This is a genomic window from Sphingopyxis bauzanensis (assembly GCF_002205675.1).
Taxonomy (GTDB): domain Bacteria; phylum Pseudomonadota; class Alphaproteobacteria; order Sphingomonadales; family Sphingomonadaceae; genus Sphingopyxis; species Sphingopyxis bauzanensis.
The window spans coordinates 111,996-158,848 of record NZ_NISK01000005.1; the positions used below are offsets into that span (position 1 = coordinate 111,996).

General features: G+C 61.4%; 45 protein-coding genes and 1 pseudogene (1 of these 46 only partly in view). 21 read left to right on the forward strand and 25 right to left on the reverse strand.

Annotation, left to right across the window (positions count from 1 at the left end):
• Positions 1-1,536 carry the 3' portion of a CDC48 family AAA ATPase gene (locus tag CDQ92_RS18895; RefSeq protein WP_088443684.1) on the forward strand. 792 nt of this gene lie to the left of the window's left edge, so 1,536 of the gene's 2,328 nt are visible here — the last part of the coding sequence; the start codon falls outside the window, past its left edge; its stop codon occupies positions 1,534-1,536.
• On the opposite strand, the gene CDQ92_RS18900 is transcribed toward CDQ92_RS18895, so the two are convergent.
• Positions 1,533-2,843, reverse strand: coding sequence for an MFS transporter (locus CDQ92_RS18900; RefSeq protein WP_088443686.1), 1,311 nt, complete (start codon positions 2,841-2,843; stop codon positions 1,533-1,535). The genes CDQ92_RS18895 and CDQ92_RS18900 overlap by 4 nt on opposite strands.
• A gap of 151 nt (positions 2,844-2,994) precedes the next feature.
• Between CDQ92_RS18900 and CDQ92_RS18905 the strand changes: the two genes are divergently transcribed.
• Positions 2,995-3,633 (forward strand): class I SAM-dependent methyltransferase, encoded by a 639-nt coding sequence (locus CDQ92_RS18905; protein ID WP_088443689.1) that lies wholly within the window; start codon positions 2,995-2,997, stop codon positions 3,631-3,633.
• Here the strand turns inward: CDQ92_RS18905 and CDQ92_RS18910 are convergent.
• Positions 3,630-4,826 (reverse strand): phospholipase D-like domain-containing protein, encoded by a 1,197-nt coding sequence (locus CDQ92_RS18910; protein WP_088443786.1) that lies wholly within the window; start codon positions 4,824-4,826, stop codon positions 3,630-3,632. The two genes, CDQ92_RS18905 and CDQ92_RS18910, sit on opposite strands and share 4 nt — an antisense overlap.
• A gap of 140 nt (positions 4,827-4,966) precedes the next feature.
• Here CDQ92_RS18910 and rpoZ point away from each other — a divergent pair, with 140 nt between their 5' ends.
• Positions 4,967-5,311 (forward strand): DNA-directed RNA polymerase subunit omega, encoded by a 345-nt coding sequence (rpoZ, locus tag CDQ92_RS18915; RefSeq protein ID WP_088443692.1) that lies wholly within the window; start codon positions 4,967-4,969, stop codon positions 5,309-5,311.
• A gap of 52 nt (positions 5,312-5,363) precedes the next feature.
• On the opposite strand, the gene CDQ92_RS18920 is transcribed toward rpoZ, so the two are convergent.
• The 13 genes from CDQ92_RS18920 to CDQ92_RS20965 all read right to left on the reverse strand — a co-directional run bounded on the left by CDQ92_RS18920 (position 5,364) and on the right by CDQ92_RS20965 (position 17,437).
• Positions 5,364-5,969, reverse strand: a complete 606-nt coding sequence (locus CDQ92_RS18920; protein ID WP_088443694.1) for a DUF3800 domain-containing protein — start codon at positions 5,967-5,969, stop codon at positions 5,364-5,366.
• 19 nt (positions 5,970-5,988) lie between these two features.
• On the reverse strand, positions 5,989-6,474 hold the full coding sequence (locus tag CDQ92_RS18925; protein ID WP_088443696.1) for a DUF11 domain-containing protein: 486 nt from the start codon (positions 6,472-6,474) through the stop codon (positions 5,989-5,991).
• A gap of 33 nt (positions 6,475-6,507) precedes the next feature.
• Complete coding sequence (locus tag CDQ92_RS18930) at positions 6,508-6,918, reverse strand: hypothetical protein (RefSeq protein ID WP_237246132.1); 411 nt, start codon at positions 6,916-6,918, stop codon at positions 6,508-6,510.
• Positions 6,919-6,956: 38 nt separating this feature from the next.
• Complete coding sequence (ftsH, locus tag CDQ92_RS18935) at positions 6,957-8,903, reverse strand: ATP-dependent zinc metalloprotease FtsH (protein ID WP_088443697.1); 1,947 nt, start codon at positions 8,901-8,903, stop codon at positions 6,957-6,959.
• Between the two features lie 82 nt (positions 8,904-8,985).
• Entirely contained in the window at positions 8,986-9,996 is a 1,011-nt protein-coding gene (tilS, locus tag CDQ92_RS18940) for a tRNA lysidine(34) synthetase TilS (RefSeq protein ID WP_088443699.1), read from the reverse strand.
• Positions 9,950-10,885: a tol-pal system YbgF family protein gene (locus CDQ92_RS18945; protein WP_088443701.1), complete on the reverse strand. Its 936-nt coding sequence runs from the start codon at positions 10,883-10,885 to the stop codon at positions 9,950-9,952. The genes tilS and CDQ92_RS18945 overlap by 47 nt, the downstream gene beginning before the upstream one ends.
• A gap of 114 nt (positions 10,886-10,999) precedes the next feature.
• Positions 11,000-11,866 (reverse strand): helix-turn-helix domain-containing protein, encoded by an 867-nt coding sequence (locus tag CDQ92_RS18950; protein WP_088443704.1) that lies wholly within the window; start codon positions 11,864-11,866, stop codon positions 11,000-11,002.
• 143 nt (positions 11,867-12,009) lie between these two features.
• Entirely contained in the window at positions 12,010-13,311 is a 1,302-nt protein-coding gene (gene hslU / locus CDQ92_RS18955) for an ATP-dependent protease ATPase subunit HslU (RefSeq protein ID WP_088443708.1), read from the reverse strand.
• A 5-nt stretch (positions 13,312-13,316) separates the two neighbouring features.
• A complete protein-coding gene (gene hslV / locus CDQ92_RS18960; protein ID WP_088443711.1) occupies positions 13,317-13,883 on the reverse strand; it encodes an ATP-dependent protease subunit HslV in 567 nt (188 codons plus the stop codon).
• 55 nt (positions 13,884-13,938) lie between these two features.
• A complete protein-coding gene (locus CDQ92_RS18965; protein WP_088443714.1) occupies positions 13,939-14,745 on the reverse strand; it encodes a class I mannose-6-phosphate isomerase in 807 nt (268 codons plus the stop codon).
• A gap of 46 nt (positions 14,746-14,791) precedes the next feature.
• The gene (gene wecC, locus CDQ92_RS18970; RefSeq protein WP_088443790.1) at positions 14,792-16,087 is read right to left on the reverse strand and encodes a UDP-N-acetyl-D-mannosamine dehydrogenase; all 1,296 of its coding nucleotides are present in this window, start codon (positions 16,085-16,087) and stop codon (positions 14,792-14,794) included.
• Positions 16,074-17,210, reverse strand: a complete 1,137-nt coding sequence (gene wecB, locus CDQ92_RS18975; protein WP_088443716.1) for a non-hydrolyzing UDP-N-acetylglucosamine 2-epimerase — start codon at positions 17,208-17,210, stop codon at positions 16,074-16,076. Before wecB ends, wecC begins: the two co-directional genes overlap by 14 nt.
• A gap of 14 nt (positions 17,211-17,224) precedes the next feature.
• Positions 17,225-17,437 (reverse strand): hypothetical protein, encoded by a 213-nt coding sequence (locus CDQ92_RS20965; RefSeq protein WP_144035828.1) that lies wholly within the window; start codon positions 17,435-17,437, stop codon positions 17,225-17,227.
• A 49-nt stretch (positions 17,438-17,486) separates the two neighbouring features.
• On the opposite strand from CDQ92_RS20965, the gene CDQ92_RS18980 reads away from it, so the two are divergent.
• The 7 genes from CDQ92_RS18980 (at position 17,487) to CDQ92_RS19010 (ending at position 26,827) form a co-directional block, all read left to right on the forward strand.
• The gene (locus tag CDQ92_RS18980; RefSeq protein ID WP_229667626.1) at positions 17,487-18,200 is read left to right on the forward strand and encodes a metallophosphoesterase; all 714 of its coding nucleotides are present in this window, start codon (positions 17,487-17,489) and stop codon (positions 18,198-18,200) included.
• A gap of 618 nt (positions 18,201-18,818) precedes the next feature.
• Positions 18,819-20,393 carry a polysaccharide biosynthesis protein gene (locus tag CDQ92_RS18985; RefSeq protein WP_237246134.1) on the forward strand — a complete coding sequence of 525 codons (1,575 nt, stop codon included), beginning with the start codon at positions 18,819-18,821 and terminating at the stop codon, positions 20,391-20,393.
• Positions 20,394-20,572: 179 nt separating this feature from the next.
• Positions 20,573-21,925 carry an O-antigen ligase family protein gene (locus tag CDQ92_RS18990; protein WP_158213899.1) on the forward strand — a complete coding sequence of 451 codons (1,353 nt, stop codon included), beginning with the start codon at positions 20,573-20,575 and terminating at the stop codon, positions 21,923-21,925.
• A gap of 31 nt (positions 21,926-21,956) precedes the next feature.
• Positions 21,957-22,679: a polysaccharide biosynthesis/export family protein gene (locus tag CDQ92_RS18995; RefSeq protein WP_144035829.1), complete on the forward strand. Its 723-nt coding sequence runs from the start codon at positions 21,957-21,959 to the stop codon at positions 22,677-22,679.
• A gap of 43 nt (positions 22,680-22,722) precedes the next feature.
• Complete coding sequence (locus tag CDQ92_RS19000; protein ID WP_088443722.1) at positions 22,723-24,936, forward strand: GumC family protein; 2,214 nt, start codon at positions 22,723-22,725, stop codon at positions 24,934-24,936.
• Between the two features lie 188 nt (positions 24,937-25,124).
• The gene (locus tag CDQ92_RS19005; protein ID WP_144035830.1) at positions 25,125-26,225 is read left to right on the forward strand and encodes a hypothetical protein; all 1,101 of its coding nucleotides are present in this window, start codon (positions 25,125-25,127) and stop codon (positions 26,223-26,225) included.
• Positions 26,225-26,827 (forward strand): sugar transferase, encoded by a 603-nt coding sequence (locus CDQ92_RS19010; RefSeq protein WP_144035831.1) that lies wholly within the window; start codon positions 26,225-26,227, stop codon positions 26,825-26,827. Before CDQ92_RS19005 ends, CDQ92_RS19010 begins: the two co-directional genes overlap by 1 nt.
• Before the next feature lie 12 nt (positions 26,828-26,839).
• Here CDQ92_RS19010 and CDQ92_RS19015 read toward each other — a convergent pair whose 3' ends face one another.
• From CDQ92_RS19015 to CDQ92_RS19030, 4 genes are read right to left on the reverse strand one after another with little or no spacing between them, the layout of a single operon-like run.
• Positions 26,840-28,066 carry a glycosyltransferase family 4 protein gene (locus CDQ92_RS19015; RefSeq protein WP_158213900.1) on the reverse strand — a complete coding sequence of 409 codons (1,227 nt, stop codon included), beginning with the start codon at positions 28,064-28,066 and terminating at the stop codon, positions 26,840-26,842.
• A gap of 13 nt (positions 28,067-28,079) precedes the next feature.
• Entirely contained in the window at positions 28,080-29,174 is a 1,095-nt protein-coding gene (locus tag CDQ92_RS19020; protein WP_237246133.1) for a DegT/DnrJ/EryC1/StrS family aminotransferase, read from the reverse strand.
• A 4-nt stretch (positions 29,175-29,178) separates the two neighbouring features.
• On the reverse strand, positions 29,179-29,643 hold the full coding sequence (locus tag CDQ92_RS21865) for an acyltransferase (protein ID WP_088443732.1): 465 nt from the start codon (positions 29,641-29,643) through the stop codon (positions 29,179-29,181).
• On the reverse strand, positions 29,636-30,700 hold the full coding sequence (locus CDQ92_RS19030; protein ID WP_088443734.1) for a Gfo/Idh/MocA family protein: 1,065 nt from the start codon (positions 30,698-30,700) through the stop codon (positions 29,636-29,638). The genes CDQ92_RS21865 and CDQ92_RS19030 overlap by 8 nt, the downstream gene beginning before the upstream one ends.
• Before the next feature lie 316 nt (positions 30,701-31,016).
• Between CDQ92_RS19030 and hisH the strand changes: the two genes are divergently transcribed.
• Genes hisH through CDQ92_RS21870 form a run of 3 tightly spaced genes read left to right on the forward strand, consistent with a single transcriptional unit; the run spans position 31,017 to position 33,165 of the window.
• A complete protein-coding gene (gene hisH / locus CDQ92_RS19035; protein ID WP_158213901.1) occupies positions 31,017-31,688 on the forward strand; it encodes an imidazole glycerol phosphate synthase subunit HisH in 672 nt (223 codons plus the stop codon).
• On the forward strand, positions 31,688-32,470 hold the full coding sequence (locus CDQ92_RS19040; RefSeq protein ID WP_158213902.1) for a HisA/HisF-related TIM barrel protein: 783 nt from the start codon (positions 31,688-31,690) through the stop codon (positions 32,468-32,470). The genes hisH and CDQ92_RS19040 overlap by 1 nt, the downstream gene beginning before the upstream one ends.
• A gap of 56 nt (positions 32,471-32,526) precedes the next feature.
• The gene (locus CDQ92_RS21870) at positions 32,527-33,165 is read left to right on the forward strand and encodes a PglD-related sugar-binding protein (RefSeq protein ID WP_088443798.1); all 639 of its coding nucleotides are present in this window, start codon (positions 32,527-32,529) and stop codon (positions 33,163-33,165) included.
• Between the two features lies 1 nt (position 33,166).
• Here CDQ92_RS21870 and CDQ92_RS19050 read toward each other — a convergent pair whose 3' ends face one another.
• The 3 genes from CDQ92_RS19050 to CDQ92_RS19060 form a co-directional block, all read right to left on the reverse strand.
• Positions 33,167-34,321, reverse strand: coding sequence for an N-acetyl sugar amidotransferase (locus CDQ92_RS19050; protein ID WP_088443740.1), 1,155 nt, complete (start codon positions 34,319-34,321; stop codon positions 33,167-33,169).
• Positions 34,318-35,466, reverse strand: coding sequence for an O-antigen ligase family protein (locus tag CDQ92_RS19055; RefSeq protein ID WP_158213903.1), 1,149 nt, complete (start codon positions 35,464-35,466; stop codon positions 34,318-34,320). Before CDQ92_RS19055 ends, CDQ92_RS19050 begins: the two co-directional genes overlap by 4 nt.
• Before the next feature lie 191 nt (positions 35,467-35,657).
• Positions 35,658-36,974 carry a lipopolysaccharide biosynthesis protein gene (locus tag CDQ92_RS19060; protein WP_144035832.1) on the reverse strand — a complete coding sequence of 439 codons (1,317 nt, stop codon included), beginning with the start codon at positions 36,972-36,974 and terminating at the stop codon, positions 35,658-35,660.
• Between the two features lie 240 nt (positions 36,975-37,214).
• Here CDQ92_RS19060 and CDQ92_RS19065 point away from each other — a divergent pair, with 240 nt between their 5' ends.
• From CDQ92_RS19065 to CDQ92_RS19090, 6 genes are all read left to right on the forward strand, one after another.
• Entirely contained in the window at positions 37,215-38,381 is a 1,167-nt protein-coding gene (locus tag CDQ92_RS19065; RefSeq protein WP_088443746.1) for a DegT/DnrJ/EryC1/StrS family aminotransferase, read from the forward strand.
• A gap of 153 nt (positions 38,382-38,534) precedes the next feature.
• A complete protein-coding gene (locus CDQ92_RS19070; protein WP_088443800.1) occupies positions 38,535-39,704 on the forward strand; it encodes a nucleotide sugar dehydrogenase in 1,170 nt (389 codons plus the stop codon).
• Positions 39,705-39,767: 63 nt separating this feature from the next.
• The gene (locus tag CDQ92_RS19075; RefSeq protein ID WP_088443748.1) at positions 39,768-40,991 is read left to right on the forward strand and encodes a class-II aminoacyl-tRNA synthetase family protein; all 1,224 of its coding nucleotides are present in this window, start codon (positions 39,768-39,770) and stop codon (positions 40,989-40,991) included.
• Positions 40,988-41,230, forward strand: a complete 243-nt coding sequence (locus CDQ92_RS19080) for an acyl carrier protein (RefSeq protein ID WP_229667628.1) — start codon at positions 40,988-40,990, stop codon at positions 41,228-41,230. The genes CDQ92_RS19075 and CDQ92_RS19080 overlap by 4 nt, the downstream gene beginning before the upstream one ends.
• Positions 41,231-41,280: 50 nt before the next feature.
• Positions 41,281-41,805, forward strand: a complete 525-nt coding sequence (locus tag CDQ92_RS19085) for a GNAT family N-acetyltransferase (RefSeq protein WP_158213904.1) — start codon at positions 41,281-41,283, stop codon at positions 41,803-41,805.
• Between the two features lie 9 nt (positions 41,806-41,814).
• The gene (locus CDQ92_RS19090) at positions 41,815-42,990 is read left to right on the forward strand and encodes an MBOAT family O-acyltransferase (protein ID WP_088443753.1); all 1,176 of its coding nucleotides are present in this window, start codon (positions 41,815-41,817) and stop codon (positions 42,988-42,990) included.
• Here CDQ92_RS19090 and CDQ92_RS21735 read toward each other — a convergent pair.
• The gene (locus tag CDQ92_RS21735) at positions 42,966-43,139 is read right to left on the reverse strand and encodes a hypothetical protein (protein WP_229667629.1); all 174 of its coding nucleotides are present in this window, start codon (positions 43,137-43,139) and stop codon (positions 42,966-42,968) included. The two genes, CDQ92_RS19090 and CDQ92_RS21735, sit on opposite strands and share 25 nt — an antisense overlap.
• Here CDQ92_RS21735 and CDQ92_RS19095 point away from each other — a divergent pair.
• Positions 43,138-44,187, forward strand: a complete 1,050-nt coding sequence (locus tag CDQ92_RS19095; protein WP_144035833.1) for a hypothetical protein — start codon at positions 43,138-43,140, stop codon at positions 44,185-44,187. The two genes, CDQ92_RS21735 and CDQ92_RS19095, sit on opposite strands and share 2 nt — an antisense overlap.
• Before the next feature lie 118 nt (positions 44,188-44,305).
• Positions 44,306-45,337, forward strand: a complete 1,032-nt coding sequence (locus CDQ92_RS19100; protein WP_088443756.1) for an IS110 family RNA-guided transposase — start codon at positions 44,306-44,308, stop codon at positions 45,335-45,337.
• A 481-nt stretch (positions 45,338-45,818) separates the two neighbouring features.
• On the opposite strand, the pseudogene CDQ92_RS22035 reads toward CDQ92_RS19100, so the two are convergent.
• A pseudogene (locus tag CDQ92_RS22035) lies at positions 45,819-46,486 on the reverse strand (IS110 family RNA-guided transposase); the annotation flags it as partial.
• 3 nt (positions 46,487-46,489) lie between these two features.
• The coding region (locus CDQ92_RS21750) for a hypothetical protein (protein WP_229667633.1) at positions 46,490-46,853 on the reverse strand (364 nt) is incomplete at its 5' end.

Below are 46,853 nucleotides of genomic sequence, written 5' to 3' on the forward strand. Positions count from 1 at the left end.
AGCGAAGCGCAGTTTTTCCTGATCAACGGCCCCGAAATCATGGGGTCGGCCTATGGCGAATCCGAAAAGCGGCTACGCGACATTTTCGAGCAGGCCGCCAAGGCATCGCCGTCGATCCTGTTCATCGATGAGATCGATTCGATCGCGCCCAAGCGCGGGCAGGTGACGGGCGAGGCCGAAAAGCGCCTTGTCGCGCAGCTGCTGACGCTGATGGACGGGCTCGAGCCGCGCACCAATCTCGTCATCATCGCTGCGACCAATCGTCCCGACGCCATCGACGAAGCGCTGCGGCGTCCGGGCCGTTTCGATCGTGAAATAATCATCGGGGTTCCCGACGAAGGCGGGCGGCGCGAGATATTGGGCATCCATACCCGCGGCATGCCGCTCGCAGAAGATGTCGATCTGGCCGAACTGGCACGCACGACCTTTGGCTTTGTCGGCGCCGACATGGCGGCGCTGACCCGCGAGGCAGCAATCGAGGCGGTGCGGCGGATCATGCCCAAGCTCGACCTCGCCGAAGGAACGATCCCGCCCGAGGTGCTGGAGGAACTGCGCGTGACGCGCGATGATTTCAGCAATGCGCTGAAACGCGTGCAGCCATCGGCGATGCGCGAAGTGATGGTGCAGGCGCCGACGACCCGGTGGAGCGATATCGGTGGGCTCGACGCGGCGCGTGAGAAGCTAATCGAAGGCATCGAACTGCCGCTGAAGCATCCCGAGGCGTTCCGGCGGCTCGGGATCCGTGCTGCCAAGGGTTTCCTGCTCTATGGCCCGCCAGGCACCGGCAAGACCTTGCTCGCAAAAGCCGCCGCGCGCGAATCGGATGCCAATTTCATCTCGATCAAGTCTTCGGACCTGCTGTCGAAATGGTATGGCGAGAGTGAGCAGCAGATTGCGCGGCTGTTCGCCCGCGCGCGCGCCGTGGCGCCGACGATCATCTTTATCGACGAACTCGATAGCCTGGTGCCAGCACGCGGCAGCGGCACGTCGGGCGAGCCGCAGGTGACCGAGCGCGTCGTCAACACGATCCTGGCCGAGATGGACGGGATCGAGGAGATGCAGTCGGTGGTCGTCATCGGCGCAACCAACCGCCCCAACCTGATCGATCCGGCGCTGCTGCGCCCGGGACGGCTCGACGAACTGATCTACGTGTCGGTGCCCGACAGGGAAGGCCGCCGCCGGATTTTGGAAATCCAGACCGGCAAGATGCCGCTGGCGGACGACGTCGATCTGGCGGTTTTGGCAGAAAAATCGGACCGGTTCACCGGCGCCGATCTGGAAGATCTGACCCGCCGTGCCGGTCTGGCGGCGCTCAAGCGGTCGATCAACAGCGATACGGTGACGATGGCTGATTTCGACGCGGCGCTGAAGGACACCCGCGCCTCGGTCACCGAAGCCATGGAAAAGGATTATGAAAAGATCCAGGGCGAGATCAAGCAGCAGGCGATGAGCGTCAATCCGATCGGCTTTTTCGCGCCCGGCATGCTCAAGCCGGTGCGCGAGCAGAAGCATGGCGACGACGTCGTGAAGGATTAAGCGGTGGGCTGGTCCAGCCGCAAAGCGGACCAGCCCCACAGCACCAGCCAGCCGCAGAATCCCGCCATCAGCCCATAGGCGACCATCGGGTGCCAGTTGTAGAGCAGGACGCCGATCGCAGGCGACACAATATAGGCGGACCCATTGATTGACGCGGTCATGCCCGCGACGCTGCCCTGATCGCGCCGCGGCACCGATAGCGACGCGCCCGCGGTAAAGCCCGGGCGAAACAGCCCGAAACCGAGCGATGCGAGCGCGAAGCCGATCACGATGCCGTGGAGATCCTGCGCTACTCCCGTGATGATGAGCCCACTGGCGCCGAGCGCTGCGCCGATCAGAACCGCGGTGCGCGCCGACAGTTTGAGCAGCGGGATCAGCCCCCACTGCGACAACAAGGTTGCGAAGGCGCCGGCCATCAGCACGATGCCGGTCATTGCGGCGCCTTCGTCGGGGCGGGGGCGAAGCTCGAGCCGATCAAGGATCAGGAAGCCGATGACGCCGAGCATCATCGCCTGCGCCTGACCGCCGCAGAGCCCGGCGAGCATCCATGGCCGAACGCGTTTGTCGGTCCAGCGCAGCGGCGTCGCGGCGGGGGCATCGCGATCCTCAACGTCTTCGTCGCTGTCCTCGCTCGCCGACGCTGTCGATCCGGCAGCGGTCGGATAGGCCGCGATCGCGCCGCGCGCGGCGAACCGCGGGACATCGTCGGGCAGCCGCCAGCGCAGCATGATCAGAACGATTAAGCCGATCAGGGCGAAAACCAGCAACGGTCCCGAAAGCCCGACAAAGGGCAGGATGAACAACGGCGCGATCGCAGGGCCGATCACAGTCCCCAGCCCGAACGACGACGAGACGAGCGATAATGCCTGGGTGCGTTCCTCAGGGTCGGTGCGCGACGCGACATAGGCCTGGACTGCCGGGGGCGCCGCCGATCCGAACCCGCCGTACAGGCTGCGGAACAGCGCGAAGATCACGAACGTCGTTCCCGCGGCGAGATAGCCGGCCAGCCCGGCCCACAGCGCCAGTCCGCACAGCGCCATCGACAGCATGAAGCCGATCACGCCGAGCGCCATCAAGGCTTTGCGCCCGCGTTTATCCGACTGGCGCGCCCAATAAGGCGCGGTCATCACCCATAATAGCGCCGACCAGCTGAACGCCAGACTGACCCACACGTCGGGAATGTCGAGCTTGGCGCCGATGGCAGGCAGGATCGACTGCATCGCGGTATTGCCCGCGGCAGCGACCAGCATGACCGCGAACAGGACGGCCATGCGATCGGCGGGGATCGAGCGCGATAATGTCGCCATGCCGAAAATCCCCTTAGCCGTTCAGCGTCCGCAATCGGGCCTTTCCCTACACGCGAGCGCTCCCCTGTCCAGAGTCAAGACAGACTCTTTCCTTGCGCCAACGCGCTGTTTTTGCCACGCCAACGGCAACCGCAACAACGCGAAAGCCAATATGACCAATCCGCGGGCGCAGGCCCAAGAAAAGAAAGCTCCGCTGGGCCGCCGGGTCCGCGAGGGCCTCAAGCGCTTTTTCGGACCGTGGGGCATGTTTGTCCGTGGTTTTATCAAGCATCCGGTCATGGTCGGGTCGATCGTGCCATCGTCGCCGACGCTGATCCGCCACATGCTGAAGCCCGTCGATTGGAAGAACACCAAGCTGTTCGTCGAATATGGCCCAGGGGTTGGCACCTTTTGCCGTCCGGTGCTCGAACGCATGGCGGGTGACGCGACGTTGATCGCGATCGACACCAACGAAGATTTTATCGATTATCTGCGCAAGGATATCCGCGACAGCCGCTTTATCGCGGTTCACGGCTCGGCTTCCGAAGTTGAAGCGATCATCGCAGCGCACGGCTTTGAAAAAGCTGACTATGTCCTGTCGGGTCTGCCTTTCTCGACGTTGCCCGCCGGCGTCGGCCCGGCGATTGCGGCGGCAACGCACCGCGTTCTGCGCCCCGGCGGCGCGTTCCTTGTCTATCAGTTCCGCGCCCGCGCGCGCGATTTCCTCGCGCCGCATTTTGCCCGCATCGACAATGCGTTCGAGTGGGTCAATGTGCCGCCCTGCTTCCTGTTCTGGGGCTGGAAGGACTAAACTTCCAGATCGGGATCGGCGTCTCCAAGACCGAAATTGAGCCGCCGCGACACCGTATAGTCCGCGGCGCCAACGACAAACCATGCGAGCGTCCAGCGCAGCCGCGTCAGCCATCCGGCTCGCGCCTTGTGCTTGGCGGCGGTGATGTCGTCGCAATCCGCCTGCTGCGCCGCGATGAAGCCCCGCATCTGCTCGGCAAAACCGGCGTCGGCGACGCGCAGCATCACCTCGACATTCACGAACAGGCTGCGCATGTCGAAATTAGCGGTACCGATATAGACGACATCGTCGATCACGATCAGCTTCATGTGCAGCTTGCAGGGGCGATATTCCCAGACCTGCGCCCCTTTGCGCAGCAGATAGCCATAGAGCAGCCGCGAGGCACCGATCGTTGCCGCATTGTCAGATTTCGCCGCCATGATGAAGCGCGCTCGGCCATGCCGGGCGACGCGGCTAAGGCGCCGCAGCATGCCTTGGCCCGGCGAGAAATAGGCCATCACCATGTCAAGTTGGCGCGCGCCGACCAAATCGGTGCGCACCGCTTGCGCCCATGGCGACAGCCGCTGGGTCGGGCCGCCGACCAGCCAGGTCACCGGCCCCGCCTCCACCGGCCATTCACGGATCAGGCGGCGGAGCATCAGCAGCTTGCCGTCGTTGGTCACGGTGTAGTCGTGGATTTCCTCGAACCACGCGACCATCCGCGCCACCGAGGACCCGCGTACGATGATGCCAAGATCAAACCAGCAATTGTCCAGCTGTGTGCCCAGATAGGGAGCCGCGATGTTGAACCCGCCGGTCACCGCCACCTCGTCGTCGATCAACAGCAATTTCTGGTGGTTGCGGATCAGATAGCTCGATCGCCAGCGCCGCGAGAAAAACGTCACGCTGCCGCCCGCTTCACGCAGCGGAACAAAGATGCTGTCCGCGATGCCCGATGAGCCGAAACTGTCGATCACCGCACGCACCCGTACGCCGCGCCGCGCGGCCGCGGTCATGGCATCGAGGACGCGCGTTCCGGCAGCGTCGTGCTCGAAGATATACATGATGATGTTGATGCTGCGGATGGCGCCAGCGAGCAGGGCGAGGATGCGTTCGAGCCTCTGGTCGCCGTCGACGATGACCTCCAGCCGGTGACCGGCGACGTCAGCGGTTAGCGTATCGAGATCGCTGGCAGGGCTGGATGCATCAGTCATCGCCCGCTCATAGGCGGGGCGATACAAGCGCCGCAAGGGCAGCGCTTCGATTGACAGCGGCGGGCCGTCCTGCTAGCGCGCAGCGCTTGCCGCCACGCCTTCAAAAAGGGCTGGTCTCTCCGATATTCTAAGGAAACAACATGGCCCGCGTTACCGTCGAGGATTGCGTCGACAAGATTCCCAACCGTTTCGACCTGGTCCTGCTCTCCGCGCACCGCGCGCGCGAGATTTCAGGCGGTTCAGAGCTGACCATCGACCGCGACCGCGACAAGAACCCCGTCGTCGCGCTGCGCGAGATTGCCGAGCAGACGGTGCGTCCGAAGGATCTGAAGGAAACGCTGATCACGACGCTGCAGAAGGTTGTGATCGACGATGACGATACGCCCGATGAAATCAGCTCGATCAGCCGCTCGGCCGAAGCCCTCCGCCTGACCGCCGCCGCGCCGCCGCGCAGCCCCGCGGGTGGGGGCAGCGACTTCGAATAAGCGCTGCGACATGTGAACGAAGGGGCTGCGGGAAACTGCGGCCCTTTTTGTGTCAGCCGAAATCCTTGAGTTCGGCCACGCGGATCGCTTTCGATGCCAGCATCGGTTCGATGATTCGCTGGATCCGGTGCGCGCGGGGTGAGCCGGCGGCAATGTTGAACAGGCTGTTGGCAATGACGTCGGCGATCTGTACCCCGTCGCTGCGGTGGCTTTCCGCCAGAGAGGCACGGCCCCACGCGCCGAGGCCCGCCTGAATCTCTTCGCGAACCTTGCCGAGTATCACTGGATCATAGCGGCCATCGTCGATCACGACATCGGTGCATACGCCGCCGGTTTCGGGCAGCCACCGCCCGACTGCGAGGTTGAGCAGCGCGGCATAGACCGACAGGTCGCTGGGAACGGCGCCACCAGGCTTCCCGCCGATCGTGTCGCGCCTCGCCATCGCAACCCAGGCGCGGCCACCGGCGCGATCGAAAAGTTCTAGCAGGTAGGCGCGCTCGACGAGGCTGATCCGGCTGCCTTTGAGTTCGCCGCGCAGGCCGGTGACGCTGCGAAACCGCGCATGAATGTCGGCGGCGACCTGCGGCGACAACATGACCGCGGCAAACGTCATCGCACCGGCATTGAGCCCACCCGATTCGTCACAGTAAATCGTCACCGGCGGCGGGGCCGATGGGTCACCGGACGCGGCCGAAGAAGGCGACCGAGCGGCTTTGCCCCGCGGGGACAGCATCACTCCACAGCCAGCGGACATGCGTGACGTCTCTCGCGGCGGCAGGCCGCTCTGCCGCGCCGGGGACGGCGACTGTCAGTGCAGCGAGCGCCCCATAGGTCTTGCCGCCATCGACGGAAACGGCAAAACCTGCGGTGTCATTTGTGCCATCAAAGATCAACGCCTCGGGAATCGGGTTGGTCAGATTGACCCCCGCCGCCGGGGCGGCGCCATTGTTGGTGAAGGTGAGGGTCAGGCGAATGCGGTCGCTGGGCACGACGACATCGGGCGTGGTGTAGGTCTTCTCGCCCTCGCGGCCATCAACGCCCGGTCCCGATCTTTCCAGTTCGAGCTTGTTCGTCAGCGCGCCGGTGCCCTGTGCCGCGGCGGGCAGAGCGCCCATCGCCAAGGCGGTGGCCAGCGTCACTATCGTCCACGATTTACGGATCATCACCGTCTCCTATGTCGATCGCTCCATGGCGGATCAGGCAGGGCAGGGGTAGCGTTTCTTCATCAGCGCATCGAATGCCGTGTGGATGCTGACGCGCTTGCGCACCGGCGCGGGGTAGGAGCGTAGGTGGCCCAGCCACTGCTCGGGAGTCAGCGTTCCCGATTCGGGCGGGCAGCTGGTGGTTTTGCGCCCGGCGCGGCGATCGGCGTCAATACGCGCCTTGTAGCGTTTGCCCGCGGCGATCACCTCGCCTTTCAACTGATTGCCTTGCGGCGTCGCGAGCGCCAGGGGGCCGAGGCGGGCGAGCGAGTCGGCTCGCATCAGGAACGCGGCAACGCTCATGTCGCCCGGCGCCATCGCGCACAGCAGCGGCGCGGTCAGCAAGACAGGCAAGATGCGCGCGCGTTTCCCCAGGGTCATGCGCCGCAACTTGCCGTCAGCCAATGAATACCCCCTGAATCGAGCGCGCCAGGTCGATCAGCCTACGCGCCTTGGGGTTTCGGGTCGCCAAACGGACCGCGCGGCTTGCGCTTGATCTGCGGCAGCGAACCGGCGTGGCCCGACACCGGGGTGCCGCGCTTGTCGGCATCGTCCTCGCGGCCGATGTCCTCGCCCCTGATGGCGCGCTTCGATTCTTCGCCCGAGAGCGTTTCATATTCGAGCAGCGCGCCGGCAAGGAGATGAAGTTCGTCGAGGTGATCGGTGAGCACCTTGCGCGCGACATTCTCGCCTTCTTCGACGAGGCGGCGCACTTCAGCATCAATCATGCGCGCGGTGTCTTCCGACATATTCTGCGCGCGCGACACGCTGTGACCGAGGAATACCTCATCCTGATTGTCGCGATAGCGTAGCCAGCCGAGCTTGTCCGACATTCCATATTCCATGACCATAGAGCGCGCCATTTCGGTCGCCTGCTGGATGTCGTTCGATGCGCCGGTGTTGAGCTCGTCCTTGCCGTAAATCAACTGTTCCGCGATGCGGCCGCCGAAGCACAGCGCGAGGCGCGCCTTCATCTGCTTCATGCTCATCGAATAACGATCGCGTTCGGGCAGGTTCCACGTCACGCCCAGCGCGCGGCCGCGCGGGATGATCGTGACCTTGTGGAGTGGATCGCAGCCATCGACGTGGAGCGAGACGAGCGCGTGCCCAGCCTCGTGATAGGCGGTCGATTTTTTCTCGTCCTCGGTCATCACCATTGAACGCCGCTCGGCGCCCATCATGACCTTGTCCTTGGCCTCTTCGAACTCGTCATTGGCGATCAGGCGCTTGCCCTTGCGCGCCGCGAGCAGCGCTGCTTCGTTGCAAAGATTAGCCAGATCGGCGCCCGAAAAACCCGGGGTGCCGCGCGCGACGCGGCGCAGGTCGACGTCGGGTGCCAGCGGCTTTTTGCGGGTGTGAACCTCAAGGATCTTCTGGCGGCCCTCGATGTCGGGGCGCGGGACGACAACCTGGCGGTCGAAGCGGCCCGGGCGGAGGAGGGCGGGGTCGAGCACGTCGGGGCGGTTGGTCGCAGCGACGATGATGATGCCTTCGTTCGCCTCGAAGCCGTCCATCTCGACGAGCAGCTGGTTCAGCGTCTGTTCGCGCTCGTCATTGCCATTGCCGAGACCGGCGCCGCGATGGCGGCCGACGGCGTCGATTTCGTCGATGAAGACGATGCACGGCGCGTTGCGCTTGGCCTGTTCGAACATGTCGCGAACACGGCTGGCACCGACGCCGACGAACATTTCGACGAAGTCCGAACCCGAAATGGTGAAGAAGGGGACGCCCGCTTCGCCCGCGATGGCGCGGGCGAGCAAGGTTTTACCGGTGCCGGGCGAGCCGACGAGCAGCGCGCCCTTGGGGATCTGGCCGCCGAGGCGCGAGAATTTGGTCGGATCGCGCAGGAATTCGACGATTTCCTCAAGCTCTTCGCGCGCTTCGTCGATGCCGGCAACGTCGTCAAAGGTCACCTTGCCCTGCTTTTCGGTCAGCATCTTGGCGCGTGACTTGCCAAAGCCCATCGCGCCCGAGCCATTGTTCTTCTGCACCTGACGGAACACGAAAAAGGCGATGCCGAGGATCAGGATGAAGGGCAGCGACTGGATGAGCATATACATCCAGAAATTCGGCGTTTCGGTCGCCATTCCGTCATATTTGACATTATTGTCGTTGAGCATTTTCAAAAGGTCGGGATCGCGGATGACATTCGCTGTGAAGCGGTCGCCGTTCGACAGCGTGCCGGTCACCCTGTCTTCGGACAGGACGACGTCCTTGACGGCCCCTTCTTCGACCTTCTGGCGGAACTCGGAATAGGCCATCGCGCTGCCCGCAGGCTGCGCGGGTCCTCCGAACAACGAGGCGACGAGGAGCATGGCGAGCAAAATGCCGCTCCAGATCATCACACTCTTCATCCAGGGGTTGCCCTGCGGTTCCTTGTCGTCCTGCATGCGAGTACTTTCCTAATCGGCGCGGCGAGTGCGCTCCTATCCCGACAAGATAGGATAATCAGGTTAAATGACAATGAGCCAATCAGCCCTTTTTGGGCAGTTTCCGGCGCGGTGCATCAGAAATGCGCCATATAGCCCCTTCAAAGCCGCGAACGGGGTCGATCAGCAGGGCGCCGACCATCGCGCGCTTGCCCTTGTGCATGGCCGCGATCACGCCTTCGAGCGAGCCACCACGGATCGCCAGCTGGGCGGCATTGGCGCGCAGGCGTTGAGCGACGATGCGGCGGAACATCTCGGGCGGATAGGATTCGTTGCGGATCACCGCGATATCGGAGGCGTCGGGCCAGGAGGCGATCAGGCGCTCGACCGCCCAGTCGAGCGCCTCGTCGGCCTCGGCGAGCCAGCCCGCCGAGCGCGCGGCGGCGGCGGGATCGAGGATCGTCTGCGATGTCAGCGCCTGCCGTAGCCGGGCGCGATCGAAACGATCGTCGCTGTTCGACGGGTCATCGACAAAGGGCAGGTCATTTTCGAGCGCCAGACCGACCAGATCGCTGCGCCGCCAATGCAGCAACGGCCGCATCACGGCACCATTACGCGAGCGAATCGCCGACATGCCGCCGACGCCGCTGCTGCGGTTCAGCCGCATGACAATCGTTTCCAGCTGATCGTCGGCATGATGCGCGGTGAGGATATGGTCGAGCGCATTGGCGCCGCGCCACTGGTCGAGCAGATGATAGCGCTCGGCGCGCGCGGCCGCCTGCAGCGATCCTTTGATCGGCGCGGCGGGGCGCAGGGTTGAATGCGGGATATGTTCGCGATTGCAAAAGCTCGCAACCATGCGCGCTTCCTGGTCCGACCCCTTGCGCAGGCCATGATCGACAGTGGCCGCCCAGACCTGTCCGGGCAGCAGCGTCGCCATCAGCCAGAGCAGCGCCATGCTGTCGGGACCGCCCGACACGGCGACGCCATAGTGCAATTGGTGCCATTCGGGTCCGGCGAGCGCGCAAAGGTCGCTCGCCAGCCGATCGGCGCGGTCGCGGTCGCGGTCAGCAACCTGCTTTTGTTTTTGCGGCGGCTGCATCGGTTCGGACATCCTGCGGAGCCTTGTCACCATAGACGTCTTCGAGCTCGCGGAACGCCTTGCAGGCATCGGCCTTGCGGCCCAGCTTGTCGAGCGCGACGCCCATGAACATCAGGCTGTGCGGCGCGCGGGCGCCGCTGGGGCGGTCCTTGTAATTATTATAGAATGCGACGGCGGCCAGGCTGGGCTTGCCTTCGTCGAGGTAAGCGCGGCCCAGCAGATTCTGGGCAAAGCTGGCGTGGCTGCTGTTCGGCCATTTGGTCACGACCTGTTTCAGTTGCGCCTGCGCTTCGGGGTAGAGCTTGGCCTCCCATAGCCGAAACCCATAATCATATGCGTCCTTGGTTTCATTGCCGGTCGCGGGGATTTCAACCGTTTTGACCAGCGCGAGCCGTGCCGCGTTGGGCGTTGTCGCGGCGGGTTTGGCAGCCGTGGCCGGGGGCTTCTTCGCCGGCGTGGCGGCTAGCGTCGACGTCGTTGTCGGCGCCGGAGCAGGGGCAAGGTTGGCGGGCGTTGCAGTGGCCTCGGGATCGGCGAAACGCTGATCCATTTGGGCTTTATAGGCGGTGAACTGCTTTTCGAGCTCGCGCAGCTGGAAGGCGTTCTGCTCAGCCTGGCCGGTCAACGTCTGGAGCTGGCTTTCCAAGGCGTCGACCCGCGCGGTCAGGTCGATTACCGGGGCGTTGCTACGCGCGCGTTCGCCAGGGGAGTTGTCGGGCGCAATCTCGCCCTCGAAAAAGGTTGGGCTGCCGCCGGGGAATACGGAGCGCTGGACCGCCCGCATTTCCTTTTCCAGCCGTTCGACGCGCTTGCCGATGGCCGCCTCTTGCGCGGGCGCGGGCATCGTCGCGGCAAGCGCAATCGTCGCGGCTCCCAGGAAAGTGATCTGACGCATTTTCATTTGCCGTTCGGCCCCCACCAATTAACCATTTTGTCGTTCATAACGCCGCAAAGTGCGGCAGCGCAAACCCAATTCGGTGCGCTGCCGTTCGTGCCGACCCAAAAGATGGCCGGTTCAGCCCTTCGGAAGCGGGGCTGTCGCAGGCGCCGCAGTGCTGGGCGCGCCGTTTCCTTCAGCGCGCGCCACCAGATCGGCAGGCTTGAGCGAAACGCCCTTTACCAGCGTATCGGCGGGGCCGATCGCCCCAACGTCGCGGCCGCCAACGGTGACTTTCAACGCCTGCGGAATGCTGGTGCGCAGCGTGAACTGGTCGATATATGCCGGCGGCACCTGATAGGTTTCGCCCGGGTCGAGCGTGCGCCAGTTTTCGGTTTTGCCCGTCGCATCATCGAACCCGATCCACACCTCGGAAAGGCCGGTCAGCACCACCGGCGCGTCGGCGGCGATGGCCAACTGTGGAGAACCGGTCTTGCTTGTCGGCGGCGCTGCGGCGTCGCTTTGCGGTGCTTCGGAGGCATCGGCGGCGCGGTTCTGCGCGGCAATCAGCGCTTCGCCCGGTTCGACCGACAGGAAGCGCCAAACGCCATAGGCCGAGGCGAGCAGCAAGGCGATAATCACCAGCGTCCATGTCATCCGCGCGGTGGGCAGGCGGGTCGGGTCGGTCGGCTCATAAGCTTCGTAAAGCGGCCGCGCGCCATTCGCGTCTTCTTCGAGCTCGCGGCGCACCGCGGCGCCGACTTCGGCTTCGGGAAGGTCGACCGCGCGGGCATAAGCGCGGGCGAAGCCGGTGACATAGGTTCGGCCCGGAAGTTCCGAAAAATCGGACTTTTCGATCGCGGACAGGTGGCGCTGGGTGATCCGAGTGCGGGTCGCCACATCGGCAAGCGACAATCCCGCAGCTTCCCGCGCCAGCCGAAGCCGGTCGCCGGTGCGCGTGATCGCCAGCTCGCCCTGTTCCGGGGCGACATCCTCGTCTGTCATTACTGTCTCCGCGCCGGTCGATTGCAACCCGTGTCGACCGCGTCGCACCGTTCATCGCATTGACGGGCCGAAAAAGTCAAATGAAGTTCGGCAAACGACCGGCTGAAAAGAGTATGAATTACGCTCGTCGGAACGAGATGCGTTCAGAGCACATATTTGCTGAGGTCGGTATCGCCGACAATCTCCGACAGCTGGCGTTCGACATAGGCGGCATCGATGGCGAGGGTGGTGCCTGACATGTCTTCGGCGCCGAAACTGACCTCTTCGACCAGTTTCTCCATGATCGTCTGGAGCCGCCGCGCGCCGATATTTTCGACGCGTTCGTTGACCTCGGCGGCGAGTTTGGCGACGCGGGCGATCGCATCGTCGGTGAACGACAGGGTGACGTCCTCGGTGCCGAGCAGCGCCGAATATTGTTCGGGCAGTCCCGCCTTGGTCTCACTCAAAATGCGGACGAAATCGCTTTCGGTGAGGGCATTCAACTCGACGCGGATCGGCAGGCGGCCCTGAAGCTCGGGGAGCAGGTCGCTGGGTTTGGCGACATGAAAGGCGCCCGATGCGATGAATAATATATGGTCGGTCTTCATCGGACCATATTTGGTTGCGACGGTGGTGCCCTCGATCAGCGGCAGGAGGTCGCGCTGGACGCCTTCGCGGCTTACCGAGCCGCCGCGCACGTCGCTGACCGCGATCTTGTCGATTTCATCAAGGAAGACGATGCCATTGGCTTCGGCATCGGCGAGCGCGATGCGGGCGACGTCGTCCTGATCGAGGCGCTTGTCCTGCTCCTCCTCGATCAACCGCGTCGCGGCTTCGATGACCTTGAGCTTGCGGCGCTTCTTCGGCGCGCCGCCCATCGCCTTGCCCAACATGTCGGACAGGTTGATCATGCTCATCTGCCCGGGCTGACCGGGCAGTTCGAAGGGCATGCTGGGTGCGTCGGCAACCTCGATTTCGACCTCGCTATCGTCGAGATGGCCTTCGCGGATGCGTTGGCGAAAGCTCTGGCGCGTGGCCTCGCTCGCGCCCTTGCCGGTCAGCGCATCGAGCAGCCGTTCCATCGCGGCCTCTTCGGCGGCGGCGCGCACCGCTTCGCGGCGGCGGTCTTTTTCCAGCCGCACCGCTTCCTCGACCAGGTCGCGGGCGATCTGTTCGACGTCGCGGCCGACATAGCCGACCTCGGTGAATTTGGTCGCCTCGACCTTGATGAACGGTGCGTCGGCAAGCTTGGCCAGACGGCGCGAAATCTCGGTCTTGCCGCAGCCGGTGGGGCCGATCATCAGGATGTTCTTCGGCGTCACTTCGTCGCGCAGATCGGCAGACAGCTGCTGGCGGCGCCAGCGATTGCGCAGCGCCACCGCGACCGCGCGCTTGGCGGCATCCTGGCCGATGATATGCGTGTCGAGCGCAGCGACGATCGCCTTGGGAGTCAGGTCTTTGTTCATCTGTCTTACGCCTGCGTTTCGAGTGTTTCTTGGGTGAACTGGTCGTTGGTGTAGACGCAGATGTCGGCGGCGACCTGCATCGCCTTGCGAACCAGCACTTCGGCGTCCTTTTCATATTCGGCTAGCGCGGTGGCGGCGGCGAGGGCGTAATTGCCGCCCGACCCTATCGCGGCAATGCCGCCCTTGGGTTCGAGCACATCGCCGTTGCCGGTGATAACCAATGTCACCTCCTTGTCGGCGACGATCATCATCGCCTCGAGGTTGCGCAGATATTTGTCGGTGCGCCAATCCTTGGCAAGTTCGACCGCGGCGCGCAGCAGCTGGCCGTTATGGCGCTCAAGCTTGGCTTCGAGCCGCTCGAACAGCGTAAACGCATCAGCGGTCGCGCCGGCAAAACCGCCGATGACGCTGCCGTCGTGGAGGCGGCGCACCTTGCGCGCGTTGGGCTTCATCACCGTCTGGCCCATCGACACCTGCCCATCGCCGATGACGACGACCTTGTCAGCGGTGCGGGCGGAGAGGATGGTGGTTCCGTGCCAGGGCGCGGCACTTTGCGCGTGAGAATTGGTCATGCGGCGGGATATGGGAGATAGCGGGCGGAGCCGCAAGGGGAGGGCGATGCGCCGGTCAGGCGGCCCAGCATAGAACGGCGCGGCCGCCGGGTGCGATCTCTATCAACGATGCGTCGTCGAGCAAAACGGCTTCGCCCAAGGCCACCGTCTCGTCTGCCGCCGCGCAACCGGCGGACAGCGGAACAAAAGTGAGTTCGCCGGCCGCGCGGTCCAGGATGGCCGGATCGACCGGCCCCGCGAGTTGGGCGAGGAAGAAATGCGGTCCGCTGACCAGCATGCGGTTCGCGGCAGGGTCCACAACAGTATCGCGTGGGTCGTGCACCGGTCCCAGCGCCGCAACTTTCAATCCGGCATCAAGATGCAGTTCGCGCGGACGCCCATAATCATAGAGCCGGTATGTGCAGTCGACATTCTGTTGCACCTCGACCACCGTCAGTCCGCCGCCAATGGCATGGATCGTTCCGGCGCGGTTATAGACGAAATCATTAGTCTTGCTCGCTCGCCAGTCGATCATGTCGACGATCGATCCGTCGAGCGCCGCCGCGTGAAGCGCCTCGCGGCTGGTTTCTGCGGTCAAGCCAACGCCAAGTTCTGCGCCTGCGTCAGCGTCGAGGATCAGCCAGCACTCTTCCTTGCCGCGGGCGAAACCCGCCGCCTGAGCTGCGGAATCGTCAGGGTGAACCTGAATCGACAGCCGCTCGGACGTGAACAGGAATTTGACCATGATCGGCGCGGCGTCGCCGTCCGGATGCTCGAACCAGATTTCGCCGATCCGACGCGCGCTAAAATCACCGAAATCGCGCGGGATATCGGTGCGGCCCCAAGGCTTTTCGACGACGATCGTTTCAAGACGTTGCAGCATGGCCGCAGCATGCGGGGGCGTGAGCAGACCGTCAAGCCGAGCCGGGTCAGGCCGCTTGGTGTAGGCGATTGCCGTTCGCTGGGGGCGGTTGGTCGAGCCACAGGCCGCGTGTGTCATAGACGATCTTTTCGCTCCGTTCTTCGAGCGGGATTGATTTGAATAATTCGTGGTCGACCAGCACGATCAGAATGTCACAAGCGGCCAGGGCGCTGTCGAGATCGATCAACTCGGCGCCGGTTCCTGCGAACTCCATCGGCAGACCGCGTGCATAGGGTTCGACGATCTGGACCTGCTGGCCGAACCGACGCGCCAGTGCTGCTGCGACCTCGACCGCGGGGCTTTCGCGGAAATCGTCGATATTGGGTTTGAACGCGAGGCCGAGACACGCCACACGCGCCTGCGGATGCTGCGACACCAGCATTTCGGCGGCACCGATGACATGCGCGGTCTTGGCCAGGTTGACCTCGCGCGCGGTGCGGATCAGGCGGCTGTGCTCGGGCGCGCCATGGACGAGAAACCACGGATCGACTGCGATGCAATGGCCACCGACGCCGGGGCCGGGCTGGAGGATGTTGACGCGCGGGTGGCGATTGGCGAGGCGGATCACCTCCCACACATCGACCCCCATCTGCTCGGCCATCATCGACAGCTCATTGGCAAAGGCGATGTTGACGTCGCGGTAGCTGTTCTCGACCAGCTTCACCATTTCGGCGGCGCGCGCCGAGGTAGTGACGCACGCGCCGCGCACGAACTGCCGGTAAAAGGTCATCGCGCGGCGCGCGCAGCGCGGGGTAATGCCTCCGATACAACGGTCGTTATCGACCAGCTCGACCAAGATACGGCCCGGCAGCACCCGTTCGGGGCAATAAGCGACGAAAATGTCGGCGGCGCCGGCGCACGCGCCGGGGACCTTGAGGTCGGGGCGCAACTCGGCAAGGAGCGCGGCGACCTTTTCAGTGGTGCCGACGGGCGAGGTTGATTCGAGGATAACGAGGTTTCCGGCCTCCAGCTTCGGCGCGATTGCACGCGCGGCCGACAGAACATGGCCGATGTGGGGGCGATATTCTTCGTCGTGCGGGGTCGGTACGGCAATGACAAAGGTGTCGGCTGGCGCCACGTCGGTCGACGCCATCAGCGCGCCGCGCGAAACGACGCCCTGAACCAGGCCGTCGAGATCGACTTCCTCGATATGCACCTTGCCGTTGTTGACGGTATCGACGACATGCTGGCTGACATCAACGCCCGTCACCTTGCATCCCGAGCGCGCGATCAACGCCGCGGTCGGCAGGCCAATATAGCCCAGCCCAAGGACTGTGACCGTCTGTTCGCTATCGATGGGCACGCGCAACAATCTCCGCAATCTGTTTGGCCGCCGTGCCGTCACCAAAGGGATTATGGGCGCGGGCCATGGTCGAATAGGCGTCCTTATCGTCGAGAAGCCTGAAAATTTCGGAAACAATGCGCGCTTTGTCGGTTCCGACAAGCTTAGCGGTCCCGGCCGCTATGCCTTCGGGGCGCTCGGTCGTCTCGCGCATGACGAGGACGGGTTTGCCCAATGCAGGCGCTTCCTCCTGCACACCGCCGCTGTCGGTCAGAACGAGGTCCGAGATCGCCAGCAGGCGGACGAAATGCGGATAATCGAGCGGGTCGACCAGCGCGACGTTGGACAGACCGCCCAGGGTCGGTTCCATCGCGCTGCGGACGTGCGGGTTGGGATGGACCGGAAAGACCACCGCGACGTCGTCGCGCGCGGCGATAGCGGCGATCGCATCGGCAATCGCTTTCATCCCTTCGCCGAAATTCTCGCGGCGGTGCGAAGTGACGGCGATGATCCGTTTGCCGGCAAAGCGGCCGACGAGTGGGTCGAGGCCAGCGGCAAGCGACGGCTCTCGTTCAATTCGCGCTTTGGTTGCCAGCAGCGCATCGATCACAGTATTTCCAGTCACGTGAATGCGGTCGGCGGGCACATTTTCGGCGCGTAGAGCTGCCGCGGCGGTTTCGGTGGGCGCGAAATGAAGGTCCGCGACTGCGCCCGCCACCTTGCGGTTCACCTCTTCGGGCCAGGGATGATAGATGTTGCCGCTGCGCAGGCCTGCTTCGACATGACCGACAGGAATCTTGCGAAAATAGGCGGCCAGTGTCGCCGCCATTGTTGTCAGCGTGTCGCCATGCACCAATATGCGGTCGGGCTTTTCCGCGTCGAGAGCTTCGCCGAGGCCGGTCACGAGCCGAGCCAGCAGACTGTCGAGGGTCTGGTTGCCCTGCATGACGTCCAGATCTATATCCGGCTGGATGTTGGCGATATGGAGAACCTGGTCCAGCATTTCGCGATGCTGGGCGGTGGCGCAAACGCGTGTGTTCACCGAACCATCGTCCCGAAGAGCGTGGATGACGGGGAACATCTTGATCGCTTCCGGCCGCGTTCCAAACACAATCGCGATCTTTGGGCGACCAGTATTTTCCATTTCGTCATAAGCCTTTAAAAATCGCCGGGATGACGCTGCCAGTAAGGAATCGAGGTTGAGGATCGATTAACCACGCCGGAACCTGCGGTGCGGATAATCAAAGACAAGCCCAGAATCTGGCGGACTGCAAGGGCTAGCGACACGGGCAGCGATCGGTTAAACAGGCGCCGATTTCGAGGCGGTGCGATATAGCGCCGCTGCTCACCTTTGCTGGTTCGTTGCGTCATGTTTTCCTCCCTGTTTTCGAAGAAGAACCGAAGCGCTGTTTCGTTGCCCGTGCCGCGTCTGCCCGAAGGCCTTCGGATATATGCCGTCGGTGATATCCATGGCCGCGAGGACCTGTTCGCCGAACTGATGGACAAGATTGAGGCCGACAAGGCGGCCAGGCCGCACCCGAATTGCGGATTGATCCTGCTGGGCGACCTGATCGACCGCGGGCCGTCGTCGTCGACGGTGATCGAAAGGGCAATCCGGCTTCGCCGCAATTGGCCGGTCTTTCACTGGCTTATCGGCAATCATGAAGAAGTCTTCATCAAAGCGCTGAGCGGCGACCTCGCCGCGCTCAAATTGTTTTGCCGGATCGGCGGCGAGGAAACGATCCTGAGCTATGGGATCGATCACGCAACCTATTCGCGCATGACCTATGAGGAGTTGCTGGTCACGCTGGAGCGGGCGGTTCCGTCGGTCCATCGCGACTTCCTGGCGGCGGGTGAAGAAATGGTTTTGCTCGGCGACTATGGGTTCGTTCATGCCGGGCTTCGGCCGGGCGTCCCGATCGACAGCCAGAAGCCGTCGGACCTGCGTTGGATCAGGGAGCCGTTCCTTTCGGCCGATAGCGATTTTGGTCGGTTCATCGTCCACGGCCATACGATCACCCAAACGGTGGATGAGCGCGCCAACCGCCTGGGCATCGACACCGGGGCCTATGCCAGCGGAATATTGACCGCCGTTGTGATCGAAAATGACGAGCGACGTTATCTGACGACCTGACCGAAAAGCGCGACGGTACAAAAAGAGGGTCGTGGGATAGTGGCTTGTTCCTTATATGAGATGTCGGTAAAACGCAGCCGAAAAACTAGCGCAAGTCGATGTTTGACTTGGGCATTCATTGCCCGGCTTCTGCGCCACGCGCGCTACCGCCCACTGTTTGAGTGGCATAAATATTGTTGAGGTCGGCAGGATTTGCGCGGCAACAGAGTGCGAGTGACGGTTTTGGTGAATTTGAAGGCCAGTAACCAGGTGGGCAGCCGTCTGGTAAAGATAAAGGCCTATGCGATAGGCGCCCTGTCCTGGCTGGCCGAGCGGCCGCGCAGTGAAAGGCGCGGCTTTGCTGTGGCGATGGACGCGGTCCTCTGCATCATTGCGGCATGGATCGCGTTGTCACTGCGCATCGGCAACTGGCAATTATGGGACCGGTCGATCGCCATTATCATCGGGTGTGCGCTGGCATTCTGGTTCCCGATAGCATGGGCGATGCGCATCTATTCCTCGCTTATCCGCTTCGCGGGTGGCAGGACTATGGCGGGTCTTGGCGTCGCATGCGCCTATTTCGCTATCCCCATGTTCTTTATCCTGATGGCGGTCGGAATTCCGGGCGTCCCGCGCACCATGGGGCTTTTGCATCCAATCATCTTTCTGGCGCTCCTGACGCTCAGCCGATTGGTCATCCGCTTTGGCCTCAATGACATTCTGGGCATTGTAAAAGGCAGCATCGAGCGCAGGCGGGTTGCCGTCTATGGCGCGGGGCGGGCAGGGCAACAGCTGGCGCTCGCGATGCGGCACGAACCCCATATGTGGCTCGTCGCCTTTTTCGACGACGACAGCAGGCTTCACGGGCAATTGCTCGACGGCATTCCGGTATATCATGCGCAGGACCTCGACGCGCAAATCGAGGATTTGCAGCTCGACGAGGTGCTATTGGCGATTCCGAGCGCCTCCCGGGCCCGCCGGCGCGAAATCGTCGAAGGCATATCGGGGCAGAATGTGCATGTCCGGGCGCTTCCCAGCGTCGGCAGCATCATCGACGGTGAAATTTCGGTCAGCGACCTTCGTGAAGTCGAAGTCGACGAATTGCTTGGCCGGGACCCGGTTGCTCCGAATGCGCTGCTGCTCGGGCGCACGATCGCCGGAAAGAGAGTTCTGGTGACTGGAGCTGGCGGGTCGATCGGAAGCGAATTGTGCCGTCAGATACTGAGTTGCCGGCCCCAGCAGCTCGTGCTGGTCGAGCAGTCGGAACTTGCGCTCTATCTGGTCGAGGGCGAACTCTCGCAGCTTCTCCGTTCGAGTGGGCTCGATACAGTGATTGTCCCCCAATTGTGCGACGTGGCGGATGAAGGCTCAGCGAACCGGATATTCTCCCGCTATCGCCCCGAAACCGTGTTTCATGCAGCCGCTTACAAGCATGTGCCGCTGGTCGAGATGAATCCTATCGCCGGCCTTCGCAACAACGTGATGGGGACCCTGAATTGTTGCCTCGCCGCCGAAAAGGCCGGTGTGGCGAAGTTTATCCTGATCAGCACCGACAAGGCGGTTCGGCCGACGAACGTCATGGGTTCTTCGAAGCGTATTTGCGAACTGATTCTTCAGGCGCGCGCGCACGACAGGTCGAAAACAATCTTCACCATGGTCCGGTTCGGCAACGTTCTGGGGTCGAGCGGGTCGGTTGTGCCCTTGTTCAAGGAGCAGATCAGCCGCGGTGGGCCGATCACGCTGACCGATCGAAGGGTGACGCGTTATTTCATGACGATCCCGGAAGCATCGCAGCTGGTGATTCAGGCGGGCGCCATGGCGAAAGGCGGCGAAGTTTTCGTGCTCGATATGGGGCAACCGATTCTGATCTATGATCTGGCAGTGGCTATGGTTCAGCTTTGTGGACTGACCGTCCGGACAAACGAAAACCCATATGGAGATATCGAGATATCCGAAATCGGTCTTCGCCCCGGCGAAAAGCTGTATGAAGAGTTGCTTATAGGCGATGACCCCAAGCCGACCGGTCACCAGCGCATTATCCAGTCGCACGAGACCTTGCTGGAATGGTCGATCCTTGAACAGCGGATTGCTGCGCTGGCGGCGGCGCTTGAGGCAGGCGATGCGGCGACCGTGCTGACTATCATGGCAGAGCTCGTGCCCGAGTACAGGTCCATGGCGCAAGTAGGTTCCGAAACGGCGACTGGCGCGGCTTAACCGGCGCCTTGCCGTTTCCTCGCGCTGTGGCTTCTTCTGGACCTTCCATTGAGATAATGCCAATGGCGCCCATCATCGATTCGTAAGTATTGTTGCGCCCTCCATTTCGCCGGGATTATCCATCTATGACGTTTCTTACCGGTGCGGCTCGGCAAGGAGCGCCTCCTAAAAGGGCGTATTTGGCCATTGCGCTGCTCATCGCTGCGTTCCTCTTCGGCGGGGGGGCGCGGCCAGACATCACGTCGCTGCTGCTCCTTCGCCCCCTGTCTGCGGCCGCTCTTGTCTATGCCTTGTGGAAATATGGATCTCTGTTCTGGCAGGAGCGCTGGTTGCCAGGGCTGGTCGTTGCCATCGTGCTATTACCGGTAGTGCATCTCACCCCGCTCCCACCAGCCATCTGGTCCGAGCTTCCAGGGCGCGGGGTTGTTGCCGATACGTTCCGAGCGGCCGGGATGGCGCTTCCCTGGCAAGCGCTTTCGATGACTCCGATCGCGACGCTCAATGCGCTCCTGTCGCTGATGTTGCCGGTCGCGATGCTGCTGCTCTGCTTCTCGCTCGACAAGGCGCAGCAGGCAAGCCTGCTGCGCGCCGTCCTAGTTGTCGGCATGCTAAGTGGGCTGCTTGGCCTGCTGCAGGCTATCGGCTCTCCCAACAGTCCGCTCTATTTCTATCGTATCACCAACAATGGCATGGCCGTCGGCCTGTTCGCCAATCGCAACCATCAGGCGATTTTTCTGGCATGCCTGCTGCCGTTGCTTGCCGCGCACCTTTCGTTGATCAGCGCGCGCCAGGAAACCGTCATATTCCAGAAAACCCTGACAATCGTGGCGGCAGTGTTCCTGATCCCGTTGATCCTCGTGACGGGCTCGCGCAATGGTTTGCTGTTGACGGGGCTGGCGATTCCGGCGGCGTTTTGGATTTATAGGGCGCCGCTTGCGGTGGGCCGCGGCATCGAGATGTCCAGCGTCCGCAAGCTGTCGTTCTCGGCCTTTGTGACGATCGGGGCTGTGATGGTGGCATTGCTCGTGTTCGCAAGTTTGCGCGCTCCGGCCTTCGACCGTCTGTTCACCGAAGATGTGTCTAGCGACCTGCGGTGGACGTCGTTCTCCGCTCTGATGCACGCCGCGGGCGAACTGTTTCCCTTCGGCAGTGGCATGGGAAGTTTCGTCGAAATATATAAGGTCTACGAGCCGTATAACTTGTTGTCGCCGAACTATTTCAACCATGCGCACAACGACTATATGGAAATCTGGGTGACGGGCGGCTTGCCCGCGATCCTGATAGTTTTGATCGCAGCCATTCTCCTGTTAAGCACGCTTCGTCTTGCGGTGAGACCGGATCAGCGGATGTCGTCCTCGCGCGACGATTTGATCCTGCTTCGCACAGGCGTTTCTGTACTAACCCTTCTTGCTATCGCCAGTGTTGGTGAGTATCCCCTGCGCACGCCTTCTTTGGCCGTTTTTGCGGCCCTTGCGGTCGGGTGGATAGTCTCTGTTTATCGTCGCGCGTATGGGCAAAAAGTCCCGGCATGATGACGGATTTTAAGCATTTAAAGGGAATGACATGACGTTTCTGACAAGAGCGATTGGCGTGACGGTCGCTGCTTTGTCGTTGGCCGGGTGCGGGAAATCCATTCCTCTCGAGACCACCGAAGCCGTAGCTGTCGTTCGCCAGGGCGAACTGCCCGCGCCAGTGGGATTGGCTTTGCTGACGTCAGATGGCTACCGGATCGGGCCGTTCGATCGTATCATCGTGGACGTTTTCGGCTTTCCCGACCTCATGCGCCGCGAAATTCAAGTCGACGCTTCGGGCCGGTTCTCCGTTCCGATGGCGGGCGAGATTCACGCGCTAGGCCTGACCCCGGCCGAAGCGGCTGCGCAAGTAGCCGATCGGTTGAAGGCCGGTCATGTTCGTGATCCGCAAGTATCAGTGAATCTCGATGAGTCGATCAGCCGGTTCGTGACGGTCGACGGGCAGGTAACTCAGCCGGGGAATTATCCTGCGGTTACCGATATGACGCTCACGCGCGCAATCGCAGCCGCCAAGGGCGCGAACGAATTCGCTAAGCTTGATGACGTCGTCATCTTCCGGACGGTGGGCGATCAGCGGATGGCGGCCCTCTATAATCTGCGGGCCATCCGGCGCGGCGTCTATGCCGATCCGAAAGTCTATCCCTTTGACACGATCGTAGTCGGGGATTCGCCGGGACGCCGCATCTTCCGTGACTTCCTGACGGCCGCGCCCCTGTTGATATCGCCTTTGGTGGCGGTTCTCGACAATCGATGACCCTTCGCGGCACCATCTATTTTCCTGTTAAGTGAGTATTTTGATGAATTCTGTCGCAGAGCCTTTGCCAAGGAATGTCGGTGCCGACGGCGAAGAAGCCGAAGGAACGGGCAAGGCGCTCCCGATCATCTTCCATTACTGGAATATTGCTCGCCGGCGCCTCTGGCTGATCCTCGCGATCCTGATTGCGGCCCTGGCGGCGGGGTTGGTGATGACATTGCTCGCACAGCCGCTTTATACGGCGACAACGCGGATCGAGATCGCGCGGCAACAGGCGAATGTGACCAGCTTCGAGGGGGTTCAGGCCCGCGACATGGGGCAGAATCTGGAATTCTATTCGACTCAATATGACCTGCTCAAGGCGCGATCGCTTGCCGAACGCGTGGCGAAGGATTTGCGTCTTGCACGCGATGCGGATTTCGTCAAAATCTACGGCCTCGACCAGGACGAGGATTCCTTGCCGACGAATGCCGGGTTCGGTCAATTGTCGAGCGAACAGCTGAAGAAACGCGAGGCACGCGCGACCGACATCCTACTGGATGGGGTCAGCATTTCGCCAATCCGCGGTTCGGCCCTGGTCGATATTCATTTTTCGAGCCCGAGCCCCGGCCTTTCCGCGCGTATCGCGAACAACTGGGCCACGTCCTTTGTCCAGCAGAGCATGGACCGCCGGTTCGCGTCGACGTCGGATGCACGCCGATTCCTCGAAACACGTCTCGAGGGACTGCGCGAGCGCCTGCAGCAGTCTGAACGCGCGCTGGTCGACTACGCCGCAAGCCAGAAAATCGTGCGGCTTTCAGACACGCAATCGGTCGACGGCAAGACGCGGACCACCCAGACGCTGGCGCGCGCCGATGTTGAAAGCATCAATGCCGAACTGGCCAAGGCGGTTGCGGATCGCGTAGCCGCTGAAGCGCGGATGTCCGCTTCGGCACGCAATCGCAGCAGCGCCGAAGGTCTCGTGAATCCCGCATTGAACAATTTGCGCAGCCGTCGCGCCGAAGTCGCAGGCGAATATGCGAAACTGCTCGTCCAGTTCGAGCCGGAATATCCTGCCGCGCGCGCGCTGAAAGATCAGCTGAATGCCATCGATGCAAGCATCGCTGGCGAAGAGCGGCGGGTCGGCGATGCGATCTCTTCCACCTATCGGGCTGCTGTTGATCGCGAAAGCCAGCTGCGTTCGCGACTGGATTCGATGCTGTCTCTGCTGTCCGGTCAGGATCGTGCGTCGATCCAGTACAATATCTATCAGCGAGAGGTGGATACCAACCGCCAGCTGTATGAAAGCCTGCTACAGCGCTACAAGGAAATCGGCGTTGCCGGCGTCGCGACAAACAATATCTCCATTGTCGATCCGGCAATTGCCCCCGTTAATCCATCGTCACCCCGATTGATGCTCAACCTCGCGCTCGCCTTGTTGGCTGGCATGGGACTGGCCGGCATTGCCGTCGTGGTTCTGGAAAACCTGGATGAAGGCATTCGTGAACCGGCCCAGCTGAGCGCCGCGCTTCAGCTGCCGATACTGGGGGTCATTCCCGACAGCGGCGACCTGACGAGCGTGGAGCTGATCAGTGATCCCAAATCGGAACTCTCCGAAGCCTATATGACGGTGCGAACCAACCTCGCACTAACGACCGACCATGGCTTGCCACGAACATTGTCGTTGACGTCATCGGCCCCAGCCGAAGGCAAGTCGACGTCCAGCCTGGTGCTTGCGGCAACAATCGCCCGCGTCGGTCGTTCGGTTATTCTGGTCGATGTCGATTTGCGCAAGCCGTCGGTATGGAATTACCTCGGGCTGCGCAATGAAGGCGGGGTCAGCAATTTCCTGACCGGACAGACCGATTGGCAGACGTGGGTGCAGAAAACGGAGCTAAAGAATTTGAGCTTCCTCGCCGCCGGACCTATCCCGCCGAGCGCCGCCGATTTGCTGAGCAGCGACCGGTTGAAGCTGCTCATCAACGAATTGAGCCAGCATTACGACCATGTCGTTCTGGACTCGCCGCCATTGTTGGGTTTGTCGGATGCGCCGCTGATCGCGCAGGTTGTAGAGGGCGTCATTTACGTCACCGAAGCACAGCGGACGTCGGTGCGGGCGGCTCAGCAGTCGATTGCCCGACTGCGTCAAGGCAAGGCGCGCCTGTTCGGTGCCATCCTGACCAAATATCGTAGCGAGCAACATGGCTACGGCTATGGCTATGGTTATGGCTATGGCTATGGGCGCGACAATGATACGCTTGACGAGGGAACACGATGAGCCGCCAACGGCGACGTTCGCGTCGCCAGATCAAGTTACCGTCTGTCAATATTACGGGTAAAGGCCTCGGCCTGGCGTCGATCGCGACCCTGATGGGTTTAGCGTCGTTCGCCGCGGCGGCGTCGAATATCGGCATTCCGCTTTCGGCTTTTCGCTGGGCTGCTCCGTTCGGGTACCCGGAAATGAAAATGATCGACAAGCATGATGCGGCGATCATGGCCAAAGCGCCCAGCGTGGCGAACGCGATGAAACATGTCGAGACGCGGCGCGCCCTGCTGGTGTTGGCGCCTTTGTCGTCCTCGCTCATGCGCTCGATCGGACTGGGATTGAATGCGGCGGGGAACAAGCAGGCCGCCGACCGCGCGATGGTCGCCGCCGGACGTCTCTCGCGCCGCGATGGCCTCACGCAGACCTGGCTCGCCAATTCCGCGCTTCGCAAATCGCAGACGACGGCAGGCCTCAAGCATTTCGACATTTTTCTGCGGACCTACAAGCCGTCCGAGACGGCTGCTGTCATCAACCAGCTGGTTGCGGTCCTGTCCTATCCGGACGCGCGTAAGGAACTGGTTCGCTATGTCGATCCCGCCAATCCCTGGTATGCGCGTTTCATGGGCGCGGCCGTTGCGCGGGCTCCGTCCTCGGCGCATGTCGCCGAACTGCTGCTTGGCGCTAAGAAGGTCCCCGATGGCGAGTTTCTCCGCGGTCACTACGCCCTGCTGTTCGAACGCCTGATTCGCGAAAAAGCCTATACACAAGCGATTCGCCTCTATCCCCGCCTGCCGGGGGCGAAAGCGGAAGTGCTGCGCACCGTGGCCGTCACCCCGGAAACCCTTTCGGTCGGATATAATCCCGCGATATGGGCTTTTTCCGACCATTCGGACCAAGGAGGTTCGCCGCTTGAGAGCAAAAATGGCGGCGCGCTGGAATTTTATGCCATCCCCGATACGATTGGCGTAGCGGGACAGAAGCTGATCGAGTTTCCCAATCACGCGATGCCACAGACGCTTTACTGGTCGATCGCGGAACGCACCGTCAATGGCGGATCGAGCGCGCAGTGGAAGCTGCGGTGCTTGACGTCAGAGACCGAGACGACGGTACAGACGGTCAATCTGCTGGCCGCCAAAACGGGGACGCTGATGCGTCTGGCCGTGCCTGCGGGATGCCGGCTTGCGGTGCTGGAAATGCACATGACGGGCGGCATCGGGCGTGACCCTGCGCGCATCGTCGTCGATCGCCTTGCTCTGGCCGGTGCGACCCCCGCCGCTGCGATAGCGCGGCCGGCCGAATAATGAAACGGTCGTTCGACTTTTGTGTTGCAGTTGGCGCGTTGCTTCTGCTGTCGCCGCTGCTGCTCATCGTCGCGATTCTCGTTCGAACGAAGCTGGGGTCGCCAATGCTGTTTCGGCAGCTTCGTCCGGGCCGGAACGGCGCCGCGTTTGCGATGCTCAAGTTTCGCAGCATGACCGACACACGCGATGCCAGCGGCGCGTTGCTTCCCGATGCCGAACGCCTGACCTCATTCGGGAAGTTTCTGCGCAGTTCGAGCCTCGACGAACTGCCGGGGCTCTGGAATATCGTGCGAGGCGACATGAGCTTGGTCGGTCCGCGGCCGCTGCTCATGGAATATTTGCCGCTCTATTCCGCCGAACAGGCCCGCCGGCATGATGTCCGGCCGGGACTGACCGGATGGGCGCAGATCAACGGTCGCAACGCGTTGCAATGGGAACAGAAGTTCGCACTCGATTGCTGGTATGTCGACAATCAGTCGCTGTGGCTGGATATGAAAATCCTGGCGCTTACCGTGCTCAAGGTTGTGCGCCGGGCCGATATTTCGGCCGACGGCGAAGCGACAATGCCGCGCTTCACCGGCACGCCGTCGTTGCCCGATTAACCGGGAACGCGTTTAGCCTTCTTTGGCGGCGGCCGTCAGGCATCGCTCGAGCTGAACGGCGAGGGTGTCACGACTGAAGCGATCGCTGGCCAGACTTTTTGCATGTACGGCCGCGCCTTCCAGCCACTGGGTATCGCGAGCATATTTCTGAAGGCAGGCAGCGGCTTCGTCGGGGTTTTCGCTGCTCATTGCGCAGCCGACATCATGCTCGACCGCGATCTGGCACTGCCAGCCTTCATGGTTCGAGATGACCGGCTTGCCGGCCGACAACGCATCGAAAAACTTGTTCTGCACCGCGTCCTTCCAAAGGATACGCGGCCCGGAGAACATTGCGAGGCAGATCGACGCGCGCTGAATCCATCCGGCGAGCACCCTCTTTGGGACGGCCGGGACAAGCTTCAGATTGCGGTCGAGGACACCCAGCTTCGCGGCGTGAGCGGCAATCGCATCGCGATCGGCACCGGCCCCGATAATGACAAAGCGAATGTCGGGATCGCGCGCAAGCATCGCTGCCGCCACATCCGCGAGATAGCCGACATTGTTTGCCTTGCCCAAGGTGCCGGCGAAAAGGATCAGCGGATGATCGCCAAGCCAGTCGGTATATCCGGCAAACGCGTCGGCGCCGCCGGCCGACACGGTACCGAAAATATCATTATCGCAACCATTGGGTATCACGTCGATGCGTTCAGGGGGATATCCGGTGCGGGCGACTTCTTCGGCCATGCCGGGCGCGAGGGCGACGACGCGCGTGGCGCGATGATAGGCGACATGCTCCAGCCGGTGAGCCAACCATTGCAGAACCGGATTTTTCAGCGCGCCCAGCGCAATCGGAACCGCGGGCCAGACATCGCGAACTTCGAACACATAAGGCTTTTTCAGACGCCGCGAGGCGAAGATTGCCGGAATCGCAATTGTAAGCGGCGTGCTCGTCGCGAAAATGATATCGGCATCGCGGATCGACGCCGCGCGTCGCGACGCTGCGACGGCAAATCCGACAAAGGCCTTCATCCGGCCAAGCCAACCCATGTTATTGTCGTAGGGCTGCCTCGCCCAATGGACCCGAATTCCGGCCTCGTCGGTTTCGCGCCAGGCGGGGCCATCGCCCTGCGCCTGTTGATCGGTGGTGATCATGTCGACGCGGTGCCCGGCGGCAACCAGTCGCCGCGCCATTTCATACGAGCGGGTACCGCCCGGCTGGTCCGGTGTGACGAAATATTGGTGCAGATAGACTATGCGCATTGGTTCCACGGCATCACGGCTGGAACGAACGAACCGCGGAGATAACCTGATCGACATCGACTTCGCTCAGATGTTCGCCCATCGGCAGGCTGAGCAGCGTCGGCGCAAGGTCCGAAGCAAGCGTCGGCGTGTCGGCGTCGCGAAGATAGGCATAGGCCGCAAGGTCGGGGAGCGCGATCGGGTAATGAACGCCCGAATCCACGCCTTGCTCTTTCAGCCATCCCTGCAACGCGTCGCGATGCGCGGTGCGGATCACGAACAGGTGAAATGCATGGCGGACGTTCCGCTTGATGTTCGGCTGGCTCAGCCATTCGACCCCCTGCAGGCCTGCGAGATATCGCTGCGCGATGCTGTTGCGGCGATCGATCCATCCATCGAGATGTGGCAGCTTGGCGCGCAGGATCGCGGCCTGCAGGCCGTCGAGGCGGCTGTTCCGGCCTTCGAACTGGTGATCATATTTGTTGATGCGTCCGTGGTTCGCGATCATCCGTGATTTGCGAGCAAGGTCAGCGTCGTTGGTCAGGATCGCGCCGCCGTCGCCATAGGCGCCCAGATTCTTGCCAGGGTAAAAGCTGAACGCGCCGATATGACCGATGGCACCAATGCGGCGCCCGTCGATCTCCGCGCCGTGCGCTTGGGCGCAATCCTCGATGATCTTCAACCCATGCCGTTCGGCCAGATCCATCAGGCCGGTCATGTCGCATGGATGGCCATAAAGATGGACGGCGATGATCGCCTTCGTTTTCGGGGTGATGCGGCGTTCGAGATCGTCCAGGTCGAGCGTGTAGCTGACCGCGTCAGCCTCGCAAAAAACGACGCGGTGGCCCGAGCGGGTCACGGCTTCCGAACTGGCGATGAAGCTGTTCGCGGGAACCAGTATTTCCGATCCGGCGGGCAGGTCCAGCGCCTCGATCGCGATCTCGATCGCATCGGTGCCATTGGCGACGCCAATGCAATGCTCGGCCTGCTGGAAGGCCGCAAATTCGCTTTCGAATGCCTTCAGATCGGGGCCCCCGATAAAGGCCGAGGTCGCGATGATGCGACTGATCGCCGCGTCGATATCGTCCTTAATCGAATGATATTGGCTGGCGAGGTCAAGAAATTTCACCACTTTATAGAGTCCTCATTTTCCGGGCCGGGTTACCCGCATAAATTCCAGGTTCGACAATGTCGCGGGTTACGACCGAACCGGCGCCGATCACGACATCGTCGCAGATCGTTACGGGCAGGATCGTCGCATTCGAACCGATCGATACCTTGTTGCCGATCCGGGTCGATTTCCACAGGTCGCGATTGCCCATCGCGGGACCGCCCGTGCCGAACAGGTCGTTGATGAACATCACGCCGTGCGCGACCACGCAATCGTCGCCGATCGTCACCAGTTCGCAAATGAAGCTGTGCGACTGGATCTTGCAGCGCTTGCCGATCGTGACATCCTTCTGGATCTCGACGAATGGCCCGACGAAGCAATGATCGCCGATCGCGCAACCATAAAGATTGGCGGGCGCGACGACTTTCACGCCTTCGCCGAAATTTACATCTTTGATGCCGCTTTGCAGCAGGATCGGCTCAGCCATCCTTACGGCCCAGCTTGGCCTTGCGGGGGTTAAAGCGCAGGTCGACGGTCCGTCCGGTTTCGATCGATTCATAGATCGCCGAAATCAGCTCGAGGCTGCGGCGACCGGTCAGGCCGTCGACGAGTTGCGGGCCGCCCTTGCTGATCACATCGACGACATGTTCGTAATAGGCCTGATGGCCAAAGCCGTAGACGTTCGGCGGGTTGACCGAATAATTCTGTACGACGGCGTCGTCGTCGGGCTCCGCATCGACGAAGTTCCAAGTTTCCAGCTTGTTCACGGCAAAGCCGCCGATCACGACGGTTCCGCCTTCGCCCAGGATCGAAATCGAACCTTCAAGATCCTTGGGACGCGTTCCGCCCGTCGCTTCGATGATGCCCAGCGCGCCATTCGCGAACTGCAACGTAACGGCCGCGGTATCTTCCGCTTCGATGTCGACCAACCGGGTGGCGCTCATGGCGGAAACGCGCACGACGTCGCCCATCATCCATTCGAGCAGGTCGACGTGATGGCTGGCCTGGTTGGTCAGGACGCCGCCGTCCTGCGCCCATGTGCCGCGCCAGCTGTCCTGATCGTAATAGGCTTGCGGGCGGCACCAACGCACGCGTACCGTTCCCATCACGAGCTTGCCGAAGCGTCCGGCTTCAAGTGCTTCGCGCAGCTTGACGACGGGCACGTTAAAGCGGTTCTGCTTGACCACGAACAGGCGCACGCCGGCCTTGTCGCAGGCATCGATCATCGAGTCGGCGTCCGACAAGGTCAGCGCCATCGGCTTTTCAACGACGATATGCGCGCCATATTTTGAAAGCGCGATCGTGTCGCGGGCGTGGTTGCCGCTCTCGGTCAAAATGGTGACGACCGCAGGTTTGATTTCCTGCATCATCTTGTGCATGTCGGTGTACCAAGGAACGCCGAATTGCTCGCCGATCTTTTCGGCCTTTTCGGGTACGACATCGCATACCGCCGCCAGCTTCGCACCCGAGATCACGCCGTTGCCCAGCAACTCGCTGTGCCGCTTGGCAATCCGGCCGCAGCCAACGATACAAAAATCCAGCATTGATTTCCTTCCTGATCAGCCGTGAAGCGCGGCTGGCGCCATGGCCAAGAGCAATTTGGGGGACGTTCTGCTTTTAAGGATGACCTGTCCCGTTTCTATCGACGCCGCATCGGAGGTCCTTGCAGTGACCGGACCGCAGCAAAAGATTCGGCAGGCATTTTCCAAAGACCCTGGACAGGCAGATGATCGCCGTCCGCATAAAGCCCCTTGAGATTAAATCAATAGGTTGTAGAGGCGCGGACGGGCTGGAATGAGGGCAATCCAAGCTGTTGTGTCCGGCGCGTCACGGGCAAAGTGAATTATGAGGAGCCCCCAATTGCACGAATCCAGCGAGAAGAGTGGACGTCCGGACATCGATTCTGCCGGGCATATCGGAATAATCGACTATGGGATCTGCAACGTGGGGTCGGTACGCAACATGCTGCGCCGTTCAGGCGCGCTGGCGACCTGTATTTCGTCGCCGGACGAACTGGCGGATTTCGACCGGATCATCCTGCCCGGTGTCGGACATTTTCAGGCGGGGATGGCCAATCTGGCGAATGGCGGCTGGATCGAGCCGATCCGCCACATCGCACTCGTCGAAAAGAAGCGAATCCTGGGCATCTGCCTGGGCATGCAGTTGCTGGCGCATCATAGCGAGGAGGGCGATTGCGAAGGGCTGGGCCTGCTCGATATGGACGTCAAGCATTTCGATCGTTCGCGTCTTTCTGCCGAACTACCCATTCCACATATGGGCTGGTCGGAGGTCGACGCCGTCGGCGCCCATCCGCTGACGCACAGCGAGCAAGCCGAAAAGCAACGTTTCTACTTTGTGCACAGCCTGCATGTGTCCCTGCGCAGCGACGGCGTCCAACCGCTTTTCTGGTGCAATTACGGCTATCCGTTCATCGCGGGATGCGCACGCGACAACATCATGGGGATGCAGTTCCACCCCGAAAAGAGCCATATGTTCGGTGTGGAACTCCTGACGAATTTCGCGAGGATGTGATGCGGCGGTTACGATTCATTCCGGTGCTGCTGCTCGATGGAACCAGCGCCATCAAAACGCACCGCTTCGCGCCGGCGCGCTATATCGGCGACATCGTCAACGCGGCACAGATATTCAACAGCAAGATGGCTGACGAATTAATCGTCATCGACGTTGGCGTTCATAAAAAGGGTGCTTCGCAGCCCCATGTCATTCGCCATCTGGCCGAGGAATGCTTCATGCCGCTTGCGTTTGGCGGCGGGATCAATAGCGTTGCGCAGGCTGCAGCGCTGTTCAAGCACGGCATAGAGAAGATATCGATCAACACCGCCTTTGTCGAAGGCGGCACGCTGATCGAGGAGGCGGCGAAGCAGTTCGGCAGCCAAAGCTTGGTGGCGTCGATCGACGCCAAGCGCGAGGCGGACGGCCGGTATCAGGTCTACAGCCGTGGCGGGACTCGTGCGCTTGGCGTTTCACCGGTCGAAATGGCGCGCCGTGCCGCCGATCAAGGCGCTGGCGAAATCGTCATCCAGTCTATTGATCGCGACGGAATGCGCGTCGGCTATGATCGCGAGATGGTGCGGTCGGTCGTCGAAGCGACAACATTGCCCGTCGTGGCGCTCGGCGGCGCCGATACCGTGGCCGATCTGGCGCGGATCATCATCGAAGATGGTGCATCGGCGGCGGCGGCCGGCTCGATGTTCTCTTTCTACGGACGCCTCCAGGCGGTGCTGATCAACTATCCGCGGGCGGATGAGCGCGAGCAGGCGGTGGCGAAGGCATGCGAACTGGCGACGGCCTGAAGATACGAGACAAAAGCGGTCCGGACGCGACCGCGGACGAAGGATGGGAGACTGGAATGCTTGCGATCTATGGTTCGGGCGGATTCGGACGCGAACTGGTGGCTCCTGCCCGCGCGGCACTTTTGCGGGCTGGTCGTAATTTGGCGGAGCTGGCTTTCATAGACGACAATCGCCCTGCCGGCGACGATCCGCATTTTTCGGCGGCCGTCCCGGTCTTGCGCCTCGAAGATTTGAGGGATGGCGATGAATACATCGTTGCGGTGGGCGATGGTCGACTACGCGCAATGCTGGCCGCCAAGTGCGACCGCATTGGGTTAAAGCCTTTTTCGTTGTTCGCCGAAGACTATATCGAAGGGGGCGAGGTCGAAATCGGCGAAGGCGCGGTTTTTGCCGCTCGCACGATGGTGACCGCTTCGGCTAAGATCGGGCGCCAATTCCAGTGCAATATATACAGCTATGTTGCGCATGACTGCGTGATCGGCGATTTCGTCACTTTTGCTCCGAGCGTGTGCTGCAACGGCAATGTGCATGTCCAGGACTATGCCTATGTCGGAACCGGCGCTGTGTTGAAGCAAGGCACGGCCGACAAGCCGCTCGTTATCGGCGCCGGCGCAATCGTCGGGATGGGCGCCGTGGTTACAAAGGATGTGGAGCCGGGCGCGGTCGTCGTCGGAAACCCGGCGATGCCCAGATAGGCTATTTGGCCTTGCGGCCGAGCAACTCACCCTTTGCGAATTTCCGGATGATGGCGGTCAGGCGGTTCGAGGTGTGGTCATATAGCCAACCGTTGTTCGGATAATCGGTCGCATGCGCTGGTCGGGCATGCATGATGTCCGACCAGTCGGCTTCGCTGAAGCCCAGCTTGCGCGAGCAATATTCGATATCGATCATCTTCTCGACCGGGTCGTACATGTCATGTTCCAGTTCTGCGAGCGCAGCTTCGCGGGTCAGCGTGCCGGATGCGATCATGCTAGAAAAATGGGCGCGGCGTTTGTCGAACCCGAATTTTGTGGGCAGGTAATATTCCTGGAAGAAGCGCGTGAACCGGCTTTCGCCGTGTTTGCGGGCATAGGCGTTATAGCCAAAACTCTGTTGCATCACCTTGACAGCTTTGGCCTTGCTGTAGCCGCCATAGTTCAGCACCGGAACGAAGCGGATCTTGCGGAGCAGGATATATTCGAGGAATTTTGTCGGCGTCAGATGGGGGTAGCTTTTCATCCCAATCGCAAGATTGCCGAAGCGCCGCTTGATTGCCTTGATTGAACGCCAGTCACGATTGTCATGGCCCCAGCTGCGCGGGAGGATCGATTCCGTTTCGACATTCGAGCCGCTGAGCAGATAGCGGACGCCATGTTTTGCGGCCATATGATATAGCAACGCCGTGATCGCATGATCGGTCGCGACCTCGATATTGGGCACTGACGCGCGGAACAGCGAACGCTGGATATCCTTGAACTCTTCCCAGTCCATCACATGGGTATATAAATCGATGTCGAGTTCGCGCAGTAGGAGCTCGATGTTGGAAACCGCCGTGTCGGTGTTCCAGCCATTGTCGAGATGCACGGCAAGCGGGCGCAGCCCCAGCTCATGCGCGCGGATCGCGACATAGCTGCTGTCGGCGCCGCCGCTGACGCCCATGATGCAATCATAGGGTTTCCCGGCCCCTTCGGCGCGGATCTGCTCGGCGATTGCTTCGATTCGGGTCATGCCGTCGTCGCCGGGAAAATATTCCTTCTCCAGCCGGGCGCGCGCTTCATGGAAATGATTGGATACACCCTCCGCGTCGAAACTGATCGCAGGATCGGATGTGTCCATGACGGTGCGCGCACAGATTTGATAAGCTTCAGTCATAAAATCTCGTTTGATCGGGAAATCGGTACTGGCCCTGCGGGCCTATTGCGGACGCGGGTCCGAACCAGCGCGTCGGGGAATTTTAGCCCGTAATATAGACCAAGGCCAAGGAACAATTCGCGTTGCAAGCTGAAGTCGGAAACCACCGAGGAAATCGCAACACCGCTGGCGAGCACGCCCGTTGCAATCATCCGGTCCATCGGAGCAATCGCGCCCTTCGCGCGCGCCATGAAGACCGTGAACGCAAAGGACAAAAACAGCGCAAGGCCGAACAGGCCCGTTTCGGCGGCCAGTTCCAAAAATATGTTATGGGGGTAGACGCCGCGCATATCGCCGATACCGGCATCGACCGGGAAGCTTGCCAATCCCACACCAAATACGGGGTTTTCTGACCACAGCTCCATCGCCAGCCGCCAGAGATTTTCGCGATCCAGCAATTGGAACTGATCGGCTTGCTGAATTGAGTAATCGATCAGAACGCGCTGAATCGTCAGCGGCACGTCGCCGGGCCAGACAGCGCTAACCAGCGACAACAGATCGACCTTGGTCAGCACGAGGAAGGCGAACGCTCCAAACAGAACCATCAGGAACAGGCGCATCCTGGGCCGGAACGTGCTAAAATAAAGCAGCGGGGCGGCAAGGGCGATGACGAGAAGACCGACCCGCCCGCCCGTATACAGGACTTGGAAAACCAGCAATACGCTGACAAGAAACAGTGCGATCCTGGCATAATAGTTGGGGTGCGTAACCGCCATGCTCGTCAGGACGATGGCGCCAACCGCCAGAACGCGAGAGATGGACTGATACCGCCCGCCGAATTCTTCATCGAGGCCGGTCTGGAAACCGACGATGACATCGATACCGAATATCCATATGCCCAGCAATATGCCGAAGCTGAGAACGCAAATGCAGTTGGCGAACAGGCGTGTGCGTCCGCTGGCGGCGAGGAAAAACCCTGCGGCAAACAGGATCGCGGGCATGCCGAGCACAAGCGGCAGCTTATACTGAAGATAGACGGTGGATTCGGACCAGATGCTCGTCAACGCCAGCCCGAGGCTGACCGTAAGAAGCCAGAGAAGGGCGATCAGACCTCTGCGATTGATCCGGCCGCTAAGGATGATCACGGCGGTGAGCGCAATGAACACGCCAAATCCGTAAGTGCCGACGGGCGCCTTGATCGTCGTGAAAGAAAGGAAGAGATAGTCGACGGTCGATGGCGACAGCGCAACTACCGCGAAGGCTGCCAGCAGAAAGCCCAGAAGCTCGAAAAGTCCGGGTTGGCTTGGTCGCCCATCCTGCACGGCCACATCGGTCGAATATTTCGGCGAGACATTGGTCATCGATCGGAGATTCCAGTCTGATCCGAAACGGCTTTCGTCATTATCAGGGCAAAATAGGTCAAGGCCACCGACAATAATATTTCCAGCACCGTCAACCCAATGGCTGCAGACATGAGGTCTGCGTCAAAGAGCCATATCGCCACCGCGCCTAACAACATCAAAGCGACATGCGCAATCGTGATGGCAAGAATCTCTCGTTCGCGCTTCAACAGGCTGAACACCTGAATGACCGACGGCTGGATCGTGAATGACAGCCCGAGCGCGGCGAGCATGCCCATCACCGGCGCCGCTTCAGCCCATTCGGGTCCCAGGAGCGGCCCGGCTCCGATCCAGATCAGGAGGCCCAGCAATCCGAACAGGAAGAAATTCGCGATCAGGAATAGCGCGAGATGCCGTCGGTCAGCGGCGATTCGGTCCGGGTGGTGCGAAATACTGTCGGCAATCCGCCGTGCCAGGACCAAAGCGACCGAACCGCACAATATGTCCGAGGGAAACATTGCGAGCCTGTAACTCATGGTCACCCATCCGGTGGCTGCCGATCCGAACAGAAACATGGCGATCCAAAGGGGAAACTGGAAACTGGTCTGCGAGAGGACGAACGTGAGCGACACCTTGCTGAGCGCAGAGTCCGAAAAATTGGATTTGCTCTCTTTAAGCGCACGGCCGGGGAGCAGCGATGTGCGGAACAGCCCGTCGACCGTCAGGTGATAGATGGCCGCCGGGACAAGGAACGACAACATGCTGGCGAGCAGCAGCGCAGCGCCGCCTGACAGTCCCAGGCGGTGAGGGAGCAGGGCAAGAAGCAACGCGCCGCCCGCAAAAACCACCGAGCGAACGATCGTTGACGACGCGATCACGCTATATCTGTCGAGGCGCTGGTGCAGCGATCTGCCGATCGCGAAATAGCTTGCGGCGAAAGCGCCCCCGATACCGGTCAGCAATTCGATCGGGCCAATGCTCCCCCGAATGGCACCGGCCATGGTCGCTATGGCGAGCGCCAGAACCAGCAGAAGGGCAAAGAACACACTACGGTTGATCGATCGCCGCGCGAGGGCCGCGGCGGCCGAGGTGGAGTTGGTAATCGGAATGATCGATTCAAACCGGAGCGTCATCAGCACGCCCAAGATGGTGATCCAGGATATAACGAACCCGAAAATGCCGAACGCTTCGGGCGTATAAAGCCTGGCCAGAAAGGGTAGCGCCAAAAAGCTGAGGGCGTTCCCTAATACAATGGCGCCGGCCATAATTGCGGAGCCGACGGCAAATCTATCGGTGGCGATCCGGCGCATCGTGCCTAGCAAGCGGGTAATCATATACCTTCACCATGCGTGCAACCGCAAAAAAAACAGGGAAGGAAGCGTGGCATGCCTGGCGTCCTTTAGGTTCCGGATGCGAAAAGTAAACTCACTTGGGATATGACGGGGCCGCTTCCGGACGCAAAAGCGTGTGCGTTCTACGACCATTTCCAAGGCGATGGAGGGCGGCAAGCGGCGGTTTGACAGCTTTGGCCGTCCGTGCGAAGGGCCGGGCCCTCAGTCCCCCGGAAGATACTCATGAGCCCTTGGCCCTCCTTTACGCCCGAAGAAGTTGACGCCGTGGCAGCAACGCTGGCATCCAACAAAGTCAATTACTGGACCGGACAGCGCGGTCGCGAGTTCGAACGCGCCTTTGCGGGATGGGCCGAAAGCGCGCATGCGATTGCGTTGACGAACGGGACGGTTGCTCTCGATTTGCCTTTGCATTGCCTGGGAGTGAAGCCAGCCGACGAGGTTATCGTGACCCCGCGCAGTTTCATGGCATCGGTCTCCACCGTCGTGAACGCAGGCGCGACGCCGGTGTTTGCCGACGTCGATCCCGACAGCGGGAATCTGAGCGCGGCGACGATCGAGGCGGTGCTGACCGAGCGGACGAAGGCGATCATTCCGGTGCATATCGGGGGATGGCCTTGCGATATGCCCGACATCATGGCGCTCGCGCGGTCGCGCGGCATTTACGTGATCGAAGACTGCGCGCAGGCGCATGGCGCGCGGATCGACGGCAAGATGGTCGGCGGTTTCGGCGACGTCGGCGCCTGGTCTTTTTGCCAGGACAAGGTCATGACCACCGGCGGCGAGGGGGGTATGGTTACGACCGACGATCCCGATCTGTGGAGCGCAATGTGGTCGTTCAAGGATCATGGCAAGAGCTGGGACGCCGTTTACAACCGCGCGCATGCACCCGGTTTTCGCTGGGTCCACGAGGGATTTGGGACGAACTGGCGCATGCTGGAGATGCAGGCAGCGATCGGCGCGCTCCAGCTTGGATACATGCCCGACTGGACCGCGAAGCGAACCGCGAACGCGACGCGGATCGCCGCGGCGCTGGCCCCCTTTGCAGACATTGTCCGCTGCCCGTTGCCCGATCCGGAACGCTTCACGCACGCCTTTTACAGGCTTTATGCCTATGTGAACACGGACGCGCTGGCGGACGGTTGGGACCGCGACCGCATCGTCACCGAAGTCAACGCCGCGGGCGCGCCGTTGCTGCACGGGACCTGTTCCGAGATATACCTCGAAAAGGCGTTCGACGGCACCGGATGGCGCCCGGAGGAACGTTTGCCCACCGCGCGCCTGCTCGGCGAAACCAGCCTGATGTTCCTTGTTCATCCCACGCTGACCGGCGAAGAAATCGATCATGTCTGCGCAACCGTCTCAGCGGTTTTGACCCGCGCGAGGCGATAGTCTTCTGTCCTGAAAATAAAGCAACGGCGTAAATGATGCCGATCAAGTTGAGCCGCCACCTGAGGCTTGCTAGGGGTGGGGCAAATACCAGCAAAGCTAGGAAAAGCATTGTCGATCCCCAACGGGCAGAATAGCAGCGAACGCAACACATCCGTGAAGATTGCGGTCGTGGGCACTGGCTATGTCGGAATTTCCAACGCTGTCCTGCTTGCCCAGCGCAATCATGTGGTGGCGCTGGACGTCAATAAACGGAAGGTCGCGCAGATTAACGCCCGCGTATCGCCGATCGGCGATGCGGAGATCGAGGAGTATCTGGCGAACCGCAATTTGGACCTGGTCGCGACGGTCGACCGGGAGGCTGCCTATCGCGACGCCGATTTCGTCCTCGTGGCGACTCCGACCGACTATGATCCCGAAACCAACTACTTTAACACCAGCACGGTGGAAGCGGTCATCGGTGACGCGCTGGCGATGGCGCCGAATGCGCTGATCATCGTCAAATCGACGGTGCCGGTGGGCTTCACCGACCGGATCCGCGCCGAACGCGGCACCGACGCCGTGGTCTTTTCGCCCGAATTTCTGCGCGAAGGCCGTGCGTTATTCGACAATCTTCACCCGTCGCGGATCATCGTCGGCAATACGCATCCGCGCGCGATTGATTTCGCACGGCTGCTGCTCGACGCATCGCTCAAACCCGAAGCATCGATCCTGCAGACGGGAAACATCGAAGCCGAAGCAATCAAGCTATTCGCGAATACCTACCTCGCGATGCGGGTCGCTTTTTTCAACGAACTCGATACCTATGCCGCCGCGCATGGGGCCGCTTCCCGGCAGATTATCGAGGGTGTCTGCCTAGATCCGCGGATCGGGATGTTCTATAACAATCCGTCCTTCGGTTATGGTGGCTATTGCCTTCCTAAAGATACCAAGCAGATGCTGGCGAACTACAAGGATGTGCCGCAAAATCTGATCCAGGCGATCGTGTCATCGAACACGACCCGCAAGGATTTTGTCGCGTCCGAGGTGCTGAAGCGTAATCCCCGCGTTGTCGGTATCCACCGTCTGGCGATGAAGGCCGGATCGGACAATTTTCGCGCAAGCAGCATTCTTGGCGTGATGAAACGCCTCAAGGCGAAAGGGGTGGAGGTCATCGTCTACGAGCCCCTCATCGAAGAATCTGCGCTGTTCAATTCGCGCATCGTCCACGATTTGGATGCTTTCAATCAAGAAGCCGACGTCATCATCGCCAATCGCGTCACGCCCGAATTGTCCGATGTTGCCGACAAGGTTTACAGCCGGGATCTGTTCGGCGTCGATTCTTGAATCAAGACACCTTGTCGGCGGCCAGAGCCAAGATCGTCGCGCGGGTGTAAGGGGTTAGTTCTGGTGCAGAAGGTTCATATCGCGCTGACCGAAGCCGTGCCGCCTCCGCTTCACGGCGACGTGCAGTCCAAACTCGCTTTTCTGGACAATCGGCTGAGCAGCGCGCTGCTCAATGCAGCCGGCACGGCAATCGATGCGGTTGCTTCCCAAGCGCTTTCCTCGGACGAACGCGACGCGCTCGAAGCCAAGGCGCAGGCACTTGTGACATCGATGTGCGATGACGCATTCATTCCGGATATCCGGACCCTGTCGGAACGCCGCGGCGCGATGCGCTTTTCCGACGATCCGATGCCCGACCTTCTTGCACGCCGCGAAGTGGTGCAAGAGGGGGAGGGGTTTTTCGCGATCGGTCCGTTGCTGACCGGCGTTATGGACTATCTCGAAGTGCGATTGACCGGCATTGCCAAGGAACAAGGCGCCGCTCCTTATCGCTTTCCCGCGCTCATCTCCTCTTCGTATCTCGAAAAAGTCCAGTATTTCAAAAACTTTCCGCACAGCCTGGCGTTTGTCAGCCATTTGAATGCGAATGTCGAAGATATCGACCGCTTCGCCCGCGAAGCGCATTGTTGCGGCCCGATCATCAAGGTTGACCCCGCGGTGATGGCGGCACCAAAAGCGATGCTGTCGCCGACGATATGTCATCATCTCTATCACATGCTGGAGGGCACACGTATCGACGAGACGGGCTTCGTCGCGACGGCGTTCGGCCATTGTTTCCGGTATGAATCGCGCAACATGAACGCGCTCGAGCGCGTCTGGAACTTCACGATGCGCGAGCTGATTTTCGTCGGCGACGAAGATTTCGTCGAAGCTGGCATCAACCGCGCGCGCGAAGCGTTCGAGGAGGTGCTGGCGGACCTCGATCTGAGCTATGCCATCATGACCGCGAACGACCCGTTTTTCGTCGGCACCTATCGCGATCAGGCCGCCTATCAGGCGGCGTTCGAGTTGAAATATGAGGTTCGCGCGCCGCTTCCCTATTCCGGCCACTCCATCGCCATCGCGTCGCAGAACAGCCATCGCAACTTCTTCGGACGCACGCTCGCTATTCGTGATCATCATGGCGATCATGCGTGCACCGGATGTTTCGGGGTCGGCTATGAACGGCTTGCGCTCGCCTTCGTCGCGCAGCATGGGATCGACCGCGATCATTGGCCCGCGACCGTGCGCGACATTCTCTCTTCGCACGTTCCTCGCGGCGGTTTCAGTGAGCAGGAAAAAGCATGAACGACATGGCGATCTGGGATCAACTGACCGCGGTGCTGCGGACACAGTTCAAAGATGGAGCGCTGCCGGTGACGGTCGAGACGACCGCTTCCGACGTTCCCGGATGGGATAGCCTTGCGCACATCCGGTTCATTCTCGCCGTCGAAAAGGGGTTCGGGATCAAGTTTCGGACGGCCGAGATTTCGTCGTTCGACAATCTAGGCGATCTTGCGGCGATGATTGCGCAGAAGCTGCAATGACCTACGGCCTGGTCGGGGCGGCGACCATCGGAACGGACGCTCGGCTGGCTGTGGCCAGCCTCGCGCATGAGGCGCTCGCGCCCTATTATAACCGGCTTTCCATTCCGGAGGACAGGCTTCGCGCTATTCTTGCCGACGAGGCATGCGATCCGGCCACTGAACTCGGGGCAGGGCAGGCGATGATGGTCAATGGGCGCGTTGCCGCGTTGATCGTCGGCTATCCAGCGGACGAGATGCGGGCGCGGCAGCAGGCCAGCCTGTTCCATCTGCTGCGGGCCGAGGTCGAGGAGAGCGAAGCCATTCTGGTCGCGGCCGGCGCACAGGCTGCAGATGTAACACCAATCCCATCCGATGCCTTCTATCTGGCGCGGATCGCGGTCACCCCCGTATACAGAGGAACGGGACTGGCGGAAACGCTTCTGTCATCGATCGGAGCGGATCAGCCGTTATCGATGCCGATCGGGCTGCATGTTCATCGCGACAATGAACGCGCGATACGTTTCTATCTGCGCGGGGGCTTCGTTCGTGCCGACGATGCGGATTTACCGTTCAGATCCTTTGTCCTGCGACGCTGAGCACGGCCGTTGCTGATCCAGCTCAACCTCAATTTTTGGCTCGCGGCGGCCGTTGTCTTTGTCGCGATCCGGTTGCCATTGATGCGGACCGGAACCTGGTACGGTCTGCTGAATCTGGCAGGCCTTGCCATTATCCTGGGATGGCGAGTTGCGGCATCGGTGTCGGTCCTGTCGGTGCTGCTCTGGTTCGCGGCCTGGGCAGTCGAGCGCCTGCCCGAACGCGTCGGCGCTATCGCATTTGCCACGACGCTCGCTGGGCTGATCCTGTTGCTCGCGCTGCACAAGCTGCTGTTCGAGCTGGGTATCGGGGGAAGCCTCGCCGGTCCGACTCTCGCCGCCGCGAGGGGATTGGAGTTGATCGCCTATTCTTATTTTGCCCTTCGTGCATTGGATATGCTGAACGCCGTCCGCGGCGGCATGCGCCTGATCGACCCGCTGGCCCTGTCGGGCTTTCTCGCGCCATTCTTCATGATGCCGGCCGGCCCGATCAATGCTTATGCGCCGCATGTAGCCTTCGGGGGTGGCGATGCGCCCAAGGCGCCTTCAACAGGCGAGTTCGCACGCGGCGTGGAAACCATCGTCGCCGGCCTGTTCATGAAGTTCGTGTTGGCCGAATTGTTGCGCCTTTGGGTCGTGGGAGCGAACGGCGACTGGCCGACGGGCACGCTGGCGAGCAGCGCGGTGACCTTCGTTTATATTTTCCTCGACTTCGCGGGTTACTCGGCCGTTGCTCTCGGTATCGGCCGCTTGATCGGCGTGCCGACCCCCCGCAATTTTCGTTGGCCGTTCTTGGCGACCAGCCTCACCGATTTTTGGACGCGATGGCACATCTCGCTGGGTGACTGGCTGAAACGTAATCTCTATTTCCCGATTCAGTTGGCGTTGATGCGCCGGACTGGGGGCGCGTTTCCGGTCGCGACGGCGACCGCGGGGCTGGTATGTGCCTTCACTTTCGCTGGTGTCTGGCATCGGTTTACCCTAGACTTTCTGGTATGGGGAATACTGTTCGGCATCCTGTTGTCGATCGAGAAGGTCGTGCAGGACCAGTTCTGGCGACCCTTCTGTCAGCGGCATCCCCGCGTCGTCGTCGCCGCACGCTGGCTGGGTCCGGTTTATGTGACTTTCACCGTGATCGCGATGCTGCACCTCACCGCGATGACTCAAATGGTGGGGAATGATCGATGAGGATTCTTGTCGTTCTTGCTCGCTCGCTCGCCTGCCTTGCGATGCTCGCGGCTGTGGTGGTCATGACGCAGTCGGATACCGGCGCTTTCGTTTACGGAGGGTTTTGACGCCATGGCCGGTTTGCGCGAGGCGGCGAAAGCATCGGCCATGTTGATCGCATTGCTGCTGATTGTCGCCGCATTCTCGCAACTGCTGCGTACGGCGCTCTGGCCCGAGCTTCGCGACAGCTATCGGCACAGCTTCAGCTGGACGCCCGGATCGCATTTCGGCGGAGCGATGGTCGCGCTGCGTACCGACGCGCGCGGCGCTTGCGTCATCCTGGGCAATTCGGCGGCGCGCGAGGCTCTGGACCCATTGATTCTGTCGTCGGTCGATCCTAAGCTGATGTTCCTGAATGCCGCGACGACGGGCGGCAATAATATGGTGTTCGAACTGCAGGCGCGGCTGCTTGCCGCGCATGGGGTTCGTCCGCGCTGCACCATATTGGCGATGAACAGCTGGAACATGTTCTCGAACGGCCCGCCCCAGATCGTGACGGACGATTATCTGGCGCTGCTCGGCTGGGACGATCTAGCCGCGCTGTCCTATTCGCCCTTTTTGACTCGCGAAGGGCCGCGCGTTGCGGCGGGGCTGGTCCTCCCACTGAAACCGCAGGGGAAGCAGATCAACCGGGTATTGCGGCAGCATATTTGGGCATGGAGGGTCGCTGGCGGAGAGGCGCTTCCCTTGTCGCGCTTGGCCTATTTCGCGGGCGAACTCGACTCTCCGCAGCCGTATCTCTACGCCGGAAAGACCGACATATTGGCGACGCAGCGCGCCGCGCTGGTCGCGCGCAACCGCGAATATTACGATCCGGCCCGCTATGGCGGACGAAAGGAAAAGGAGAGCCTCGCTGCGACGCTGAACACTTTGTCGCGGGTGAGCGACGATACGACGATCGTCATTCTGCCGCAGTCGCCGATCCTCGAACGGGCGTCGCGCGTTGCCGATCCCTCTTTTCGCGCGGCGATCGCGCCTTACCGGTCAAGGATCCGGCTCATCGATTGTTCGGCGGTCAACTCATCCATCTATTTCCACGATGAGGGCCATCTCAACGCGCGGGGCCGCTTAGCCTTGTCGAAAGCGCTGGCGACAGCGCTCGTTCATGGCGATGACCCGTCCGCCTCGGAATGTGTCGCGTTGTATCCGGGAGGCTAGCTACTAGCTTACCCGATAACCATCTGTGGACCTCGGGTAATCGCGGCGCCGAGTCGGATTGTCGATAGTGTTGCGATCTGGGCGCTTTGCCCGGTGGTAAGCAACACTGGAGGATTCGATGCCGCATTCTGTAGGATTGGACGTTTCGCAGAAGACTACTGCAATATGCGTGGTTGATGCTGAAGGCACGCGCATCTGGAGAGGCGACTGCCCCACGCACCCCAAGCAGATCTCTACGCTGGTTTCCAAGCACGCTGGATCTGATGCAAAGGTTGGAGTGGAGACCGGTGCAATGACGCCCTGGCTGGTGCATGGCTTGCGAGCTTCAGGCCTCCAAGTCGATTGTCTCGATGCGCGCCGTGTGAAGTCAGCGCTGCAGATGCGATTGAACAAGACGGACCACAACGATGCAGAAGGCCTAGCGCAGGTAGTGCGAACGGGCTGGTATCGGGCGGTGCACGTCAAGTCGCTTGAAGCTCATCAGGCGCGATCGCTTCTTGGAGCCAGAGCTCAGCTGGTGGGTATGCGAACGCGGCTTGCCAACATGATACGAGGTGTTCTGAAGACCTTCGGCATCTTGCCCGGGAGTGAGCGAGGTATGCGGTTCGATCGACGCGTTGAGCATGCCATGGAAAATTCGCCCGAAGTGGCTGCGATAGTGCAACCGCTGCTGGTGTCATGGAGACATTTGCGTGAGCAGATTGCCGGTTTCGACGTCGCCATCCAGCGCCGCGTCAAGGCTGACCCGACCTGCCGGCTGCTGATGAGCGTTCCGGGCATTGGGGCACTATCGGCGCTCGCATTCGTCAGCACCATCGAGGACCCGGCACGGTTCTCGCGTTCTCGAGCTGTCGGTGCTCACCTCGGTCTGACGCCCAGACGCTACCAGTCGGGAGAGATCGATCGAAGCGGGCGGATCTCCCGCTGCGGCGATGCCTTGGCGCGAACGCTCATGTATGAGGCAGCGGTCGTGATCTTGCACAGGGTCAAGCGCTCGTTGCCTTTGAAGGACTGGGCACTGGCGATCGCCGAGCGCTCGGGGCCGGGCAAGGCGCGTATAGCTCTCGCACGCAAGCTATCGGTGATCCTGCACAGCATATGGCGATCGGGCGAGCCGTTCCGCTGGGAGCCTGAGACCGCCGCGCAATAGTTTATCAGATCATCCCCCAGGCGGATGAACTTGTCGCCTCGGGCGAGGTGCGGGTGACTGCGCTTTAGGGGCCATGGGCACGTCACTGTGACGCAAGCCCGTTGTGGACCTTGCAGCACTCGCGCTTTTCCAACCGGACCAGATGTTGCGGCGGTATTTGCCGACCGCGGAGAGAACCATGACCCGGAAAGCGACGAAGAAGCAGGCTTGACGAGGGAGGCGCGATTAGAGAACGCCCCAAAAGACGCAAGCAGTTTTTGGAGGTAGTTCACGTAGTCGGATGCTGCCATCTGTCCGGCCTCTGATGCAGCATCGGAGGCTGCGGGCCCGTATGGGAGTTCGCGGACCGGAACCACATCACTCACAGCGTGCTCGCGGCACGGTGGTTAGCCCTGGTTCTTCCGGCCCCGTCTCGCCGACTGTTGTGCCATACTCTCCTTCGACCGACTACGCCTTCCGGCGACCTCTGGTCCGCCTTGGCTTACGCCGCGGCTGCGACCGGAGCTCTGTAATCCTCTTCCTTCACAAGCACGGCCCAGATGATCCGCGCTGTCTTGTTGGCAAGGGCAACCGTGACCAGCGTGCGCGGTTTCCTCGCCATCATCTGCTCTAGCCATGAGCCCTTAGGCGCGCCTCGCTTGCTGGCCTGCAGGACCACCGCACTGCAACCTATGATGAGCAATCGCCGCAGTGTGCGCTCGCCCATTTTGGATATCGAGCCCAGCTTCTGCTTGCCGCCCGTCGACATCTGCCTTGGAGCCAGCCCTAGCCACGCCGCAAAGTCCCGTCCCTTGGTGAAGGTTTCTGCCGGCGGTGCCAGAGCCGCCAATGCGGTGGCCGTAATCGGTCCACCCCAGGGATCGTTATCAGCCGCCTGGCAACGGCATCCTCACGAGCCCGCCGCGTAATCTCCTTGTCGAGTTCGCCGATCTTCTCGTTCAGCTCCTCCAGCAGGTCGAGCATCGTGCGGAACATCGCCCTGGCTGCCTCGGGTAGCGACGAGCCCATCTCGTCCTCAAGCAGATCGCCGAGCATCGCGACGTGCGACGGGCCTTTGGGCGCTACCCAGCCATATTCGGTCAGATGGCCTCGGATGGCATTGATCAGCTGGGTACGTTGCCGCACCAGCAGGTCACGAGTCCGGAACACCTGTCAGTGGGCGTGTAATTCTCCGCAAAAGTGGGCTTTGAAAATTCCCTGATTGTTGGTCCTGGTTCCCCAAAGAGCCGGGGTTAACCCCGGCTCTTTGGGGAACGCAAAAATTGGCGCGAGAAGGTCTCCCGACAGGAGGCGACGCCGATGATCCGACTTGGAGAAGCCATGATGATATTGGAGCTGCACCGGCAGGGGCTGTCGGTAACTGCGATTGCCCGCCGCACAGGCCGCGATTGCGGATTCCGAGGTCATCGCGCGCAGTGTTCCGATTTGATCGTGCGCAGCATTCCGACGTGATCTCGCGCAGCATTCCGATTTGAAGCTGCGCACGATTCCGATTTGATCATGCGCAGCATTCCGA

What these genes read in the sequence shown, in the direction of transcription:
- CDQ92_RS19010 (WP_144035831.1), top strand. Translation starts at nt 26,225, where the DNA reads ATGAAACGGTCGTTCGACTTTTGTGTTGCAGTTGGCGCGTTGCTTCTG.
- CDQ92_RS21870 (WP_088443798.1), top strand. Translation starts at nt 32,527, where the DNA reads ATGCTTGCGATCTATGGTTCGGGCGGATTCGGACGCGAACTGGTGGCT.
- CDQ92_RS18950 (WP_088443704.1), bottom strand. Translation starts at nt 11,866, where the DNA reads ATGACAGACGAGGATGTCGCCCCGGAACAGGGCGAGCTGGCGATCACG.
- CDQ92_RS19030 (WP_088443734.1), bottom strand. Translation starts at nt 30,700, where the DNA reads ATGCTGGATTTTTGTATCGTTGGCTGCGGCCGGATTGCCAAGCGGCAC.
- CDQ92_RS19040 (WP_158213902.1), top strand. Translation starts at nt 31,688, where the DNA reads ATGCGGCGGTTACGATTCATTCCGGTGCTGCTGCTCGATGGAACCAGC.
- CDQ92_RS19050 (WP_088443740.1), bottom strand. Translation starts at nt 34,321, where the DNA reads ATGACTGAAGCTTATCAAATCTGTGCGCGCACCGTCATGGACACATCC.
- hslV (WP_088443711.1), bottom strand. Translation starts at nt 13,883, where the DNA reads ATGACCAATTCTCACGCGCAAAGTGCCGCGCCCTGGCACGGAACCACC.
- CDQ92_RS19015 (WP_158213900.1), bottom strand. Translation starts at nt 28,066, where the DNA reads ATGCGCATAGTCTATCTGCACCAATATTTCGTCACACCGGACCAGCCG.
- CDQ92_RS19095 (WP_144035833.1), top strand. Translation starts at nt 43,138, where the DNA reads ATGTTGATCGCATTGCTGCTGATTGTCGCCGCATTCTCGCAACTGCTG.
- CDQ92_RS18900 (WP_088443686.1), bottom strand. Translation starts at nt 2,843, where the DNA reads ATGGCGACATTATCGCGCTCGATCCCCGCCGATCGCATGGCCGTCCTG.
- rpoZ (WP_088443692.1), top strand. Translation starts at nt 4,967, where the DNA reads ATGGCCCGCGTTACCGTCGAGGATTGCGTCGACAAGATTCCCAACCGT.
- CDQ92_RS19060 (WP_144035832.1), bottom strand. Translation starts at nt 36,974, where the DNA reads ATGATTACCCGCTTGCTAGGCACGATGCGCCGGATCGCCACCGATAGA.
- CDQ92_RS18925 (WP_088443696.1), bottom strand. Translation starts at nt 6,474, where the DNA reads ATGATCCGTAAATCGTGGACGATAGTGACGCTGGCCACCGCCTTGGCG.
- CDQ92_RS19065 (WP_088443746.1), top strand. Translation starts at nt 37,215, where the DNA reads ATGAGCCCTTGGCCCTCCTTTACGCCCGAAGAAGTTGACGCCGTGGCA.
- CDQ92_RS21735 (WP_229667629.1), bottom strand. Translation starts at nt 43,139, where the DNA reads ATGGCCGATGCTTTCGCCGCCTCGCGCAAACCGGCCATGGCGTCAAAA.
- tilS (WP_088443699.1), bottom strand. Translation starts at nt 9,996, where the DNA reads ATGTCCGAACCGATGCAGCCGCCGCAAAAACAAAAGCAGGTTGCTGAC.
- CDQ92_RS20965 (WP_144035828.1), bottom strand. Translation starts at nt 17,437, where the DNA reads ATGACGCAACGAACCAGCAAAGGTGAGCAGCGGCGCTATATCGCACCG.
- CDQ92_RS18965 (WP_088443714.1), bottom strand. Translation starts at nt 14,745, where the DNA reads ATGCTGCAACGTCTTGAAACGATCGTCGTCGAAAAGCCTTGGGGCCGC.
- ftsH (WP_088443697.1), bottom strand. Translation starts at nt 8,903, where the DNA reads ATGCAGGACGACAAGGAACCGCAGGGCAACCCCTGGATGAAGAGTGTG.
- CDQ92_RS18910 (WP_088443786.1), bottom strand. Translation starts at nt 4,826, where the DNA reads ATGACTGATGCATCCAGCCCTGCCAGCGATCTCGATACGCTAACCGCT.
- CDQ92_RS18905 (WP_088443689.1), top strand. Translation starts at nt 2,995, where the DNA reads ATGACCAATCCGCGGGCGCAGGCCCAAGAAAAGAAAGCTCCGCTGGGC.
- CDQ92_RS21865 (WP_088443732.1), bottom strand. Translation starts at nt 29,643, where the DNA reads ATGGCTGAGCCGATCCTGCTGCAAAGCGGCATCAAAGATGTAAATTTC.
- CDQ92_RS18995 (WP_144035829.1), top strand. Translation starts at nt 21,957, where the DNA reads ATGACGTTTCTGACAAGAGCGATTGGCGTGACGGTCGCTGCTTTGTCG.
- CDQ92_RS19100 (WP_088443756.1), top strand. Translation starts at nt 44,306, where the DNA reads ATGCCGCATTCTGTAGGATTGGACGTTTCGCAGAAGACTACTGCAATA.
- hslU (WP_088443708.1), bottom strand. Translation starts at nt 13,311, where the DNA reads ATGAACAAAGACCTGACTCCCAAGGCGATCGTCGCTGCGCTCGACACG.
- CDQ92_RS18985 (WP_237246134.1), top strand. Translation starts at nt 18,819, where the DNA reads ATGGGGCTTTTGCATCCAATCATCTTTCTGGCGCTCCTGACGCTCAGC.
- CDQ92_RS19000 (WP_088443722.1), top strand. Translation starts at nt 22,723, where the DNA reads ATGAATTCTGTCGCAGAGCCTTTGCCAAGGAATGTCGGTGCCGACGGC.
- CDQ92_RS19005 (WP_144035830.1), top strand. Translation starts at nt 25,125, where the DNA reads ATGATCGACAAGCATGATGCGGCGATCATGGCCAAAGCGCCCAGCGTG.
- wecB (WP_088443716.1), bottom strand. Translation starts at nt 17,210, where the DNA reads ATGGAAAATACTGGTCGCCCAAAGATCGCGATTGTGTTTGGAACGCGG.
- CDQ92_RS19080 (WP_229667628.1), top strand. Translation starts at nt 40,988, where the DNA reads ATGAACGACATGGCGATCTGGGATCAACTGACCGCGGTGCTGCGGACA.
- CDQ92_RS18945 (WP_088443701.1), bottom strand. Translation starts at nt 10,885, where the DNA reads ATGAAAATGCGTCAGATCACTTTCCTGGGAGCCGCGACGATTGCGCTT.